Genomic DNA, 45,294 nt, shown 5'->3' on the forward strand with positions numbered 1-45,294 from the left:
TGGTAGTGTCTGGTTGAGGTCTGAGATGCATTGAGCGCTGATGTTTTTCCTTACGTGAGACGGACGCCAGTGAACTCACATATAACCCTGTCCGTGGGCGGGGATGAGGGGGTAAAAGAGACGGGTGTGGGGGGTTCCATAAAAGGGTGTGGGGGGGGAGGGAACCCGCCACACTGCCGCTGTCGCGGCAGTCTGACGCTCGCCGCTGGGCGGGGGTTCCCTAAAAGAGAGCAGCCCTTGGGTTCACGCTCCGCGCGTGGGGCCATACGCCGCGGCGCAGGCCCCAGCCGAATGTTGACAAGCCGCCTGTGGACCCCCAATGTGGACCCTCAGAGGTAAGGACAACCCGTTGATTCGGAATGGCTATTCAGAACCAACAGGTTGCTGGAGCGGACTGAAGGGGTCCTAGTCCCCCAACCAACTTCCCAAAACAGCCAGCAGTTTTGAGAGCTTACGGGCTGCACACACCGCGGAGAGCGGGCGTGTGCGGAACTGATTCGACCAGAGCCCTCCGAAGACCCCTTTTCCAGAGAAGCCGGGGTCATCAGGACGACACAGTCATCCCCACAATACACCACTGAAGTCTGCAAAAGCGCTCCGGCGCTCGGTCCCGCAGGCTGAGCAAGACCACGGCAAGCGGCCCGTGGCGGCCCCACTCAACCAGAACATCCTCCGAAAATTCGGGCGCGATTCAGGAACGGCCGTCTCACCGATGGCACCCTCTCATGCGAAGCTCTCGCACGAATCGAAGGTTTGCGCTGACGCGGCCGGCAGCCCCTCGATCCGCAGGAGACAGGGGCAACATCAGCGCGGCCTATATTGTACTCTATATTTTTGTTGTTTTGGTATATTCACACATTCTCTCTCATTTTACGCCTTGACCGATTGCCCATCGACATTGTAGATAAATTTCCGGACGCCCAAGGGGGGCGCCCCGCGGCAATTTGATCGTCAGCTTGCGCCGCGTCACCAAACGCTAAAGCGCCACGATACCGGTCGTGGAACTCTGAAAGGAGTGACCGGAATGACCATGATGACCCTCCCCTCCCCCGCCGATCGGACCGGCACCATGACGGGCCTGTGTTGCCGAATGCGCAGCGCCTCGTGTCGCCGCTGAAGCCAGCGCGCCGACCCGTCCATTCAAGCCGAACGATCCGATCCGCAGGGTTTCCGCGCGCCGCAGCGCCGCGGGACCAGGGAGAACACCGTCATGAGCACCTCCAACGCCTACGCCATCGAAGTCCAGGGCCGGTCCGCCGGCATCGTCGTCGCCGGACAGGGCGGCTTCACCTTCTTCGTGTCCGACTGGTCCTTCAGGGATCTCGACCGCAAGACCTTCCGCAACGTCGGACAGGCCGAGCGCGCCGCCCATCAACTGGCGGCCCGGCGCACCGGCGTGCGGCGGCGCTGACGCGCCCGCATTTCACACTCATCCATCGCCCGACACGCATATTCCACACCGCGCATAAAGGACCCGTTCCGTGAAAGCCCTTCTGACCTCCATCCTCACCGCCGCTCTTCTCACCGTCTCCAGCGGAGCCGGCGCCGCGTCGCTGAAGCTCGGCGTGTCCGCCGGACCCTATGGCGAAATCCTGGAATACACGGCGAAGATCGCCGCCAAGGAGGGCCTGAAGGCCGAGGTGATCGAGTTCACCGACTGGAACATGCCCAACGCCGCCCTCCAGTCCGGCGACATCGATGCCAACAACTTCCAGCACCAGCCCTTCCTCGACAACCAGATCAAGCAGCGCGGCTACGACATCGTGCCGGTCGCCAAGAGCATCGTGGTGCCCATGGGCATCTACGCGAAGAAGGTCCAGTCGCTGGCCGACCTGAAGGAGGGGGCCAGCGTCTCCATCCCCAACGATCCGACCAACGGCGCCCGCGCGCTGTTCCTGCTGGCGAAGGCCGGGGTGATCGGGCTGAAGGACGGGGCGGGCCTGAACACCTCCATCGCCGACATCGCCACCAACCCGAAGAAGATCAAGCTGGTGGAGCTGGACGCGGCCCAGCTTCCCCGCTCGCTGGACGACGTGGACGCCTCGGTCATCACGCTGAACTACGCGGTTCTTGCGGGGCTGACCCCCAAGACAGCGCTGGTTCTGGAGGACGACCAGTCGAAGTGGCACCTCGTCTGGGCCGTCCGCAAGGACCGCGCCGAAGACCCGGCGATCAAGCGCTTCATCGAGCTGTACCGCTCCGCCGAGGTGCGGGACTTCATCAACACGCGCTTCAACGGGACCATCATCCCGACCTGGTGAGCGCCATCCATCTCTTCCCTCTCCCGCCCCGGGAGAGGGTGGCCCGAAGGGCCGGGTGAGGGTACTGCCGAGAATAGGACACCGTCCGGTGGCGGCACCCTCACCCTTCCCGCGCGTTGCGCGGGCCCCTTCCCTCTCCCGGGGCGGGAGAGGGGGATTAGCGGGCAAGAACCTCGAATTTCCAGGAAACTCCGTCATGACCGGCCCGTTCAGCCGCACCGCCTCGATCTACGACCGCGGCCTCGCCCCCGATTCTGCCAACCATGTGCCGCTCAGCCCCCTCAGCTTCCTGAAGCGCGCGGCGAAGGTCTATCCGGACAAGCCCGCCATCCTCCATGGCCGCCGGACCATCACCTACGCCCAGTTCCACGACCGGGTGCGGCGCTTCGCCGGGGCGCTGCTCCGGGCCGGGGTGGGACGGGGCGACACGGTGTCGGTGCTGGCGCCCAACGTCCCGGCCCTGCTGGAGGCCCATTACGCGGTGCCCCTGGCCGGCGCGGTCCTCAACGCGCTGAACACCCGGCTGGACGCCGCCGCCGTCGCCTTCATCCTGGACCACAGCGAGACGAAACTGCTAATCGTCGACCGCGAGTTGTCCCCGGTCGCCAAGGCCGCGCTCGCCCTGACGGAACGCCCGATCACGGTGGTGGAGATCGCCGACGCGCTGGTGCCCGACGCCCCCTCGCTGGGCGCGGTGGAGTATGAGGACTTCCTCGCCGCCGCCGAACCCGCCCCCTGGCGCGGGCCGGACGACGAATGGCAGGCCATTGCGCTGAACTACACCAGCGGCACGACCGGCAACCCGAAGGGAGTCGTCTACCACCACCGTGGCGCCTACCTGAACGCGCTGGGCAACGCCTTCACCCTGAACGTCCGGCCCGAGAGCGTCTTTTTGTGGACGCTGCCGATGTTCCATTGCAACGGCTGGACCTACAGTTGGGCGGTCACCGCCGCGGGCGGCACCCATGTCTGCCTGCGCCGGGTGGAGCCGGCGGCGATCTTCGACGCCATCGCGGAGCTGGGGGTCACCCACCTGTGCGGCGCGCCGATCGTGCTGAACATGCTGATCCACGCCCCGGAGACGGTGCGGCGGCGCGCGCCCCGCCCGGTGATCGTGGGAACCGGCGGCGCGGCACCGCCGTCGGCCGTTCTGGCCGGCATGGCGGCGCTGGGTTTCGAGGTGGTGCACATGTACGGGCTGACGGAATGCTACGGCCCGGCCACCGTCTGCGCGCCGCAGCCGGAGTGGAACGGGCTGGATTCCGACGGGCTGGCGCTGCAATTCGCCCGGCAGGGGGTGAACCACATCGCGGTGGAGGACGCGACCGTCCTCGACCGTGAGAGCGGCCAGCCGGTTCCCGCCGACGCCCTGACCATCGGCGAGATCGCGCTGCGCGGCAACACGGTGATGAAGGGCTATCTGAAGAACCCCACGGCGACGAAGGAAGCGCTGAAGGACGGCTGGTTCCGCACCGGGGATCTGGGCGTGCTGCACCCCGACGGCTATATCGAGGTGAAGGACCGCAGCAAGGACATCATCATATCCGGCGGCGAGAACATCTCGTCCCTGGAGGTGGAGGAGGCGTTGTACCGGCACCCCGCCGTTCTGGAGGCCGCCGTGGTCGCCCGTCCCGACGACCGTTGGGGCGAGAGCCCCTGCGCCTTCGTGACGGTGAAGCCCGGCGCGGAGCGCCCCTCTGAGTCCGACATAATTCAATGGTGCCGGGACCGCATTGCGCACTACAAGGTGCCGCGCACCGTCGTGTTCAGCGATCTGCCGAAGACATCGACCGGTAAAATCCAAAAGACCGTCCTGCGCGACGCGGCCCGCGACCTGGGCGCGCGTCGGGAGGCCCAGAGCGTATGATAACCTTCGAACAGCTTCAGAAAACCTACCCGTCCCGCGGCACCGGCCAGCCGGTCCAGGCGCTCGCCGACATCGACCTGACCATCGGGCGCGGTGAGATCTACGGCATCATCGGGCGTTCGGGCGCCGGCAAATCCACGCTGCTGCGCACCGTGAACCTGCTGGAGAAGCCGACCTCGGGCCGCGTGCTGGTGGACGGGGTGGACGTCACCGCCCTGTCCCCGCGTGAGCTGCGCGCGGCGCGGCACAGCATCGGCATGATCTTCCAGCACTTCAACCTGCTGTCCTCGCGCACGGTGTTCGACAACGTCGCCCTGCCGCTGGAACTGGCCGGGGTGGGAAAGGCGCAGATCCGCGAAACGGTGGAGCCGCTGCTCGACCTCGTCGGCCTCACCGACAAGCGCGACCGCTACCCGGCGGAGCTGTCGGGCGGGCAGAAGCAGCGCGTCGGCATCGCCCGCGCGCTGGCCAGCAAGCCCAAGGTGCTGCTGTCGGACGAGGCGACCTCCGCGCTCGATCCGGAGACGACGACCCAGATCCTCCACCTGCTGGCCGACATCAACAAGCGGCTGGGGCTGACCATCGTCCTGATCACCCACGAGATCGCCGTCATCAAGGAGATCTGCCACAAGGTGGCGGTAATGGAAAACGGGCGGATCATCGAGCAGGGGCCGGTCTTCGACATCTTCGCGCACCCCAGGCACGAGACGACGAAGACCTTCGTCGATCCGGTCATCAACCGCGGCATCCCGGACAGTCTGCGCGCCCGCCTGTCGGCGACGCCGGTTCCGGGGTCGAACATGGTGCTGCGCATCACCTTCACCGGCGAGCGCGCGACCTCCCCGGTCATCAGCGCGATCAGCCGCAAGATGAACCTGGACCTGAACATCTGGCACGGCCAGATCGACGAGATCCAGGGTGCGCCCTTCGGAACGCTGGTGGTGGAGGCCATCGGCAACCCGCAGTCCATCGAGGCGGCCATCAGCCTCCTCAACGTCAACAAGCTCGGTGTCGAGGTGCTCGGTCATGCTGTCCCCGGAAATCTACGCGCTGCTGTTTAAGGCGCTTCTCGACACGCTCTACATGGTGGCGGTGTCGGGCCTTCTGGGCACGGCGCTGGGCCTTCCGCTGGGCGTGCTCCTGGCCGTCACGGGCCGGGGGGAGCTGCTTCAGAATCTCGCCTTCAACCGGATCGCCGGCGTGCTGGTGAACATGACGCGCTCCACCCCCTTCATCATCCTGGTGGTGGCGATCATCCCCTTCACGCGCCTGATCGCCGGCACCTCCATCGGCACCGCCGCGGCCATCGTGCCGCTGACGGTCGCCGCCGTGCCCTTCATCGCCCGCATCGTCGAGGGCGCCGTGCGCGAGGTGGACCGCGGCCTGATCGAGGCGGCGCAGTCCATGGGCGCCACGCCCTTCCAGATCATCCGCAAGGTCCTGCTGCCGGAGGCGATGCCCGCCATCGCGCTGGGCCTGACCCTGTCGGTGGTCAGCCTGATCGGCTATTCGGCCATGGTCGGCGCGGTCGGCGGCGGCGGCCTGGGCGACCTCGGCATCCGCTACGGCTACCAGCGCTTCCTGCCGGAGGTCATGCTGGCCGTGGTCATCGTGCTGATCGTTCTGGTGCAGATCGTTCAATCGACGGGCGACTGGATCGCCCGCCGCGTCAACAAACGAAACCTGAAGTCCTGAGGAGTTGGAGATGTTCCGTACCCGTGTGCTCGGCGCGGCCTTCGGTCTGGTGGCCGGCATCGCGACCCTGGCGACCGCCGTCGGCGCGTCCGCCGAAGCCCTGAAGATCGGCGTCACCCCCGGCCCGCACGCCCAGATCATGGAGAAGGTCAAGCCGCTGGCCGCCAAGGAAGGTCTGGACCTGACGGTGCTGGAGTTCTCCGATTACGTCATCCCGAACCAGGCGCTGTCGCAGGGTGACCTGGACATCAACTCGTTCCAGCACCAGCCCTATCTGGACAACCAGGTGAAGGACCGCGGCTACGATCTGGTCAGCGTCGCCAAGACGGTGGTCTTCCCGATGGGCGTCTATTCCAAGAAGGTGAAGAGCCTCGACGAGCTTCCGAACGGCGCCAAGATCTCCATCCCCAACGACCCGACCAACGGCGGCCGCGCGCTGCTGCTGCTCCAGTCCAAGGGGTTGATCAAGGTGAAGGAGGGCGCGGGCCTGAAGGCGTCGCCGCTCGACATTTCCGAGAACCCGAAGAAGCTCGAGATCCTGGAACTCGACGCCGCCCAGCTTCCGCGTTCGCTGGACGACGTGACCGTGGCGGTCATCAACACCAACTACGCCCTGGAAGCCGGTCTGGACCCGAACAAGGACGCCATCGCCCGCGAGGCCAGCGAGAGCCCCTACGCCAACGTCATCGCCGTCCGCAAGGCCGACCAGGACAAGCCCTGGGTCGCCAAGCTGGTGACGATCTACCAGAGCGACGAGGTGAAGCAGTTCATCGTCGACCGCTTCAAGGGCGCCATCGTTCCCGCCTGGTGATCCGGGTCGGGATCGGGAAGGCCCTTCCTCCAGACGGGGGAGGGGCCTTTTTCCTTTACAGCTTCAGCCCGGCCACGCCGTCGAGGATCGCCCCGTCGGACAGGGCGCGGCGGTCCAGCTTCGCCCCGAACATGCGGGCGTTGGTCAGGTCCGTCTTCGTCAGGTCGCAGCCGGACAGATTGGCGAAGGACAGATCGGCGCCCGCGAAGGTCACTTCGCGCAGGCAGGCGCCGCGCAGGTCGGCGTAGCGCAGCCGCGCGCCCGACAGGTCCGAATGCATCGACCGCCGCTCGTCGAAATAGAGCGGGCGCAGGTTGGCCTTGCGAAGGTCGGCGTTGTTCAGCTTGGCGAGGCGCAGATTCACGCCGCGCAGGTCGCCGTTCACCAGCTTGGCGAGGCGCAGGTCGCCCTTCTCCAACACGGCGGCCTGAAGCTGCACGCTGGTCAGGTCCAGCCCGTACAAGGTCGCACCCGCCGCCCGCAGCATGGTCAGGCATTTGTGGGCCAGCGACGGGGCGTGCCGCAGGTCGAAGCCCGACAGGTCGAGCGCCGTCCCCTCCGCCCCGCTGGACCCGACCCAGCGGATGTGGTCGTGCAGCAGTTCGTCCAGAGGGCGCCCGAGTTCGGCCACGACGCGGCCCACCGGGTCGTCGGTCAGGGCGTCCTCCATGTCGGCGTCGGACAACTCCGTCATCACCATGGTGGCGCCGGTCAGCACCGCGCCGCGCAGGCAGGCGCCGCGCAGATCCGCCCCCGACAGATCGGCGCCTTCCAGGTTCGATCCGGTGAAATTGGCCCCGCGCATGGTGGCCCGCACCAGCTTGCAGCCCTTCATCAGCGCGTCGGTGAAGTCGGTGTGGATCGCCATGGCGCCGGACAGGCGGGCGTTGGTCAGGTTGGCCCCGGACAGGTCGGCGCCCGACGCCTCGGTCGTCTGGGCCTCCACCTTGATGATCCGCAGGCTGCCGTCGCGGTCCTTCTCCGCCAGCGAACCGTCGCGCAGATCGGCCTCGAACAGGTTGGCGCCGACCAGGATCGCCCCGCGCAGGCAGGCGCCGCGTAGGTCGGTCTTGATGAGGCTGGCGTTCTCCAGGTTGGCCTGCCGCAGGTCGGTGGCGAACATCGAGGCGCAGTCCAGCCGCGCACCGGCCAGATTGGCCCCGCGCAGGCTGGCCCCGACGAAGTCGGCGTGGGCAAGGTCGCGCCCGGCAAGATCCAGCCCGCTCAGGTCGAAGAAGGACAGCGTCGCCCGCGCCCCGCCGATGCGGGCGTTCCGGAACATCTCGTGCCGGCGCACCACCGCGTCGAGTTGAACCTGATCCAGGCGGGTGAGAGGACGCTGCTGCATGGCCGTGTTCGCCTCCGATCACGGGTTCAGGATACGGCTTGCGGCCTTCACGAATGATTAATGAAACCCTCGATGGGCGTGGGTTCCCGCCGCCGGCACCGGCGGCAGCCGGAGTTCGGCCAGCGACCGCCGGACGATCTGCAAAGCGCCGGAGACCGACAGGGCGGCCATGATGGCGGCAACCCCGATGTCCGGCCAGCCGGTCCCGGTGCCGAACACGCCCGCCGCAGCCGCCAGCACGGCGAGGTTGGCGATGGCGTCGTTGCGCGAGCAGATCCACACCGACTGGCGGTTCGCGTCGCCGTCGCGGTGGGCGTACAGAAGGGCGGCGGTCCCCAGATTGGCGACCAGGGCCATCACCCCCACGACGCCCATCACCTCGGCCTGCGGCACGGTCTGGAAGACGGCGTTCCAGGCGGTCTGGCCGGCGACCCACAGGCCGACGACCCCCAGCGACAGCCCCTTGAGCAGCGCCGCCCGCGCCCGCCACGCCAGCGCCATGCCGAGAACCAGCAGAGAAATGGCGTAGTTGGCGGAATCGGCCAGAAAGTCCATGGCGTCGGCCTGAAGCGACACCGAATCCGCGGCGGCCCCGGCGATCAGCTCGACCAGGAACATCCCCGCGTTGACCGCCAGCGCGAACCAGAGAACGCGGCGGTAAGTCCTGTCGACGGGCGGCGGAGACGACGGGCATCCTCCGCCGCAGCAACCAGCGGCCATGATCGGAATCCTTGCGAAAGACGAGGTTGCCGGCAAGGATGGACCCTGAAGCAACTACAGGGTCAAGGGCCATGGCGAAGGGATTGAGCATCGGGGCGCTGGGCAAGCAGACCGGCACCACGCCCGAGACGATCCGCTTCTACGAGAAGATCGGAATCCTGCCGGTGCCCGCGCGCACCGCCGGAAACTACCGGAGCTATGGGCCGGAGCATGTGCGGCGGCTCAGCTTCGTCCGGCGCACGCGGCAACTGGGCTTTCCGCTCGAAACGGTGCGGGCGCTGCTCGACCTCGCCGACCAGCCGGACCGCCCCTGCGGGGACGTCGACGCGCTGGTGCTGGAGCAGTTGCACGAGGTGGAGCGCAAGATCGCGGACCTGGAACGCCTGCGCGTCGAACTCGACCGTCTGGCCCACCAGTGCCGGGGCGCCCACCGGATGGCGGACTGCCGCATCATCGAGGCGCTGACGCCCTGACGGCTTAACCAAGGATCAAGTGCCGGGGATCAGGCCGCCGAGGGCTGGGTCTGGCGGACGGGCATGCGTTCCGCCCCGAGGGCGTTCAGAGCGTCGCGGAGCACGTCGGGGGTCACGGGCTTGTGCAGCAGGCGGCACCCCGCGGCCACCGCCTCGCGGATGCGCTCGGGGGCGGTGTCGCCGGTCAGGATGATGCCGGGGATGGGCCGCCCCTCCTGCTCTCCGGCGCGGATGATCGTCTGGGCTCCGGTCAGCGGCCCGGGCAGACGGAAGTCCGACAGGATCACGTCCGGGCAGCGCGGCGCCGCGCGCAGGGCCGCGAGCGCCGCCGGCCCATCGTCCGCCGTCAGCACGTCGTGCCCCCAGCTTTCGAGGAGGAGCCGCATCCCGGCGCTCTGCACCGGGTCGTCCTCCACGATCAGGATCAGGCGGGCCGGACGATCCTCCGCCCTTCCCGCGGCGGCCGGGGCGCGCGCCGGGTCCGCCCGCGATTCGCTGGCCGCCAGCGGGACCATGACGGAGAAGACCGATCCCTGGCCGAGGCGCGAGCGGACCTCGACCGCGTGGCCCAGCAGGGCCGCCTTGCGGCGGACCTTGGACAGCCCCAGCCCCAGGCCGCGTCGGCGGTCGCGCTCCGGATTGCCCAACTGCACGAAGTCTTCGAAGATGGCGTCCAGATGCTCCGCCGCGATTCCGGAGCCGGTGTCCCACACCTCAATCCGCAACCACTGGCCGCGCCGCCGGCAGCCGACCACGACGCCCCCCGCCGGTGTGTAGGCGATGGCGTTGCGCAGAAGGTCGCCCAGCATCCGCGTCAGCAGCGTGGCGTCGGTGCGCACCATCGCGTCGCAGCCGCGCACCCGCAGATCCAGCCGCTTGTCCGCCGCCAGCCCCCGGAATTCCGACGCCACGCCGTTCAGGACGGTGGCAATGGACACGTCGGCGATGTTTGGGCGGACCACCCCGGCGTCCAGAGTGGCGACCTCCAGCAGCGCGTGCAGCAGCTTCTCCCCGCTGTCCAGCGCCTCCCCCATCTTCTCCGCGATGGAGCGCTCGCGCGAATCCTTCAGCCGCTCCATCAGCAGGTGGTGGAACAGGCGCAGGGCCTGGAAGGGCTGGCGCAGGTCATGGTTGGCCGCCGACAGGAAACGGGACTTGGCCTGATTGGCGCGCTCCTTCTCGGCCAGGGCGCGGACCAGCTTCTGGTTCAGGGAGCGGAGGTCGGCGGTGCGCTCCTCCACCCGCTGCTCCAGCCGGGCGTTGGCGTCGCGCAGGGCGTCGCGGGCCGCCGCCTCGCGCCGCAGGCTGGCCCAGCCGAGCGAGGCCAGCCCGATCAGGGCGACGACGCTGACGCCCACCATCATGAAGCCGTGCTGCAAACGGCTGCTCCAGGGCGCCAGGACGACGGAGCGCGGCAGGGCCACCGCCGTCACCGCCGGGAAATCGCGCATCCGCTTCAGGCCGATGACCATCCCCTGCCCGGCGCCATGCCCCCCCACGGTCCAATCGGTGTCGCCGCTCTCTCCTCCCGGCTCCAGGGCGGGAAGCGGGCCGAGGCTGGCGGCACCGATGCCGGCCAGCCGCTCGCCGTCCAGCCGGTACAGCCCGGCGACGCCGTGCCGTCCGTCGTTGAACACGTCCAGCACGGTGTGCAGGCTGGAGGCGGGAAGCGCCAGCAGAACCGCCCCTTCCACGGAGCCGCCGAGCCCGGTCACGCGGCGGATCATCAGGATCGAGTCCACCCCGTCCACACGCCCGTGCAAAAGCCCCAGACCGCCGGTCTGTTCGCCCTCCGGATCGTCGAACACCTTGGTCATGCCACCGTCCGGATGAACCGTCGGGCCGAACACCACACGTCCGCGCGTGTCCACGATGGTCAGCGGCCCGAATCGCGACGCCCACAGCGCCTCACCCAGGGCGCTGTCGGCAAGGGAGGCCAGCCCGCCGTCCTTCAGCCGGTCGGCCACCCGTTCCAGCGCCATGGCGCCGCCGTCCAGCACCGCGTCGCCGTGCCCTTCCAGAAAGGCCGCGGCCTGCCGGGTGCCCTGCTCCGCCCGGTCGAGCGTGTTGACGTAATCGGCCAGGGAAAGCGCACCCCAGGCCACCCCGCCCAGCAGGGTCATCGCCAGGACGATGGCCGCCAGGATGGCCTTCGGATGAAAGTTCAGCAAGGCGTTGACCGAAAGCCGGATCATGGGCGGACGCAGTGTGGTGAGGCGGACCGGGACAGCGCTGCCGGACCACCGGATGCACGATGCCGCCGGGCGGCAGCGGTGTGCGTGCCCGGGGCGACGGTCGATGTGAGTCGTTCAGAGTCCACGGATCGCGGGGAACCGGAAGGCAGGCCGCCCTTGGTCCGAAAAGGCCGAAGAAGAATGACCGTCGGGTCTGTCCTTCACTGATCTCTCTGGCTCTTCAGCGCCCAAGAAGCGGTGACGGCACGGAAAGGCGGAAGTTCTCATTCAGGTTACACCCGCTTCTGTAGTGCTTATCAGACAGCCCTCAGAAGTCTACCAGAAGTTTATTTGTCTTTATTTCTCGGAACCGATGATAGCACGCCGATAATATCGGCGCGACTCGCCATGACGACTATGACCATGCTCATAACGGACCCACTCTTAGGGTGAGGGGGTACGAAATGGTTCGGCCAAGAGTTGAAACCTCGGCAAAGATCGGAAATTGCGCCGATGGCTGGATCACCGGAGCGGCTTGCGCGTTCCTGTGCTGCTTCATGCCGCAACGCGCCCACACGAGGTTCAACCGTGAAGAAGCCGCCGTTCGCTCCGAAGGTTTTCCGCCAGTCCCGCATACGGGAGGGCCTGCCCTACCCGCTCGGCGCCACATGGGACGGGCTGGGCGTCAACTTCGCGCTGTTTTCCGCCAACGCCACCAAGGTGGAGCTTTGCCTGTTCGACCAGGACGGGCGCCGCGAGCTGGAGCGGATCGAGCTGCCGGAATACACCGACGAGGTCTGGCACGGCTATCTGCCGGACGCCCGGCCCGGAACCGTCTACGGCTACCGCGTGCACGGGCCGTACGAGCCGAAGGCGGGTCACCGCTTCAACCCGAACAAGCTGCTGCTCGACCCCTACGCCAAGCATCTGGTCGGCCCGCTGCGCTGGTCGGACGCGCATTTCGGCTACCGAGTCGGCTCGCCGCGCGGAGACCTGTCCTTCGACCGGCGCGACAGCGCGCCGGGCATGCCGAAATGCGCGGTGATCGATCCGGCCTTCACCTGGGGCCACGACCGGCACCCGGCGATCCCGTGGGAGCGGTCGATCTTCTACGAGACCCATGTGCGCGGCTACACCATGCGCCACCCGGCGGTGCCCCCGCAGTACCGCGGCACCTTCGCCGGCCTCGCCCAGCAGGAGGTGGTGGAGTACATCCGCTCGCTGGGCGTGACGGCGGTGGAGCTTCTGCCGGTCCACGCCTTCGTGGACGACCGCTATCTGCTGGAAAAGGGCCTTCGCAACTATTGGGGATACAACTCGATCTCCTTCTTCGCGCCCGACCCGCGCTACATGGCGTCCGGCGCGATCTACGAGTTCAAGGAGATGGTCGCCCGGTTGCACGACGCCGGGATCGAGGTGATCCTCGACGTCGTCTACAATCACACCGCCGAAGGCAACGAGATGGGGCCGACGCTGTCCTTCAAGGGCATCGACAACGCCTCCTACTACCGGCTGGCGCCGGACCCGCGCTACTACATCAACGACACCGGCACGGGGAACACGCTGAACCTCGTGCATTCGCGCGTGCTCCAGATGGTCACCGATTCGCTCCGTTACTGGGTGACGGAGATGCATGTGGACGGCTTCCGCTTCGACCTCGCCACCATCCTGGCGCGGGAGACCTACGGTTTCGACCACAGCGGCGGCTTCCTCGACGCCTGCCGGCAGGACCCGGTGCTGTCGCGCGTCAAGCTGATCGCGGAGCCGTGGGACTGCGGCCCCGGCGGCTATCAGGTGGGCGGCTTCCCGCCGGGCTGGGCGGAGTGGAACGACAAGTTCCGCGACACCGTGCGCTCCTATTGGAAGGGCGACGAGGGCAAGCTGCCCGAACTGGCGACCCGCATGGCCGCCTCGGCGGACGTGTTCAACCGGCGTGGGCGCAAGCCCTGGGCCAGCGTCAACTTCGTCACCGCCCATGACGGCTTCACGCTGCACGACCTCGTGTCCTACAACGACAAGCACAACGACGCGAACGGCGAGGACAACCGCGACGGTCATTCCCACAACATCTCCTGGAACCATGGGGCGGAGGGGCCGACCGACGATCCGGAGATCAACGCCCTGCGCTTCCGCCAGATGCGCAACCTGCTGGCCACGCTGCTGCTGTCCCAGGGAACGCCGATGATCCTGGCCGGCGACGAGTTCGCCCGCAGCCAGAACGGCAACAACAACGCCTATTGCCAGGACAACGAGATAAGCTGGATCGACTGGGAGAACATCAGCGACGAGGGCTGGGCGCTGACCGACTTCGTCCGCCACCTGATCGGGCTGCGGCAGAGCCACCCGCTGCTGCGCCGCGGGCGCTTCTTCACCGGCGCCTACAACCCCGACCTGGAGGTGAAGGACCTCACCTGGATCACCCCCGCCGGCGAGGAGAAGATGACCGAGCAGTGGCAGGACCCCATGGCCCGTTGTCTGGGCATGCTGCTGGACGGGCGGGCGCAGGCCACCGGCATCAAGAAGGCGGCGTCCGACGCCACGCTGCTCCTCATCATCAACGCCTACCACGACGTCGTGCCCTTCAAGCTGCCGGAGGTCGCGGGCGGCAGCCGCTGGCTGACCCTGGTGGACACCACCGAGCCGGACCGGCTGGAGGTCGCAACCGCCCGGACCGGCGACGAGATCCCCGTCAACGGGCGGTCCCTGCTGCTGTTCGAGCTGATGCCCGACCGCCGCTCCGACGTCGGGCTGAGGGCCGCCGCGCGGGCCTTGCGCGCCGCCGCCGGGCCGGGTGAGCCCGTGACGGTCATGACGCCGGACGCCGGGGCCGGGGCCGGGGCCGCCGGCACCGTCCCCGCCGAGACGGTGCAGCAGCCGGGCGAGTGAGGCGCGGGTCGCGACCGATGCGCCGAGGACACGAAGGGACGGTGCGGCAGGACGCCGCATCGTCCTTCCCTTAATTTCTCTACAATTTTAGGAAAGTTGGAGATATCAAGATTTCGGACAATCCGCTTCGGGCCGATGGATTGCCGCCCTTTCCCGCGGCGGGAGAGGGAATCGAACTCTGAACGCGCGGGGAGGTCTGGGCATGCGTCGTGGCGACTACATCCAATTCCTGGTCGCGACCGAGGCCGATCCGGCCCTCCGCGCGGCGCTGCGGCGGGCATCGCGCCGGATGTTCACCTTGGGCGATCTGGTGGATTTCGCCGCCGGCCACGGCTACCGCTTCACCGAAGCGGACATTCCCCTGACGGTGGCCCAGCCCGCCCATCGCCTGTCCGCCTGACGAAGCGGGGCGAAGATCACGGCGGGGGCGCCGAGGTGACCGAACTGCCGCGAATCGTCAGCATGAGTCCGTCGTCGGATGGAAGAATGTCCTTCTCCGCATCGCGCGGGATGGGGATTTTCTGTCGGCGGCAGAAGAGCAGGAGCACGCCGAGCGTCTTGCTGGGCATGAAGGCGACGTCCCGCATCTTCGCGGCGCCCTGCTGCACCACGACCACCACGCCCCCGTCCGACTTCGGGACGACGGACGCGATCATGCCCAGCGGAAGATCGGTCTGATTCGGCACCTTCTGATACCAGCCGAAGGCTTTCTTGAGGGCCGAGTTCGTGAAGACGAGGTGACGGGTTTCGAAGATCATTCCGGACCAGGGTTAGGCCCGGCCGCCCTCCAGTTCCGGGTTCAACCGGAACGTGATCGCCCGCCCCAGCTTGGAGTCCCGCAGAAGAATCTGCTTGGTCTCCAGCAGCTTGATGGCCCGGTTGACGTTGGGCCGCTGCATGCCCAGCGCGTCAGCCAATTCGGACTGCAGCACCGGCACGGGACGGTCGAAATGGAGCCGCCGGCTCAGATAGGTGAACACACGAAGCGCCTCCAGGGTGATGTCCCGATCGGTCGAAACGGTCCTGGAGAGGAGGTCATGATGCTGCATGGCGGCCTCGGTACGCAAGTTGGCTCGGCGTCGCAGTGCGGCTGGGCACACGCCGGGCGTTAAATTTCGCCTGCCCCGAAGGCTACCTCGCATTTGTTGTCCGAATGTGTCGCGCGCGTTTCCGAATTGACATAAAGACCGCCAATCCGACACCCGCCCGGAACCCTCGGCCCCGCCTCTCCGTTCCCCAAGCGGGACACCGTCACGTCAGGGAGAAGGGGCCATGCACCGACTCGTGCTGCTGCGGCATGGTCAGAGCGTCTGGAACCGCTCGGATCTGTTCACCGGCTGGACCGACGTCGATCTGACCGAACAGGGGGTGGCCGAGACCCGCCACGCCGCCGGGTTGCTGAAACAGGCCGGTTTCGATTTCGACGTGGCCTTCACCTCGGTCCTGAAGCGGGCGATCAAGACGCTCGACATCGTTCTGGAGGAGATGGACCGCATGTGGCTGCCGGTGCACAAGCACTGGCGCCTGAACGAGCGCCACTACGGCGCGCTCCAGGGGCTGAACAAGACGGAGACGGCGGCGCGCCACGGTGCCGAGCAGGTCTTCCTGTGGCGGCGGAGCTGGAACGTCCCTCCCCCGCCCATCGAGCCCGACGACCCGCGCTCCGCGGTGTCGGACCGGCGCTACGCCGGGCTGGGCAAGGCCAACCTGCCGCGCGGCGAGAGCCTGAAGGACACCACGGACCGGGTGATCCCCTTCTGGGAGGAGGGGATCTGCCCGGCCCTGCGGCTGGGAGCGCGGGTGCTCGTGTCGGCCCACGGCAACAGCTTGCGCGGCCTCGTCAAGCATCTGGACAAGGTGCCCGATCCGGACATCCCGCTGTTCGAGATCCCCACCAGCCGCCCGCTGGTCTACGAGCTTGGCGCCGATCTGGTCCCGCTGCGCCGCTATTTCCTGACCGACGGCGGCGCGGTGGAGGAGATCACCTGGGGTGGGCGCGACGATGTGGGGCGCAGCGGCATCGCCGCGGCGTGAACGCAATCCCGCCTATCGGGGACGCATTACCAAGCCATGTCGACATTCCAGGTGGCCGCGTCGAAAGCGGAAGAGGTGAAGTAAGGCCTGTCGCCGTGGGTGTGCTTACCGTCCCATGCCACGTATACCATGACATCTTTTCCGGTTTTGTTTACGTAGTAATCTTTCGCTTTCATATTGTTCGACAAAGTTCCACCGTCTCCGTATTTTTTCAGGAAGTAGCGAATCAGCAATCTTTCCAGATCGACTTCTCCAACCTTGGAAGGGGATGATTCTACAGAATTAAATATATTTGCCAATGGATTATTGGATAACTGAATATTGCCTAAAAATGTATTGTTATGGTTATTGCCAATCTGGTTGTTAATCACAGGGCTTTCAACAGCCATATTACCGTTGCTAGCAGATGAATCCACCAGCCTGACCTTCATTGACCTATCAGAGACGAGCACAATATTTTTATCATCCAACTCAGGTATGCACCAAAAATCTTTTTCCCGAATATTGTATGGAATGAAATTCATAGATGGCTGACTGAACATCGTTGACTGGCTGAACATCGATTGCTGTCTGTTTTGACATTTAGTATTACTGCATTTACTGCACGGCTTTTCTCCATATTTCACCATATTTCTGCGACCGTTGAACAACTGCTGATACCATCTTAATATTTCTGAATTATCATTCCACACATATACACTCCCCCAAAAAATACATATATTATTCAAATCTCTTGAATCAAATCCCATCTCCGTAATGACTTCAAGTCGACCTTTAAAGCGGTCCTTGATGTTGTTGGAGATTCCGACGTAGCGGTTTTTGCTTATCGCGTTCCAAATCACATAGATGCCGGACATGGCCATCCCTTCAGGAAGAGTGGCTTGGCCAAATTCTCCATCACCCACGTACTCCGGCGCCATCCCTCCGCAAGTGGCCGAGTTAAACAGATCGTAGTATATGCTCCACATTTCCTGCTCCCCACCTTCCGACTGCGCCTCCGGGTTTGGGGCCGTCACCCTTCAGAAGACGGGAATGCCGGACAGAGCGTGAAACCTGTCCGGGAAAGCAGGGGAGAGATTGCGGGCCGGCGTCTACGTCCCTTCCGTCCGGCGACCGCGGTGTCCGGCGCCGCCTTTTCCGCGCTTCCGTCCCGGCGCGGGATGGTGGAATTGCGGATGCCCACCGGGTTGCGCAGTCCCGTCGCGGCGCCCGCGGCGCTCGCCCTGCCGCTCCTCCACGCGCCCGGCGTAGCAACTGTCGCAGACCCGGAACCGGTGGTTGGCCTTCAGCCGGGTGCCGCAGACCGGGCAGGCGCGGGCCAGCGAGCGTTCGGCCAGCGTGCGCTCGATGAAGGCGTTCAGCATGGCCCGGCGCTCCTGGCACAGGTCCATGTCCGGATAGGCGTCGGGGAAGCGGTAGGCCAGCCACGCATAGGCGGTCAGCTCCTTCACCGCGCGCTCCGCCTTCTCCAGTTCCACGTCGGTGCCGACGCGGTGGTGGAAGCGCTCCGCGGCGTCGGGGGCCGAATTCGGCACCCCCTTGCCCTGGTTCGTCGCCCACAGCGCCAGAAGGCGCAGGTTGTTCTGGTCGCGCACGTCGATCGGGCAGCGCGCCAGCATGTCGCGCTCCGCCAGCGGCAGCTTCGCCCGGTCCACCGCGGCGGCGGCCTGGATGCGCTGCTCCAGGTCGGTCATGCGGAAGGTCTGGTTGGCGCGCAGAAGCTCCTGCCCCGCGGTGCGCAGCACCTTGGCCAGACTGTCGGTGTCCAGTTCCCGCGCGATGGCCTCGACATGGGTCAGGTTCGGGCTGATCCAGGCGCGCGGGTCTTCCGGCGGAACCGGCGGGGTGGTCAGCGCCCGGCGCACCGGGTTGATGTTCTCCCCCTCCAGAACCGCGACGCGGCCTTCCTCGTGCATGCCGAAGCGCCCGGCGCGCCCGCCGATCTGGCGGATCTCGGAGGAATTCAGGTCGCGCTCCTCCCGCCCGTCGTACTTGCGGGTGGTGGACAGCACGACGCGGGCGACCGGCAGGTTCAGCCCCATGCCGATGGCGTCGGTCGCCACCAGCACGTCCGCCGTGCCTTCGCGGAAGCGCCGCGCCTCGGCCCGCCGCACCTCCGGCGACAGGGCGCCGTAGATCACCGCCACCGTGTGGTCGCGGGCCAGCAGCTCGCGCCGCAGCCCCATCACGTCCTTGCGCGAAAAGGCGATCACCGCGTCGCCCCGGCGGACGCTGTCCAGGGACACCCGCTCCTCCTGCACGCGCAGCGGCGACTTGCGGGTGAACTCCACGATCTCCAGCTCCTCCCCCAGGGCGGTGGCGAGGCGCTGGAGATAGGGGATGGCGTCGGCGGAGCCGGTCATCAGGATTTCCGGGGCGGCCACGCCGGCCACCGCCTGCGTCCAGGCCCAGCCGCGGTCGTGATCGCCGATCATCTGGATCTCGTCGATGACGCAGGCGCCCCAGACCTTCGAGGTGTTGACCATCTCGATGGTGGAGGAGGTGAAGGAGGCGCCGGGCCGCACGTCGCGCTCCTCGCCGGTGACGAGGCTGCACGCCCGCCCGCGCGTCTCCAGCGCCTCCTGCCCCTCCAGCGCCAGCAGGCGCAGCGGGGCGAGGTAGCAGCCGCTCTGCGCCTCGGCCAGACGGTCCATGGCGGCGTGGGTCTTGCCGGAGTTGGTCGGGCCGACGAACAGCCGCAGCTTGCGCACCATGGCGCGGGCCGTGGCGAAGCTGTCCAGATAGACGCCCATGCCGGAGGCGTTCTCCAGCCGCTCCCGCCGGACCTTCAGGCCGGCGCGCGCGGCGGCGGTGGAGAAGGCCTCCTCCAGCGCGTCCAGCAGGGTCTGGAGGCGGGGGATGCGCCCGCCGAAGCCGATCACCCGGCCCAGCTCGTCGGCGAAGCCCTTGGGGCGCCACGCCTCGCCGAAATTCGCGGCGCGCTGGGCCATGGAGGCGAACCAGCCGTCCACCCGCCCGCGCGCCTTCTCGATGGCGGCGGAGGACAGGCAGGCCGCCTTGACCCGCTTGCCAAGCGCCTTCGCCTGCGGACGGCCGAAGCCCTCCTCCGCGGTCATCAGGCCCCAGAGATCCGCCTCGATGTCGGGCAGGGGGCCGAGCGCCACGCGGAATCGCAGCTTCAGCTTCCGGTCGGTGCCGGGAACCACCACCTCGTGGACGACGGCGACCGACCAGCGGGCCGGAGTGCTGTCGGCGTCCACCTCGATCCCATCGCCGCGCACCACCGCGGCGATGGCGCGCAGCGCGTCGCGGCGGTCGAACTCGTCTGCGGTACCGGACTGGCGGGGGGTGGTTTCGTCGTTGCTCATGAAATGGTCTTCTTCCGTCGCCGGCCCGCTGAATCCGGAGGCTGGCGGTCTGATGGGGGCTCCGCCGGGATCTGGAACAGTGCCGCGCGGCGAAGCGGGCGCCCACCCCTATTCTGCACATGAGCGCCCCACGGGCGTACCTATATGGTCGGAGCCGTATGATAGGGCAAGCCGATTCAGGGGTTCCCCCGGCGTGCACGGGCTAATTCGCCTGAACTTCCCCCTCTCCCATCCCACCGCTGCGAAAAAGGGGCGGTGCCGGCCACATCATTCCCTGTTGTCCGGGCGGTCCGGTCGAAAGGGGTAACCGGTAACGATCTTACCGACTGCCACCAATCGAAAGTGTTAGCAAGCAATATCGTCTTACTGCACCGCAAACCGTAGGGCATCATCGTTGCACAGACAACGTAACCGTCGCCGCTTCGCTGATTTTGGTTAGGAGATGTGCATGCCGACCCCTCGTGACGTCCTGGCACTGATCGAGAGAATACGGTGTATTTCTTGCGAGGACGAGCGCCATGCATTGATAAAGACATTGTCTGCCGTCGAGCGCCCGACCATCCTGTCGTTCCTGAACGCTCACGGCGTGAATCTCTGCGCGGGGTCCTCCGCCGCGTGGTCGGCCTTCCGCGCCTCCGACGTCCTGTTGCGGGACGGGGTGGCGCTGGAGGTGGCTCTGCCGTGGCTGGACCAGCCGGTCGGGTTGAACATGAACGGCACCGACTTCATCCCGCTTCTCCTCCGCCACCTGTCGCCGCGGCGGGTCGCCGTCTACGGCACCGCGGCGCCCTGGCTGGACGAGGGGATCGAACGGCTGAAGGAGCGGACCCCGCACGACTATATCGATGCCCAGCACGGCTTCCATTCCGTGGAGCATTACATCGCCCGTGCGCGGGAGCTTCAACCCGACGTCATCATCCTGGCCATGGGCATGCCCCGCCAGGAGGAGGTCGCGGTGCAGCTCAAGCGCGCGCTGGACCATAAGGTGCTGATCGTCAACGGCGGCGCCATCATCGATTTCCTTGCCGGGCGCTTCACCCGGGCCCCCGCCGCCGTCCAGCGCATCGGGCTGGAATGGGCGTTCCGGCTGGTCCAGGAGCCCCGCCGCCTGTTCCGCCGCTATTGCGTCGGCGCCTTCGGCTTCGCCCACACCGTTCTGCTTATGCGCCGTGCCGCCATGCGTTCGTCCAGCGCCCCAGCACCAGCGCCCATGCATAAGGAGCTTTGAGACGTGGAAAATCTGCCCCAAGTCAATCATGGCGGCCACCACGGCGGTCCGCCGGCTCCGGTTCCGGCATGGCCCGCCGCTCCCGGCCCGTCCCGGCGCAGCGAGTTCGAAGCCCAGACCCCGTCCATGGGGCCCGATTTCCGCTTCATCCTGCGCGTGCTGGGCAGCCACAAGTGGCTGATCGCGGCCATCGTGGTGGTGCTGACCGGGTTGTCGGCTCTGGGCGTCTCGACGTTGAAGGACCAGTACACCTCCGAGGCGCTTCTGCTGGTGGACAACCGGCAGGTCCGCATCGTGCGCGAGGTGGAGCAGGTGGTGGGCGCCATTCCCACGGAGGACGCGGCGATCCTGAGCGAGATCGAGATCCTGAAGTCGCCGCAGGTGCTGAACCAGGTGGTGAACGATCTTCAGCTCGCCCAGCACCCGGAATTCAACCCGCCGGCGCAGGAGGACGAGACGCTTCCGCTGGTCGAGCGCGCGGTGGCCTACGGCCGTGGCCTCGCCGACCAGTTCTGGAGCGGCAACCCGCCGGCCCCGGTCGCCTGGCTGCTGAGCCACGGCGACGAGGTGGCGCAGGGCATCCGGGCGCGCGAGGCGCACGCGGCGCTGGGCAACGACCAGATCATCGCGCGCATCCACCGCAAGCTGGACGTCGCCATCGTGGGCCGGTCGCGCGTGATCCAGGTGCGCTTCACCTCCAAGGAGCCGCAGCTCAGCCGCGACGTGGTGGACGGCATTGTCCGCCGCTACATGGAAACCCGCCAGCAGATGGACCGCGACCTGTCGACCAGCGCGATCTCCTGGCTGCAGGACCGCATCGTCCTGCTGCGCCGCGAGGTGGCCGAGGCCGACGCAAAGGTCGAGGAGGCCCGCGTCAAGGGCGGCCTGCTGAAGGGCGGCACCGGCCTGATGGCCCAGAACGAGCTTGAGCAGACCCGCCTGCGCCTGAGCGAGGCGTCGGCCATCCGCGCCCGCTCGGTCGCCCAGGCGGACACGCTGGAGCGCAACCTGAAGGCCGGCAACTGGAACGCCATCGGCGGCAGCATCGCCTCCCCGGTCGTCGCCCAGCTCCGCGCCACGGTCGCCGCCATCTCCACGGAAATGGCCCAGCTTTCCCGCCAGTACGGGCCGCGGCATCCGCGCATCGTCGAGCTTCAGGGCCGGCTGAACGAGGCCAACTCCACGCTCCAGCAGGAAATCCGCCGTGAGATCAACGGCGTGCGCGAGGCCGCCCAGGTCGCGGTGGAGCAGGAAACCGCGCTGCGCGCCATGATCACCCGCATGGAGGGCAGCTACGCCACCATGCAGGAGCAGGCCATCCCGCTGCGCACCCTGGAATCCGAGGCGACCGCCAAGCGCCAGCTTCTCGACAGCCTGCTGGGCCGTCTGGAAGAGGTCGAGGCCCAGAAGGACAGCCGCGCCTTCCCCGCCGCCGTCAAGCTGGTCTCGGCGCCGCAGGTCCCGCACGAGCCGTCGGGTCCCTTCCGCGTCCTGCTGCTGTTGGCCGGCTTCGTCGCGGCTCTCGCCCTGGCCATCTTCAGCGTCTTCGGTCTGGAGCTTCTCCAGCGCCGCATCCACACCCCGGACGCCGTGCGCCGCATCCTGGGCGTCGGCACCGTCCACATCGTGCCGCACCACAGCGACCGCGGGGCCAAGGGCCGGCTCTACAAGATCTTCCAGCGCCATCCCTTCTCGCTGTTCAGCGAATCCCTGCGCGCCCTGTTCCGCAACCACCTGTCGGATCTCGGCCCGGTCGGCTCGCTGGCGGTGACCTCGGCCCGCCCGCAGGACGGCAAGACCTCCCTGACGCTCGCCGTGGCCCAGGTGGCCAGCCAGGCCGGCCGCCGGGTGGTGGTGGTGGACACCGACTTCCGCCGTTCCCGGATGGAAGGGCTGTTCGACCTGTCCGCCAAGAAGGGCCTGTCGGACTGGATCTCCGGTGACGCCACGCTGGACGAGATCGTCCACACCGCCGACGACGTGCCCTTCGCCATGGTTCCGGCGGGCAAGCTGAACCCGATGACGCTGGACCGCTTCAACGTGGACTCCCTCGTGCAGCTCATGGCCGGCCTGTCGCCCAGCTTCGACCTGGTGGTCTTCGACACCGCCCCGGCGCTGGCCGTGTCCGACGCCCGCATCGTCTGCGGCGCCGCCAACAAGGTGCTGTTCGTCACCCGCTGGGGCCACACCACGGCCAGCGACCTGGACGCGGTGGCCGACCTGGGTCCGATCGACCACGACAAGTTCGTCTGCGTGATGACCGACGTGAACCTGAAGAAGGCCGCCAGCAAAGGCTATCAGGGTCCGTACAACAGCTACGTCGCCACGCGGAAGTACTACGGCGACCAGACCCTGCGGGCCGCGCCGTAAGCGAGGCCAAAGCCCTTCTCCCCTCCGGGGAGAAGGGTATGGGATGAGGGGGCGGCCGCAGGCCGACCACGCTGGCTCATTGCAGTGCGTGGACGCCCTGACGGGCGCCCCCTCACCCTAACCCTCTCCCCAGGGGGGAGAGGGAATTTCCATTTCCCATCGAACCACACGAGGCCCGACGCCCATGGCCCAGACCTCGCCGAAAGCCACCTCGCCGAAAGCCACCTCCCTCTCCCGCCGGGACGCGCTGCGCGCCGCCGCCGCCGTTGCGGTGCTGGCAAGCTGCAAAACCGCCGCCGGTCCCTCCATCGCCGAGGCCGCCCCTTCCGCCGCCGCGCCGAACCCGACGCTGCGCGACGCCTGCCGGGCCGCCGGCATTCTCCATGGTGCCGCCCGCGACCATCTGATCGAGCCGGAAGACCCCATGCTCGACACGCTGATGGCCCGGGAATGCGACGTGGTGACGCCGGAGAACGGCGGCAAATGGGCCGTCTTCCAGCCGCAGGAGGGCAACTTCGACTGGGGCCGCTTCGACGCGGGGGTGGAACTGGCCCGCCGCATCGGCGCCAAGCCCAACTGGCACTGCGCCCTGTGGCAGCACATGGGCATGCCCGACTACATGACGCTGCCGGCCAGCCGCCAGCGCGCGCTGGGCATCGGCGAGAACGCCTATTTCTCGGCGGACGGCACGCTGTCGGAGGACAATTACTGGCCGCGCTTCACCGCCATGGTCGCGGCGGTCAAGCAGCGCTACGGCGACGGCTTCTACCGCATCGACGTGATGAACGAGGCCTTCTTCTGGGAGACCGAGCGCAGCCACCCTCACGAACAGGACCGCCACGGCTTCCGCAAGGGCATGTGGTGGGTGGTGGCGGGCGGCGCCAAGGGGCCGGAGTGGCTGGACCCCTTCTTCCACCATATCCGCAAGGAATTCCCCTCCGCCAAGCTGGTCATCAACGAGTTCGGCATCGAGATCGACGAGGGCTGGCAGCAGCGCAAGCGGGCCTACTTCCAGACCTGGCTGACCGACGCGGTCAAGCGCGGCGTGCCGATCGACGGGGTGGGGCTGCAAAGTCATTTGATGGCCGGCAAGCCCTACGACCGCGAAGGCATGAAGAGCTTTCTGCGGGCCATGGACCGGCTGGGCCTGCCGATCCACGTCACCGAGTTCGATGTGAACGAGAAGCATCTGCCACGCCGCTGGTCGCGGGCGGAGAAGGACCGCGCCATGGCCTTCCTGGCCGGGCAGTATCTGGGCGACATCGCCGGCAACGCGCGGCTGGCCGAACTCTGCTGGTGGCACTTGCGGTCCGACCTGAACTACATCGCCCGGGAAATGGCGGAGCTGAAGCCCCATCCCTCCCCCTACGACGCCGCCTCGCGCCCGCTGCCGCTCTACGAAGCGTCGGTGCAGGCGTTGCGCGGGCGCGGCCGGGCGGGGTGAGGCGGGCCGGGTGAGGCTGCGGTACCCCCATCGGCGCGACTACCCCGCCCGATCGCGCGGCCCGCTCCGCCGTCCGCGCCTGTAAGGATTTCCGACAGCATCCTTAGATTAGCGGAACAGCGCCGTTTCTTCCAAAGAGGTGATCCGTGGATACGTTGACGTCGGATGAGCTGGTCGCCCGCTACAAGCGGAAGTTCGGTCTGGCCCCGAACTACCCCCTCAGCGAAACCATGGTCCGCCAGCACTGGGACTTGGAACGCCAGCTCGCGCGTGAACTGCTGGACTCCCGCCGCGAGGAACGCTGGACCGTGTTCGAGCGCAACTACACCACCCTCTACAGCGAGTGTCCCTGGTTGAACGACGGGGTGGACACCGCGGCGCAGAACGACGAGTTGGACTTCCGCCATTTCCTGACGCTTCTGAAGGGCGCGCGGGACGTCTACGAGGTCGGGTCGGGCAAGGGGCGGCTGCTGAGCTATCTGGCCCGCCACGGCCACCGCTGCGTCGCCACGGAGATCACCCGCGAGCGCGGCGAGCGCTGGACGGACGAGCGGTCCAACGTGACGTGGCGCTGCTGCGACGGCGTGAACCTCGCCGAGTTCGAACCGCGCGGCCATTACGACGCCGTCGTCTCCACCCACGTCATCGAGCATCTCCACCCCGAGGACGTGCCCCTGCACCTGTCCAACGTGCACGCCATCCTGAAGCCGGGCGGGCGCTACGTGCTCAGCATGCCGCACAAGCACGCCGGGCCGATGGACCTGTCGGAGGTGTTCGGTCTGGACGAGCCGATCTGCATGCACCTGCGCGAATACACCTGGAGCGAGACCGAACGGGCGCTGCGCGACGCCGGCTTCGCCCGGATGGAAGCGGTCTACGTCGCCCCGATGGCGGTCCGGAAGCGGATGCACCTCCATGGCTCCGGCCGGGGCTATCTGGCCTATGTGAAGGCCGTGGAGTCCTTCATCGGGGCCATGCCATTAACCCTGCGGCGCAAACTCGGGAAGCTCGGCCAGCTCTACCTCTTCCGGCCGGAGGTCTTCATGGTGGCTCACAAAAGTCACGAGGCGTGAGCGGGCGCCGTCCGGGAACCTTTCTGTAACAAGACTTTACAGTTACGATCCCCCGTGGCCGCAAGGCCCCACTGTGGCGCGGAAACCGCAGCAAAGGCGGTTTTCCGCGCCTCATTCTTTTCACAGGGTGGCGTGGCTTTTAAGACGCATTTCGTTAAAATCCGAAATACCTCGTTAACCAATTGGGGCGAACCTCGGCTTCACCGAAAATGGAGAGAGGTTATTTCCAATGGCAACGACCACCACGGGTCTCGTCGACACGACCTTCGTCGTCAACGCCTCGGGGCAGGCTGCCGGCGGGATCTGGCCGCAGTTCCGGCTGCTCCTGGATGGTGTCAATCTCGGCGAGGCGACGGTCGGCTCGACCAGCGCCGGCCGTTACACCTTCAAGGCCCAGGTCGCTCCGGATCAGGCCCACAAGGTTCAGATCGTCTACTTCAACGACGGCTATGTGAACGGCCAGGACCGCAACCTGCTCGTCAAGTCGCTGGAAGTGAACGGAAAATCCGTCGCCGCCACCAGCTCGCTGGTCAGCTACGACAAGGGCGCGCTCGACGGCAGGGATGTGATCCCCGGCCAGGAAGGCATGTGGTGGGACGGCGCGCTCGATTTCGCGCTGACCAAGGACTATTTCCCGGTCGCGACGCCGCAGGCGCCCGCGGGCAACACTCAGATCGTCCTGAACCTGTCGGGCAACGCCGCGGGCGGCACCAACGCGCATTTCAACCTGCTGATCGACGGCAAGAAGGTCGGCGAGGGCGTGGCCGGCACGACCGCCAAGGACTATGCCTTCTCGATCAACGCCACGGCGGATCAGGCACACAAGGTTCAGATCCAGTACGACAACGACGCCACCATCAACGGCCAGGACCGCAACCTGCTGGTCAACAAGGTCACGATCAACGGCAAGTCGGTCCTGCCCACGGACGGCATCGTCACCTACGACAAGGGTGCGCTCGACGGCAAGGACGTGGTCAAGGGCCAGTCCGGGATGTGGTGGAACGGCACGCTGGTGGTCGACGCCGACAAGAGCTTCTTCCCCGGCTCCACGACGCCGACCAACCCGACCAACCCGCCGCCGCCGCCCCCCGCCCCGGCGAAGCCGTCCCTGACGGTCAGCGACGTGTCGGTGACGGAGCCGACCGGCAAGACCGCCGGCGGCATCGCGCCGGGCTTCCTGCACACCGAGGGCGGCCAGATCATGGACAGCAGCGGCAAGGCCGTGAAGCTGACCGGCGTGAACTGGTTCGGGGCCGAGGGCTACGCCTTCGCGCCGCAGGGGCTGTGGATGGACAGCTACCAGAACCACATGAAGCAGATGCAGGATCTGGGCTTCAACACCATCCGCCTGCCCTATTCCGACGCGATGCTGGACAATGGCCGCATGCCGACCGGCATCGACTACTCGAAGAACCCCGATCTGCGCGGCAAAACCTCGCTTGAGGTGTTCGACAAGATCATCGAGCACGCCGACAAGATCGGCATGAAGATCATCCTCGACCATCACCGCTCCGGCGACGGCGCGTCGGCCAACGAGAACGGGCTCTGGTACACCAGCCAGTACCCGGAATCGAAGATGATCGAGAACTGGAAGATGCTGGCGACCCGTTACAAGGGCAACGACGCCGTGATCGGCGCCGACCTGCACAACGAGCCGCACAACCCGGCCACCTGGGGCGACGGCGGCCCGAACGACTGGGCCCGCGCGGCGGAGCGCATCGGCAACGCCATCCAGTCGGTCAACAAGGACTGGCTCCTGATCGTCGAAGGCATCGAGACCTACCAGAACCAGTGGTACTGGTGGGGCGGCAACCTGCTGGGCGAGAAGAACTACGAGGTCAAGTTCAACACGCCCGACAAGCTGGTCTATTCGGTCCACGATTACGGCCCGTCGCTCTACATGATGGACTGGTTCAAGGCCAACAACTTCCCGAACAACATGCCGGCGAAGTGGGGCCAGATGTGGGGCCACTTCATCCAGAACGACGAGACGCCCGTCCTGGTCGGCGAGTTCGGCAGCCGCATGGAAACCGCCATCGACAAGCTGTGGATGCCCAAGCTGATCCAGTACATGAACGGCGACTGGAACGGCGACGGCAAGATCGATCTGGCCGCGGGCAAGCAGGGTGCGAGCTGGACCTACTGGGCCTGGAGCCCGGGTTCGGGCGACACCGGCGGCATCATGAACGATAGCTGGAAGGTGGACTACAACAAGTACAACGCCATCAAGCCGGGCCTGTACAGCGGCTCCACCAGCCCGGCGACCACCGACGCGGTGTTCACGGTGAAGCTGTCCCAGGCCTACAGCCAGGCGGTGACGGTGGACTACGCCACGGCGGACGGCACGGCGAAGGCCGGTTCGGACTATCTGGCGGCCAGCGGCAAGCTGACCTTCGCCGCCGGCGAGACCACCAAGACGGTCGCCGTCAAGGTGCTGAGCGACGACGTCACGGAAGGGATCGAGAACTTCTCGCTGAAGCTCTCCAACCCGACGCAGGCGACCATCGCCGACGGCACCGGTATGGCCACCATCAACCCGCCGGGCACCGCCCAGGCGCTGTCGGCGGACCTGCTGGCGCACAGCCTGGCCCAGGGCACGGCTTCGGCGCAGGCGGCGGGCGTGCAGTCCGGCATCGACCTGTCGTCGATCGACTTCTCGCATATGATGACGGTGGACGCCGCGAACCTGATGCTCGACCATCAGGCCGCGTAACGACCGCCGAGGCGGACACGGGGAAGGGGCCGGCGGAGCGATCCGACGGCCCCTTCTTTTTCAGCGTATGCGCCTTCAGGAGGCCGATTGCAGGCGGCGGACGCGGCCCAGCAGCAGCTTGCCCAGCATCGTCCGGCCCGCCGGCCCCATGCCCGGGCCGAACACCGCGGTGGCCAGGAACATCAGCACCAGCAGCACCTTCTCGGCGGTGAAGGCGGGGTCGATCTCGGTGCCGAACAGGTACCAGCCCAGCCCGTAGGCGAAGACCGCCGGCACCAGTATCCAGCCGATCCGCACGGCGTTCAGCGGCATCTCGTCGCGGCAGATGCGGCGGCGCACCGTCTCGGTCAGGGCGATCTGGAAGACCTCCCGGCCCAGATTGGCGAGCGCGGCGCCCAGCAGGCCCCACTGCCAGACCATGCCCAGGGCCAGCGCCGACCCCACAGCGAGGCTGGCCGCGGAGATCCAGGGAAGCACGCCGACGCGCTTGGCCTTCAGGATCGCCACCTCGGGATTCATCCGCACCCCATGCAGCACATAGGCCAGCACCAGGAAGGGCATGCTGGTCAGAACCGGGGTGTAGTCGCTGGAGGCGATCAGCCACAGGATCTCCGGCGCGGTCAGCGCCAGCCCCAGCCCGGCCCCGGTCAGCAGGACGACGAACAGGTGGAAGACGAAATCCGCCTGCCCATGGTCCGCGTCGCCATGCTGCGCCTCCAGCCGGCTGACCGACCAGATCTGCAGGAAGGAGGCGGTCAGGAACATGAAGAGGATCTGCGACAGCCGCATCCCGAAGGCGAACAGCCCCACCGCCGCCGTCGACAGCAGGATGTTCAGCAGCCAGCGCGAGACGAAGTTGTTGGCGATGTCCAGCAGCGACTGCGGCGCGTAGGGCAGCCCCAGCGCCGCCACCCGCTTCAGGATCGGGAAGGAGAAGGAGAACCCCGTGTCCTTCAGAATCGCCACCACCAGCAAAAGGCCAAGCGCCAGGAAGGACGCGCCGTTCGCCAGGAAGATGCCCTCCACCCCGAGGCCGAGCCCCCACAGGAACAGCAGGTTGAAGGCAAGCAGGGCCACCACCTTCGCCAGCGACACCAGCAGGCACAGCGCCGACCGCTTGCGCGCCCGGTAATAGGCCAGCGCCAGCTCGAACAGGGTGGTCAGCGCGACGCCGGCCAGCGCGATCGCCATCACCGCGGCGTGGCCGGTGTCACCGAACATCGCCCAGCTTCCGGCCATGCCCAGCGGCCAGGCCAGCCCGACCATCGCCACCGACGTGCCGACCACCGCCAGCAGGCAGGTGCTGGCGACGCGACGCCGGTCGCCCTCCTCGGCGTGTTCGAAATAGACGGCGGTGAAGGCGTTGTTCATGCCGATCATCAGCATGACCGCCAGCAGGTCCGCGACCACCACCACCAGCGCGTAGACGCCGAATTCGGAAGGGTTGAGAAGCCGGGTGTAGAGCGGCAGGAGCAGGAGCCCGGCAGCCCGGTTCACCACGTTGGCCAGCATGAACAGCCAACCGTGTTTCAAGATCGTCGCTGCTTCGGACGCCATCGGGAACTCCGCCATTAACTCCGGTGGGGCGGCACTGCCGCACCTGCGAACGCAATTCCGATGATTGGAACCGGGAGGGGACGTTTCAATTTCACGTTGGGGCCTTCGCCTTCCTCTTCGGACTTATTCCGATGAGCAACCGCGGCCCCCTCCCTAGCCCTCCCCCTCTTCGAGGTGGAGGGGACTGCCGCCGCGTCGCGGAAGGCACCCTCTCCCGCGAAAGCGGGGGAGGGTTGGGGAGGGGGAAAGGGATGAACGGCCCCGCGCGCAATCCCGACAGGGTGCGACCCCACCCCACCACGATCAACGGAGCTTTGGAGCAGCCCGCTCACCCGGAATCGCCCGACGGCTTCTTAAGGGATACGTCGCCGACCACGCCGCGGCGGGACGGTCGCACCAACCTGGGGCGGAACGCCGCCATTCGATCACGCATCCGGCCATAGGGGTCGGGGAACATCCCTCCCATACCACCAAATTGCGGGGAGGAAGGAGGTAGCCGATGGACAGCCGGGGCAGCGCCGCCACCGATCCGGATGATCCGGACGAAGTCATCCACTTACCTTAATCTCTTTAAAATCGCTCAATGGAAACCACGCGCGATGTAAGGGGTATTGCCGCTGGCTGGGGAAGCCTCTTGTGATTTGTTGATTAGCGGCAGCCTTTATCCTAATTCGTGGAAAACAGCGCATCCCTTGTTCTGTCCACCTGGGGGAGAAGCGTGCGCTGATATTTGTGTGTCTTTCGGAACACAGGAAGACTCAAAGAAAAAGCTGATGAGAGACCGTCTCACGCTGCGGCGCGTTAGGTCAGGCGCGAGGCGGATGACATTCCGTTTCACACATAAATGGGACCTGCGATGAGCAAACTCGACCCAGAAGCGGTCATCAATCTGGCCCCGGTCAAGAAGACGGCCATGCCGGCGGTGGGACCCGGACTGCTGCTTGCGCTGTCCGACGGCTTCATGCTCGCCCTGCTCGGCTGGACGCTCGTCCACCTGTTCGGAAGCGACACCCTGTCCGCGGAAGCGGACCTGTCGCAGCGCGCCCTGGTCACCGGCCTGATGCTGGTGCCGCTGGTGAAATCGGTTTTCGGAATCTACTCGCTGGGCCGCTTCGACTATCTGGAGCGGACCCGCCGCACCTTCCAGGCGGCCCTGCTGTCGGTCGCCGTCCTGGCCGTGCCCTTCATCGTGATGGACGGTTTCCGATCCTTCTTCGTGGAGGCGCTGTCGGTCGCCCTGCTCGGCTTCGCGATCACCTACGCCGCCGACCTTCTGCTGGTGCACGGCCTGATGGCCAGCGCCCTGAACTGGCGCACCCCGGTGGTGATCGTCGGCGCCGGACCGCAGGGTGCCGCCATCGCCGAGAAGCTGCAGCGGCTGCCCTGGCTGGGCATGCGCCCGGTCTGCTTCTTCGACGACGACGACACGCTGTGGCAGACCCGCGTCGCCAACCTGCCGGTGGTCGGCTCGACGGAGCTGCTGGCCAAGTCCCCGGCCTACGCCCAGCAGGCCCAGGCCGCCATCGTCGCCGACATCGGACGCCATGGGGCGGACCTGACGACGCTGGTCGGGCGGCTGCCCTTCAAGCAGGTCTATTGCCTGTTGGGCGAGGGCAACGTCAGCGCCGTGGACGCCACCTACCACAACCTGCACGGCTCGCTGGCGCTGCGCGTCTCGGTCCGTCCGCCGACCAGCTACCTGCGCATCCGCCGCGCGCTGGACATCCTGCTGTCGGCCATCCTGCTGGTGGCGGTGGCGCCGCTGATGCTGGGCATCGCCGCGGCGATCCGGCTGGACAGCCCCGGTCCGGTCATGTTCCGCCAGAAACGCTGGGCCGGCGGCGACAAGACCTTCGACGTGCTGAAGTTCCGCTCGATGCACATCAACGCGGAGGAGCATCTCCAGCGCCTTCTGGAGAACGATCCGAAGATGCGCGAAGAGTACATGACCTACCACAAGCTGGCCTACGACCCGCGCATCACCCCGGTCGGCCGCTTCCTGCGCAAGACCTCGCTCGACGAGCTGCCGCAGTTGGTGAACATCCTGATGGGCGACATGAGCCTGATCGGCCCGCGCGCCTACATGCCGAAGGAACTGCCGGAGGTCGGCGCCTCGGCGGAGGTCATCGGTTCCGTCCGGCCCGGCCTGACCGGCTACTGGCAGGTGTCGGGTCGCCACCGCACCACCTTCCAGGAGCGCGTCGCCATGGACGTCTTCTACGTCCGCAACTGCGGCCTGCTGTTCGACTTCTACATCCTGTGCAAGACCGCGGTGATCGTCCTGAAGGGCGACGGGTCATGAGCCTGCGCCACCCCATCCAGGCCCCTCTCCCCAAGCGGGAGAGGGGCTTTCCCTTTTCTGGCCCCCGCACGCACAAGCCCCGTCCGCCCCGCAAGATGGTGGTGCAGGGTCCAACCGGAGGTAGCCCCGACGGGGACGGCCTCCTTCGGCCTAATGCCTCCGCCCGGCTACAGGTCCGGGCATCGGGTTGGCATCTTCAGAAAACGATGCGGTGCGCCCGTCATGGGCGTTCACTGCCCATCACAGCCCTTTTCACCGGAACAGCGGCCCCATGAAAGTCCTCGAAGTTCTGGAAAAGAGCGTCACCGTCTTCTGCATCGTCTCGTTCGGCGGTTCGGTGCTGCCGGCGCTGCTGACCGGCGGCGGCGCGACCGATCCGGACGCGCCCGGCGCCGTGCTCTATTTCATGGCCGTCTACGTCATGATCCTGGCGCTGATCGGGCTGCGGCCGAGCCTGGCCTTCCGCCTGCCGACGGGCAGCCCGGCGGTGTCGCTGATCGTGGCGCTGGCCTTCCTGTCCGCCCTGTGGTCGATCTATCCGGACGTGACGCTGCGGCGCGCGGTGGCCTTCCTGTTCACCACGGCCTTCGCCGTCTATCTCGCCTTGCGCTACAGCTTCCCGGAGATCGTCCGGATGCTGGCGACGGGCCTGTCGATCCTGATGGTGCTGTCCTACGTCTCGGTCTTCGCCATGCCGGCGGTCGGGTTGGACAGCGAGCAGCATGTCGGCGCCTGGAAGGGCATCTTCTGGCAGAAGAACGTCACGGGCCGCATGATGGTCTGGCTGGTGCTCTGCCTGCTCTGGCTCGACTGGATGCGCGAGGGCAAGCGCTGGGTGGTCCGCCCGCTGCTGCTGATGGCCCTGCTGCTGATCGTGATGAGCCGGTCGGGCACGGGTCTGGTCACCTCGATCCTGGTCGCCGGGCTGCTGCTCGTCAGCGGTTTCGTGCGCGGCGGCATCCGCAGCTTCGCGCCGGCCATGGCCTTCATCCTGCTGGTCGCGGTGGTCGGCATCACCAGCGGCACGACCTTCTGGCACGACATCCTCTACATGCTGGGCCGCGACCCGACGCTGACCGGCCGCACGGTGCTGTGGGAACACACGCTGATGTCGATCCAGGACCGCTTCCTGCTCGGCTGGGGCTACGGCGCCTACTGGTACGGGGCCTACGGTCCGGGCAGCACCTTCACCCAGGGCTGGGGCATCAACTCCGCCCACAACGGCTGGATGGAGGCGTGGCTGGATTTGGGCCTGGCCGGCGTGATCCTGACGGCGGTGCTGATGGGGCGCCTGCTGATCCAGGGCTTCATGGCCGTCCGCTACAGCGAGAACCGCGGCGAGCCGGCCTGGATCTTCACCGTGGGCTGCGCGCTGATGCTCATCTCGATCTCCGAAAGCGTGTTCCTGGAGCGGCATTCGCTGAACTGGATCGTGATGGTGATCGCGGTGACCCGCCTCGTGCAGCGCCGCCGCTGGGCGAAGATGCAGGCCCGGATGCAGGACCACCACCCCGCCCCGCAAGCGGCCTTTGCCAGTTCATCCCCCTACGGAACCTCCTACGGCGCGCCTCCGTCCGCCGGTTGGAGCGGTCCGGCCCGGCCCGGCTGACGGAAGGAGGCCCCCATGTTCCGCCCCATATCTCCGCCCTCCGATCTTCCGTCGCGACAGAAGGTATTGTCATGACGCCCCCGCAAGAGATGGTCACCGTCGTCATCCCCACCCGCAACCGGCCCGACATGGTCGCGCGGGCGGTGGAAAGCGCCCTGGCCCAGACCTACGCGCCGCTGGAGGTCGTCGTCGTCATCGACGGCCCCGATCCGGCCACGGAGGAGCGCCTGCGGGCGTTCGGCGATCCGCGGCTGACCGTGATCCCGCTGGAACAGAACCGCGGCGCCGCCGGCGCCCGCAATCTGGGCGTGGAGCGCGCGCAAGGCGGCTGGATCGCCTTCCTCGACGACGACGACGAATGGATGCCGGGCAAGGTCGCCCTTCAGATGGCCGCCCGCCCGCCCGGCGTGCGCTACCCGATCATGAGCTGCCGCTGCAAGGTGGTGACGGCCCGCGGCGACTTCGAATGGCCGCGGCGGCTGTGCACTCCGCGGGACCGGATCGGCGACTACCTGTTCGTCCGGCACGGGCTGTTCAAGGGCGAGACCTTCGCCCCCACCACCACCCTGCTGGCGCCAAAGGCCCTGCTTCAGCGCCAGCCGATCCCGAAATCGGCCTTCGACGATTGGGAATGGCTGATCGCCTGCGGGCGGATCGACGGCTGCGCCCTGGTCACGGTGCCGGAGGTGCTGGCCATCCATTACACGGAATCAGACCGCATCACCCTGTCCACCTGCCACAACATCGACATGGCCCTGAACTGGGCGGAGTCGGTGCGGCCCATGCTGTCGCCGCGCGCCTACGCCAGCCTGCTTCTTCAGGCCACCGGCGGGGAGCAGGCGGCGCGAACCCCCGCGGTGCGCAAGCGCATCCTGAAATCGGCGCTGCGGGACGGCGCGCCGACCCCGATGGCGCTGACCACCTTCCTGATGCATTCGCTGATGCCGGTCGGGCTCCGGCGCCGGCTGCGTCAGGCCATCTTCTCGGCTCCCGGCACGGCGTGAGGAAGAGCATGGGCTTCAGGCGAAAAATGGCGCACCGCGCCTGCGTTGTCTTCGCCACCCCCGGCGCGCTGGACGGCGGCGGCGGGATCGGGCGGATGACCGGCTACATCGTCGATGCCTTCCGCAACAATCCCTCCGCTCCGGAAACGGTGGTGCTGGACACCCGCGGCACCGGCAGCGCCGTCCTGTCGCCGGTCTATCTGGCGGGCACGCTGGCACGGTTGGGCGCGATGATGCTGCGGCACCGCCCGTCGGTCGTGCACATCAACGTGTCGGAGAACGCCAGCGTCTGGCGCAAGGCGGTGGTCCAGCTCTTCGCCGGGCTGTTCTCCTGCCCCACGGTGGTGCATCTGCACGGCGCGTCCTTCATGGAGTATTTCGACAAGGGGCCGGTGTCCCGCGCGATCAGCCGCTGGCTGTTCGACCGCTGCGGCGTCGCCCTGGTGCTGGGGGAGAGCTGGCGAGACTTCCTGGTGCAATCGGTCGGGACGGACCCGCACAAGGTGCGCGTGCTCTACAACGCCGTGCCGGACATCGGCGCCGACCTGCCCGTCCGCGCGGCCCCGCCGCCGGGCGCCAGCGTGTCGCTTCTGGTGCTCGCCAACCTGTCGGAGCGCAAGGGCATCGGCACCCTGCTGCGCGCCTGCCGCCTGATGAAGGAGCAGGGCTTCCGCTTCCGCGTGACCATCGGCGGCGGCGGCGACGTGGAGGGCTACCGCCGCCTGGCCGCGGAGCTGGGCGTGGACGGCGAATGCCGCTTCGAAGGCTGGATCTCGCGCGAACAGGCGCACGGCCATCTGCGCGACCACGACATGCTGCTGCTTCCCTCGACCCACGAGGGGTTGCCGATGGTGATCCTGGAGGCGCTGGCCACCGGCATGCCGGTCGTCACCACCCCGGTGGGCTCGATCCCGGAGGTCCTGACCGACGGGGAGACGGCGCGCATCGTCCCGGTCAACGACCCCGACGCGCTGGCCCAGGCCGTCCGCGACCTTGCCGCCCATCCGGCGCTCTACACGCGCCTGTCGGCGGAGGGGCGGCGGCTGTTCCTGGAGAAGTTCGTGATCGAGGCCTATGGCCGCAACCTTCAGGACATCTATGCGGAGCTGGACCGCCCCGACGCCGTGCGGCGCCCCTCGCTGGGGGCATTGCCGGATGCCGCGGCGGCGAAGCCGTCATTGACCCGCGCGGGCCGTCAATAGGAACCCATTTTTCCGCGGGGTCCCCATTCATTCCTCCCTGAAGCTTCGCGAGGGGAGCGCGACAGTCAGGAGCGGATATGATCTACATCGTTTCACCCGGTGGCACGCTCGAAAAGGGCGGCATGGGGCGGATCGTCGACAATTTCACGGCGGACCTGAAGCAGCACCGCCCCGACGTCAGGTTCGAGGTGATCGACAGCTACGGGCCGGACGCGAAATTTCACCTGATGCCCTTCTACTTCGCCGCCGCGATGCTGCGCCTGTTCGCCTGCTTCGTCACCGGCAAGGCCCAGCTCGTTCACATCCACATGGCGGAGTACGGCAGCGTGCTGCGCAAGGGGCTGATCGTCGCGATGGCCTCGCTGTTCCGGGTGCCGGTCGTCCTGCATCTGCACGGGGGCCGTTTCCCCAAGCATTACGAGGACGCGAGGCCGCTGTCCCGTTGGGCCATCCGCCACATGATGGAGATGACCAGCGAGGTGGTGGTGCTGGGCGAATACTGGCGGAACTGGGTGGTCACCACCTTCCCCGCCGTGCGCCGCGCGACCCTGCTGCACAACGCCGTGCCGGGGCCGGAGACGATCCCGGTGCGCGCGGAGGACGGGCCGGTGCGCCTGCTGTTCCTGGGCCGTCTGATCAAGCTGAAGGGCATCGACGTCCTGCTCGACGCGCTGGCGTCGGAGGTCTGCCGCAGCCGGTCCTGGCACCTGACCATCGCCGGCGACGGCGATCTGGAGACCTACCGCGCGCAGGCCAAGGCGCTGGGGCTGGAGGAGCGCGTGCGCTTCACCGGCTGGCTCGACCAGACCGGCTGCCGGAAGGAGCTGGTTCAGGCCCATGTCCTGGTCCAGCCCTCGATGTTCGAGGGGCTTCCGATGTCGGTGCTGGAGGCCATGGCCAACGGCCTGACCATCGTCGCCACCCCCGTGGGCAGCGTGGGCGACGCCATCGCCGACGAGGAGACCGGCCTGCTGGTGCCGCCGGGCGACCGGGCGGCGCTGGCCGACGCATTGGCCCGCGTGATCGACGACGCGGATCTGCGCCGCCGGCTGGGCCAGGGGGCGCGCCGCCGCTTCGAGCGCCATTTCGACATCGCCGTCTACCGGGAGCGCATCATCGAAATCTACCGCCGCAACGCCCGCGGCTGGATGGCCGAACCGTCGCCCGCCGCGTCGATCGGCCCGCGCCGGGCGCGCTCCGGCTGAGGGACGGAAGCGAAGCGTCAAAAAATAAGGTGCGTCGGAAACAAGGCGCCGGAACCACAGCAAAGGTCCAATCCCCATGAAGCAAGCCATCGCGGCCGGAATCGTGCGCTGGACGGGAGTCGGTGCCCTGTTCCGCAATCTCTTCGCGCGCCGGAACGTGACCATCGTCGTCTATCACGACCCCGACCCGGAGGTCATGCGCGCCCATCTCTCCTGGTACGCCGAACGCTACAGCTTCACCACGCTGGACGCGGTGGCCGACGCGCTGGAGAGCGGGCGGTGGGGCGACCTGCCGCCCTACCCGCTGGTCGTCACCTTCGACGACGGCCACCGCGACAACGCCCGCCTGGAATCGCTGTTCCGCGAGTTCGGGGTGCGCCCGACCGTCTATCTGTGCAGCCGGGTGGTCGGCACCGCCCGCCCCTATTGGTGGAAGACCGCCGCCGCCGGGCGGATCGGCGTGGAGACGCTGAAGCGTCTTCCCGACCCCGAGCGCCGCCGCCGTCTGGCGGAGGCCGGCGACGACCCCGACCTGGACGGCGCCGACCGCCAGTCCCTGACCTGGGACGAGGTCCGGCATCTGGCGTCCGTCACCGACTATGGCGCCCACACCCGCACCCACCCGATCCTTCTGCAATGCGACGACCAGCGCTGCGCGGAGGAGATCGCGCTCTGCAAGACGGAGCTGGAGGAGGCCACCGGCCTGCCCTGCCGCCACTTCGCCTTCCCCAACGGCGATTTCAGCGACCGCGAGGTGGCGATCATCCGGCAGGCGGGCTACCGCACCGCGCGCACCATCGATCCGGGCTGGAACGGCCCGAAGACCGACCCTCTGCGGCTGCGGGCCGTGCCCATCTCCGACGACGCGTCGGTGGACTGGCTGTCCGTCCAGGTGACCGGTATCCCGGCCTGGCTGCGCAAGCGCAAGAGCGGCGGCGCGATGCCCGCCCCGGCCCCCACGCACGGCGATCCGCTGCCGGCGGCGTGATCCCTGGCGGCGCGCATTCACGTTCCCCCCTCCCTGACCCTCCCCCGCCGGGCGGGGGAGGAGACCAAATCTCCCTCTCCCGCGGGAGCGGGGGAGGGCCGGGGAGGGGGTTCGTACGCCACCCCTCTTCCACCATCCCGAGAGCGATAGGCCCTCCTACGCCGCAAGTCAGAGAGAGCCTCCCAAGAGTACGAGAAGGTATTCCCTCCCCACTTGCAATGCCCCTGAGTGGTTAGCCACTGTCTTCACCGCTCGATCGTCCTTTGCACTCTCGAAAACACCGCATTCGGATGCAATAAAGAATGACGTAATCGGCGGCGTCGCCAAAACCTCTCTGCAAGGAACGGGAAATGACTTCTCCGATCCCACGCAACGAGGTGGTAACGCCGAAAGGAACGGATCGGCCCCTTTGGATTAACACCCCGCCGGGGCCGGCCTCTCCGTCCCGATCTGCCGGCCAAGGATCGACGATCAAACCCACAGGAGTTGCCAGCGACATGCGGACCGCCATCACCACCGAAACGACGACCCTGAGCGCACCCGCCACCCAGGAGATCCGCGCCTTCATCGTGGAGAACTTCCTGCTGGGCAGCGACTCCGGCTTCGACAACACCGAATCCCTGCTGGAAACCGGCATCATCGACTCCACCGGCATCATGCACGTCGTGGCCTTCCTGGAGGAGCACTTCGGCATCATCGTGGAGGACGAGGACATGGTGGCCGATAATCTGGAGTCGGTCACCCGCATCGCCGCCTACGTCGAGCGCAAGCGGGCCTTGAAGGACGCGGCCTGATCCAGCTCCGCCTGATCCAAGTCCGCAGGCCATCCGCCGGACGGAACGACCATCGGGACAGACACCGAAGCCAGGCAAGGGAACAGCGTCATGGCGCACCTGCTTCATCAGTTCCTCAGCGAAACCGCGGCTAGGCGGCCACATCACACCGCCTTGATCGCGGGCGACACCGCCGTCACCTTCGCCGAGCTGGACCGCCAGAGCGACGCCGTCGCCTGCGCGCTCCAGTCCGCCGGGGTGGTGCGCGGCGACCGCGTGGCGGTGATGCTGGAGAACTCGATCGAGTATGTCGCCGGGCTGTTCGGCGCGCTGAAGGCCGGGGCCGTCTATGTCCCCGTCAATCCGTCCACCAAGGCGGACAAGCTGGCCTACATCCTGACCGACGCCGGCGTGCGGGCGCTGATCGCGCCCTCCGCGCTCGCCCGGCAGGTCGTGCCGGCGGCTGGCGAGGCGACTCACCTCGCCACCACGCTGTGGGTGGGACCCGCCGTGCCGGCCGGGGCCGGCGGGATCTCCTTCAGCGACATCGTGGCCACTCACCCGGACCCCCAGTCCGGAAGCACCAAGCCGCAGAACCGCGGCCTGATCGACCAGGATCTGGCCGCCATCCTCTACACCTCCGGAACGACCGGGCGGCCCAAGGGGGTGATGCTCAGCCATGCCGCCCTGGTGAACACCACCTGGTCGATCTCCACCTATCTGGAGAACACGCCCGACGACGTCGTGATGTGCGTCCTGCCGTTGACCTTCGGGTACGGCCTGTCGCAGGTCCTGACCGGGGCGCGGGTCGGCTTCACGGTGGTTCTGGAACGCTCCTTCGCCTTCCCGGCGGAAACGCTGGCGCGCATGGTGAAGCACCGCATCACCGGCCTGCCCGGCGTGCCGACCTTCTTCTCGACCCTGCTGGGGATGGAGGCGCTGAAGACCGCCGACCTGTCCTCCCTGCGCTATCTGACCAACGCGGCGGCTCCCTTGCCGACCGCCCACATCGACCGCCTGCGCGAGCGCTTCCCCGATGCCGCCTTCTACTCGATGTACGGCATGACGGAATGCTGCACCCGCATCTGCTACCTCGACCCGCGGGATCTCGGCGCCAAGACCGCCTCGGTGGGCCGGGCCATCCCCAACTGCGAAGCCTATGTGGTGGACGAGCTGGGCAACCGCGCCGCCCCCGGCGAGGTGGGCGAACTGGTGGTCCGCGGCGCCAACCTGATGCGCGGCTACTGGAACCGTCCGGAGGAAACCGCCAAGCGCCTGCGCAGCGGGCCGCAGGGCGAGACGCTGCTCTACACCGGCGACCTCTTCACCATGGACGCCGACGGCTGCCTCTACTTCGTCAGCCGCAAGGACGACGTGTTCAAGTGCCGCGGCGAGAAGGTCAGCCCCAAGGAGGTCGAGAACGCCCTCTACGAGCTGGAAGCCGTGGTCGAGGCCGCCGTTCTCGGTGTGCCCGACGCCGCCGACGGCATGGCGGTGAAGGCCTATCTGGTCGTCCGCCCCGGCGCCACCCTGACCGAGGCGGCGATCCGCCAGCACTGCCGGGGCCGCCTGGAAAGCCATCTGGTGCCCAAATTCATCGAGATCCGCGACGAGTTGCCGAAGACGGAGTCCGGCAAGATCAAGCGCGCGATGCTCGCCGAAACCGCCTGACCCCTTTCCCGCCTGATCCTTTTCCGCCTGATCCTTTTCCGCTGGGCCTTCAACACAGGAGAACGCGCGATGTGTGGTGTCGCCGGAGTTCTCGCCGGGCCGCGCGCCGAGCCCGCCGGACTCGACGAACTGAAGCGCATGATCGCCATGATCGGGCACCGCGGCCCGGACGGCTACGGCTTCTACCGCGACGGGCGGATCGGGCTCGCCCACGCGCGCCTCAGCATCGTCGGTCTGGCCGGCGGCTTCCAGCCGATCCACAACGAGGAGCGGACTCTCTGGATCACCTTCAACGGCGAGATCTTCAACCACGTCGAGCTGCGGCGTGACCTGGAGGCGCGCGGGCACCGCTTCTACACCCGCACCGACACCGAGGTGATCGTCCACGCCTTCGAGGAGTACGGCCCCGCCGCCTGGGCCAAGCTGAACGGCCAGTTCGCCATCGGCCTGTGGGACGCGGTGAAGCGGGAGCTGTGGCTGGTCCGCGACCGGCTGGGCATCCTGCCGCTGTTCTACGCCCGCAGCGGCGACCACCTCGCCTTCGCGTCGGAGGCCAAGGCCCTGTTCGGCGGCGGGCGCGTCGAACCGCGCTTCGACGCCGCCCGCCTCGCCCAGGTCTTCACCCACTGGAGCGTCGCCCCCCAGGGCAGCGTCTTCGCCGGGGTGCAGAGCGTGCCGCCGGCCACCGCCATCCGTATCGACTCCGACCTGCGCCTGCACGAGGCCCGCTATTGGGAGCCGGACATGGCCGGCGAACCCGCCCTGTCCCGCATCACGCTGGACGAGGCCGCGGACCGGCTGGAGGAAAAGCTTCTCGACGCCATCCGCCTGCGGCTGCGCGCCGACGTGCCGGTGGGCGTCTACATCAGCGGCGGCCTGGACAGCTCGGTCATCGCGGCGCTGGCCCGCAAGCTCGACACCACGCAGATGCACAGCTTCGGCGTGCGCTTCGCCGACAACGCCTTCGACGAGACGCCGCAGCAGCGGCTGGTCGCCGGCCATGTCGGGACGGAGCATCACGACATCCTCTGCACGGCGGAGGACATCCAGGCCGCCCTGCCCGACGTGATCTGGCACGGCGAATCGCCGCTGGTCCGCACCGCCCCGGCGCCGCTGTTCCTGCTCTCCCGACTCGTCCGCGACAGCGGCATCCGCGTCGTTCTGTCCGGCGAGGGCGCCGACGAGTGGCTGGCCGGCTACGACATCTTCAAGGAGGACAAGGTCCGCCGCTTCTGGGCGCGGCAGCCGCAGTCCGCGGCGCGCCCGAAACTGCTCAGCCGCATCCATCCCTACGCCGCCACCAGCGGCCAGAAGGACAGCCCGCTCTGGCAGGCTTTCTGGAAGCGCGGCATGACGGAGACGGACGATCCCTTCTACGCCCACCGCATCCGCTGGCAGAACACCGCCTGGACCCAGCGCCTGCTGGCGCCGGACGTGCGCTCCGCCGCCAACGCGCAGGCCTTCGACGAGGCTGTCTCCGCCCATCTGCCCGCCGGCTGGTCGCGCTGGAGCCCGCTCGCCCGCACCCAGTGGACGGAGATCGCGGCCTTCATGTCGCCCTATCTGCTGACCAGCCAAGGCGACCGGGTGGCGATGGCCAACAGCATCGAGGTCCGCTATCCCTTCCTCGACCCGGAGGTGGACGACCTCTGCGCCGCCCTTCCCGACCGTGTGAAAATGCTTGGATTGCGCGACAAGCTGGCGCTGCGCCGCGTCGCCTCGCGCCTGCTGCCGGCGGAGATCTTCCACCGCCCGAAGCGCCCCTACCGCGCCCCGATGACCACCGCCCTCTTCGGCGCGCAGGCCCCGGCCTATGTCCGGGATCTGCTGTCGGAGAAGTCGCTGAACCGCTACGGGCTGGTCGACGCCGCCGGTGTCGCCGCCCTTGCCGCCAAGGCCCACCGCACGGATGGCCGCATGGCCGGCGAGCGCGAGGAGATGGCCCTGGTCGGCGTGCTCACCCTCCAGATGCTCGCCCGGAACATGCTGGACGAGTTGCCGGGCCGGGCCGCCACGCTCCGCGCCCGCTTCGACGCCGCTCCCATCCACATTCTCGAAGAGCATTTGGACAGCGCCGCCGCCGCCTGATCCGGCGGACCGGCGAGGTCCCCAAGGCACAGTCCTTCCAACAGTCCCCTTCTCACAGTCGATGCAACAACGCCAACCGGGAAAACCGACACCATGCTGAACGCCCTGCATCCCTTCGACGCCAACGCCCTCTCGCTCGACTGCGCGGCGGCTGCGCGGGAGATCGAACAGTTCATCCAGCGCACCGTCGCCCACGACCTGAAGCGCCAGGGCATCGTGCTCGGCGTGTCCGGCGGCATCGACAGCTCGGTCTGCGCGGCATTGGCCGTCCGCGCGCTGGGGCCGGAGCGCGTCCTGGCCATCCTGATGCCGGAGAAGGAATCCTCGCCCGACAGCACCCGCCGGGGCCGGTTGCTCTGCGAGAGCCTGGGCATCGAGCCGATCATGGAGAACCTTACCGCTCCGCTGACCGCGCTCGGCTGCTACGACCGCCGCGACAGCGCCATCCGCCGCCTCTTCCCGGAATATGGGCCGGGATGGAAGCAGAAGATCGGTCTGGCCGCCGGCCTGCTCGACGCCGACCGCGTCAACTACTTCACCATGACCGTGGAGTCGCCGGAGGGCGAGCGCCAGACCAGCCGCATGCCGGTGGACGTCTATCTGTCGGTGGTTGCCGCCACCAACCTGAAGCAGCGCGTCCGCAAGACCATGGAATACACCCACGCCGACCGGCTGAACTACGCCGTGCTCGGCACGCCGAACCGGCTGGAGTATGAGCTGGGCTTCTTCGTGCGCGGCGGCGACGGTCTGGCCGACCTGAAGCCGATCGCCCACCTGTTCAAGACGCAGGTCTATCAGATGGCCGCCTGGCTCGGCCTGCCGGACGACATCCAAAGCCAGTCGCCGAGCACCGATACCTACACCCTGCCGCAGTCGCAGGAGGAGTTCTACTACGCCATCCCCTACGACAAGCTGGACCTAGCGCTCTGCGCCTACGGCCGCGGCGTGCCGGAGGACGAGGCGGCCCGCGCCCTGAACCTGTCCGTCGATCAGGTCCGCCGGGTCTACAAGGACATCGTCCTGAAGCGCCGCACGTCGGGCCGCATCCTGCGCAACGCCGCGCTGGTGCAGCCGGTCGAGGTGGATGGGAGCGACGCATGACCGCAATGCCCTGGCTTCAGCGGGGTGTGGAACGGTTCATGTCCGAAGATCGCGTCGCGCTGGAGTCCTTCCAGCGCGACCATTTCGGCGCGGACTCCCCGCTGCTGGACGACACCCATTTCCACTGGCTGTTCGAGGAACCGCCCACTCCCGATCCGGAGGGGGTGCAGCTCTGGGTTTGCAAGCGGAACGGGGGGATCGTCGGCCAGCAGGCGGGCATTCCCTTCGCGCTGAAGGTCGGGGAGCGGGTGCGCCGCGCCTCCTGGGCGATCGACCTGATGGTCGCCCCGGAATGGCGGCTGCGCGGCGTCGGGCCTGGCCTGTCGGAGACCCACGCCGCCGCCGGCGAGGTGAGCGTCTCGCTGTCGATGACCGACGCCGCCTACAAGTCCTACAAGCGCGCGGGCTGGCTGGATCTGGGAAACGTCCCGACCTACCTGCGCGTGATCGATCCGCCGCGCTGCCTGCGCGTCAGCCCCTACGACGGCGGGCTCGCACGGCTGGTGGCGCGGTTGGGCAAGCCGGCGATGGGAGCCGCCTCGGTTCTCGGCCACGCGGCGGCCCGGACCTTCGGCGCCCGGTTGGTCGAGGTCGATAGCTTCGACGAGCGGATGGACGGGCTGTGGGAGGCCGCAGCCCCGCAGCATCTCTGCGCCGCCCGGCGCGACCACGCCTTTCTCCAGTGGCGCTTCGACAAGATCCCGAACGCGGCGCGGCACCGCCGCTTCCTTGTCACGCGCCGCGACACGGTGATGGCCTATGTGGTGCTGCGGGTGGACCGCTGGCGCGGCGAGAGCGTCGGGGTGGTGTGCGATTATCTGGCCCGTCCGGGCTGGCTGATGCCCGCCTTCTCCCTGCTGGTCGAGCGCGCCCGGCGGGAACGGATGGCCGCCCTGGTCTGCCGCACGCTGAACGCCCAGGCCGCGCGGCCTTTGTCGATGATGGGCTTTCTGTGCCTGAAGAACGGGCTGCGCCAGCCGACCCGGATGATGGCCCGTCCCGCGGCGGACCGCCAGGACCTGACGCCGTTGGTCGGCGACCCGAGGAACTGGTTCGTCACCGCCGCCGACAGCGACATGGGCTTCAAGGATCTCGGTGAATAGGCATTTTCGCCCAAACGAAAAGGGCGCCTGCGATGATGCGGGCGCCCTTTTCGTTTGGGTCGTGCGTAAAGTCGAGATTGTGAGGATGCATGTTCCGAGCGCATGAGCGGTTTGCCGCTGCACGCGACGTTCATGAAGGATCAAGCCTATCGAGCGATTAGTAAGGCTCAGCTTCAGGCGTTGCCGCCGGTCCACATGCCTCCTATCGACGTGATGGTCTGTCACGGCTCTCAAGGGAGTTCTGGTTTTGAGGTGGGTTTCCCGC

Annotated in this window: 34 protein-coding genes and 1 rRNA gene; 26 read left to right on the top strand and 9 right to left on the bottom strand. The window is 67.5% G+C overall.

Annotated elements, in window-relative coordinates; translation table 11 throughout:
- Positions 1-1,210: 1,210 nt before the first annotated feature.
- From DS843_RS27700 to DS843_RS27730, 6 genes are all read left to right on the top strand, one after another.
- On the top strand, positions 1,211-1,411 hold the full coding sequence (locus tag DS843_RS27700; RefSeq protein ID WP_149472055.1) for a hypothetical protein: 201 nt from the start codon (positions 1,211-1,213) through the stop codon (positions 1,409-1,411).
- A 70-nt stretch (positions 1,412-1,481) separates the two neighbouring features.
- On the top strand, positions 1,482-2,261 hold the full coding sequence (locus DS843_RS27705) for a MetQ/NlpA family ABC transporter substrate-binding protein (RefSeq protein ID WP_149472056.1): 780 nt from the start codon (positions 1,482-1,484) through the stop codon (positions 2,259-2,261).
- 196 nt (positions 2,262-2,457) lie between these two features.
- Positions 2,458-4,128: an acyl-CoA synthetase gene (locus tag DS843_RS27715; RefSeq protein ID WP_149472057.1), complete on the top strand. Its 1,671-nt coding sequence runs from the start codon at positions 2,458-2,460 to the stop codon at positions 4,126-4,128.
- The gene (locus DS843_RS27720) at positions 4,125-5,189 is read left to right on the top strand and encodes a methionine ABC transporter ATP-binding protein (protein WP_149472058.1); all 1,065 of its coding nucleotides are present in this window, start codon (positions 4,125-4,127) and stop codon (positions 5,187-5,189) included. The genes DS843_RS27715 and DS843_RS27720 overlap by 4 nt, the downstream gene beginning before the upstream one ends.
- Complete coding sequence (locus DS843_RS27725; protein WP_475849428.1) at positions 5,158-5,823, top strand: methionine ABC transporter permease MetI; 666 nt, start codon at positions 5,158-5,160, stop codon at positions 5,821-5,823. The genes DS843_RS27720 and DS843_RS27725 overlap by 32 nt, the downstream gene beginning before the upstream one ends.
- A gap of 10 nt (positions 5,824-5,833) precedes the next feature.
- On the top strand, positions 5,834-6,634 hold the full coding sequence (locus DS843_RS27730; protein WP_149472060.1) for a MetQ/NlpA family ABC transporter substrate-binding protein: 801 nt from the start codon (positions 5,834-5,836) through the stop codon (positions 6,632-6,634).
- A gap of 55 nt (positions 6,635-6,689) precedes the next feature.
- On the opposite strand, the gene DS843_RS27735 is transcribed toward DS843_RS27730, so the two are convergent.
- A complete protein-coding gene (locus DS843_RS27735; protein WP_149472061.1) occupies positions 6,690-7,982 on the bottom strand; it encodes a pentapeptide repeat-containing protein in 1,293 nt (430 codons plus the stop codon).
- Positions 7,983-8,039: 57 nt separating this feature from the next.
- Positions 8,040-8,702 (bottom strand): cation efflux transmembrane domain-containing protein, encoded by a 663-nt coding sequence (locus tag DS843_RS27740; protein ID WP_149472062.1) that lies wholly within the window; start codon positions 8,700-8,702, stop codon positions 8,040-8,042.
- 71 nt (positions 8,703-8,773) lie between these two features.
- Here DS843_RS27740 and DS843_RS27745 point away from each other — a divergent pair, with 71 nt between their 5' ends.
- Positions 8,774-9,175, top strand: a complete 402-nt coding sequence (locus DS843_RS27745; protein ID WP_149472063.1) for a MerR family transcriptional regulator — start codon at positions 8,774-8,776, stop codon at positions 9,173-9,175.
- Positions 9,176-9,204: 29 nt separating this feature from the next.
- Here DS843_RS27745 and DS843_RS27750 read toward each other — a convergent pair whose 3' ends face one another.
- On the bottom strand, positions 9,205-11,370 hold the full coding sequence (locus DS843_RS27750) for an ATP-binding response regulator (protein WP_149472064.1): 2,166 nt from the start codon (positions 11,368-11,370) through the stop codon (positions 9,205-9,207).
- A gap of 567 nt (positions 11,371-11,937) precedes the next feature.
- Between DS843_RS27750 and glgX the strand changes: the two genes are divergently transcribed.
- Together glgX and DS843_RS27760 are read left to right on the top strand one after the other, a co-directional pair.
- Positions 11,938-14,235, top strand: a complete 2,298-nt coding sequence (gene glgX / locus DS843_RS27755) for a glycogen debranching protein GlgX (RefSeq protein ID WP_149472065.1) — start codon at positions 11,938-11,940, stop codon at positions 14,233-14,235.
- Between the two features lie 202 nt (positions 14,236-14,437).
- Positions 14,438-14,635 (top strand): Nif11 family protein, encoded by a 198-nt coding sequence (locus DS843_RS27760; RefSeq protein ID WP_149472066.1) that lies wholly within the window; start codon positions 14,438-14,440, stop codon positions 14,633-14,635.
- A gap of 16 nt (positions 14,636-14,651) precedes the next feature.
- Here the strand turns inward: DS843_RS27760 and DS843_RS27765 are convergent, their stop codons facing one another.
- The gene (locus DS843_RS27765; protein WP_149472067.1) at positions 14,652-14,993 is read right to left on the bottom strand and encodes a hypothetical protein; all 342 of its coding nucleotides are present in this window, start codon (positions 14,991-14,993) and stop codon (positions 14,652-14,654) included.
- A gap of 12 nt (positions 14,994-15,005) precedes the next feature.
- Positions 15,006-15,284: a MarR family transcriptional regulator gene (locus DS843_RS27770; protein WP_236778250.1), complete on the bottom strand. Its 279-nt coding sequence runs from the start codon at positions 15,282-15,284 to the stop codon at positions 15,006-15,008.
- Between the two features lie 223 nt (positions 15,285-15,507).
- On the opposite strand from DS843_RS27770, the gene gpmA reads away from it, so the two are divergent.
- A complete protein-coding gene (gene gpmA / locus DS843_RS27775; RefSeq protein ID WP_149472069.1) occupies positions 15,508-16,269 on the top strand; it encodes a 2,3-diphosphoglycerate-dependent phosphoglycerate mutase in 762 nt (253 codons plus the stop codon).
- Between the two features lie 26 nt (positions 16,270-16,295).
- Here the strand turns inward: gpmA and DS843_RS27780 are convergent, their stop codons facing one another.
- Complete coding sequence (locus DS843_RS27780) at positions 16,296-17,285, bottom strand: GIY-YIG nuclease family protein (protein WP_149472070.1); 990 nt, start codon at positions 17,283-17,285, stop codon at positions 16,296-16,298.
- A 75-nt stretch (positions 17,286-17,360) separates the two neighbouring features.
- A complete protein-coding gene (locus DS843_RS27785) occupies positions 17,361-19,598 on the bottom strand; it encodes a helicase-related protein (RefSeq protein WP_149472071.1) in 2,238 nt (745 codons plus the stop codon).
- Between the two features lie 535 nt (positions 19,599-20,133).
- Between DS843_RS27785 and DS843_RS27790 the strand changes: the two genes are divergently transcribed.
- The 5 genes from DS843_RS27790 to DS843_RS27810 all read left to right on the top strand — a co-directional run bounded on the left by DS843_RS27790 (position 20,134) and on the right by DS843_RS27810 (position 28,426).
- Positions 20,134-20,826, top strand: coding sequence for a WecB/TagA/CpsF family glycosyltransferase (locus DS843_RS27790; protein WP_149472072.1), 693 nt, complete (start codon positions 20,134-20,136; stop codon positions 20,824-20,826).
- Between the two features lie 3 nt (positions 20,827-20,829).
- Complete coding sequence (locus DS843_RS27795; RefSeq protein WP_167525496.1) at positions 20,830-23,196, top strand: GumC family protein; 2,367 nt, start codon at positions 20,830-20,832, stop codon at positions 23,194-23,196.
- Between the two features lie 184 nt (positions 23,197-23,380).
- Positions 23,381-24,640: an endo-1,4-beta-xylanase gene (locus DS843_RS27800; RefSeq protein WP_149472073.1), complete on the top strand. Its 1,260-nt coding sequence runs from the start codon at positions 23,381-23,383 to the stop codon at positions 24,638-24,640.
- A gap of 146 nt (positions 24,641-24,786) precedes the next feature.
- Positions 24,787-25,713, top strand: a complete 927-nt coding sequence (locus DS843_RS27805) for a class I SAM-dependent methyltransferase (protein ID WP_149472074.1) — start codon at positions 24,787-24,789, stop codon at positions 25,711-25,713.
- A gap of 229 nt (positions 25,714-25,942) precedes the next feature.
- Positions 25,943-28,426: a cellulase family glycosylhydrolase gene (locus tag DS843_RS27810; protein WP_149472075.1), complete on the top strand. Its 2,484-nt coding sequence runs from the start codon at positions 25,943-25,945 to the stop codon at positions 28,424-28,426.
- Between the two features lie 75 nt (positions 28,427-28,501).
- Here DS843_RS27810 and DS843_RS27815 read toward each other — a convergent pair whose 3' ends face one another.
- On the bottom strand, positions 28,502-29,983 hold the full coding sequence (locus tag DS843_RS27815) for a lipopolysaccharide biosynthesis protein (RefSeq protein ID WP_149472076.1): 1,482 nt from the start codon (positions 29,981-29,983) through the stop codon (positions 28,502-28,504).
- 856 nt (positions 29,984-30,839) lie between these two features.
- On the opposite strand from DS843_RS27815, the gene DS843_RS27820 reads away from it, so the two are divergent.
- The 11 genes from DS843_RS27820 to DS843_RS27875 all read left to right on the top strand — a co-directional run bounded on the left by DS843_RS27820 (position 30,840) and on the right by DS843_RS27875 (position 45,029).
- On the top strand, positions 30,840-32,285 hold the full coding sequence (locus DS843_RS27820; RefSeq protein WP_149472077.1) for an exopolysaccharide biosynthesis polyprenyl glycosylphosphotransferase: 1,446 nt from the start codon (positions 30,840-30,842) through the stop codon (positions 32,283-32,285).
- 271 nt (positions 32,286-32,556) lie between these two features.
- The gene (locus DS843_RS27825) at positions 32,557-33,894 is read left to right on the top strand and encodes an O-antigen ligase family protein (RefSeq protein WP_149472078.1); all 1,338 of its coding nucleotides are present in this window, start codon (positions 32,557-32,559) and stop codon (positions 33,892-33,894) included.
- A 71-nt stretch (positions 33,895-33,965) separates the two neighbouring features.
- Positions 33,966-34,898 carry a glycosyltransferase family 2 protein gene (locus DS843_RS27830; RefSeq protein ID WP_149472079.1) on the top strand — a complete coding sequence of 311 codons (933 nt, stop codon included), beginning with the start codon at positions 33,966-33,968 and terminating at the stop codon, positions 34,896-34,898.
- 8 nt (positions 34,899-34,906) lie between these two features.
- Positions 34,907-36,100, top strand: a complete 1,194-nt coding sequence (locus DS843_RS27835; RefSeq protein ID WP_149472080.1) for a glycosyltransferase family 4 protein — start codon at positions 34,907-34,909, stop codon at positions 36,098-36,100.
- Between the two features lie 77 nt (positions 36,101-36,177).
- Positions 36,178-37,305: a glycosyltransferase family 4 protein gene (locus DS843_RS32115; protein ID WP_149472081.1), complete on the top strand. Its 1,128-nt coding sequence runs from the start codon at positions 36,178-36,180 to the stop codon at positions 37,303-37,305.
- A gap of 76 nt (positions 37,306-37,381) precedes the next feature.
- Positions 37,382-38,293, top strand: coding sequence for a polysaccharide deacetylase family protein (locus DS843_RS27845; RefSeq protein WP_149472082.1), 912 nt, complete (start codon positions 37,382-37,384; stop codon positions 38,291-38,293).
- Positions 38,294-38,790: 497 nt separating this feature from the next.
- Complete coding sequence (locus tag DS843_RS27855; RefSeq protein WP_149472083.1) at positions 38,791-39,087, top strand: acyl carrier protein; 297 nt, start codon at positions 38,791-38,793, stop codon at positions 39,085-39,087.
- 90 nt (positions 39,088-39,177) lie between these two features.
- On the top strand, positions 39,178-40,737 hold the full coding sequence (locus DS843_RS27860; protein WP_149472084.1) for a class I adenylate-forming enzyme family protein: 1,560 nt from the start codon (positions 39,178-39,180) through the stop codon (positions 40,735-40,737).
- Positions 40,738-40,806: 69 nt separating this feature from the next.
- Complete coding sequence (gene asnB / locus DS843_RS27865; RefSeq protein WP_149472085.1) at positions 40,807-42,825, top strand: asparagine synthase (glutamine-hydrolyzing); 2,019 nt, start codon at positions 40,807-40,809, stop codon at positions 42,823-42,825.
- Between the two features lie 93 nt (positions 42,826-42,918).
- Entirely contained in the window at positions 42,919-43,926 is a 1,008-nt protein-coding gene (gene nadE / locus DS843_RS27870) for an NAD(+) synthase (protein WP_149472086.1), read from the top strand.
- A 38-nt stretch (positions 43,927-43,964) separates the two neighbouring features.
- On the top strand, positions 43,965-45,029 hold the full coding sequence (locus DS843_RS27875) for a GNAT family N-acetyltransferase (protein WP_286192362.1): 1,065 nt from the start codon (positions 43,965-43,967) through the stop codon (positions 45,027-45,029).
- 136 nt (positions 45,030-45,165) lie between these two features.
- Here DS843_RS27875 and DS843_RS27880 read toward each other — a convergent pair.
- A 23S ribosomal RNA gene (locus DS843_RS27880) occupies positions 45,166-45,294 on the bottom strand; the annotation flags it as partial.

It is taken from the genome of Roseomonas genomospecies 6 (assembly GCF_008365375.1).
GTDB lineage: Bacteria > Pseudomonadota > Alphaproteobacteria > Azospirillales > Azospirillaceae > Azospirillum.

Excerpts from the sequence above, each read along its gene's own strand:
- DS843_RS27875 (WP_286192362.1), top strand. The coding sequence starts at position 43,965 with ATGTCCGAAGATCGCGTCGCGCTGGAGTCCTTCCAGCGCGACCATTTC.
- DS843_RS27765 (WP_149472067.1), bottom strand. The coding sequence starts at position 14,993 with ATGATCTTCGAAACCCGTCACCTCGTCTTCACGAACTCGGCCCTCAAG.
- DS843_RS27825 (WP_149472078.1), top strand. The coding sequence starts at position 32,557 with ATGAAAGTCCTCGAAGTTCTGGAAAAGAGCGTCACCGTCTTCTGCATC.
- DS843_RS27845 (WP_149472082.1), top strand. The coding sequence starts at position 37,382 with ATGAAGCAAGCCATCGCGGCCGGAATCGTGCGCTGGACGGGAGTCGGT.
- DS843_RS32115 (WP_149472081.1), top strand. The coding sequence starts at position 36,178 with ATGATCTACATCGTTTCACCCGGTGGCACGCTCGAAAAGGGCGGCATG.
- DS843_RS27740 (WP_149472062.1), bottom strand. The coding sequence starts at position 8,702 with ATGGCCGCTGGTTGCTGCGGCGGAGGATGCCCGTCGTCTCCGCCGCCC.
- DS843_RS27730 (WP_149472060.1), top strand. The coding sequence starts at position 5,834 with ATGTTCCGTACCCGTGTGCTCGGCGCGGCCTTCGGTCTGGTGGCCGGC.
- DS843_RS27745 (WP_149472063.1), top strand. The coding sequence starts at position 8,774 with ATGGCGAAGGGATTGAGCATCGGGGCGCTGGGCAAGCAGACCGGCACC.
- DS843_RS27830 (WP_149472079.1), top strand. The coding sequence starts at position 33,966 with ATGACGCCCCCGCAAGAGATGGTCACCGTCGTCATCCCCACCCGCAAC.
- DS843_RS27820 (WP_149472077.1), top strand. The coding sequence starts at position 30,840 with ATGAGCAAACTCGACCCAGAAGCGGTCATCAATCTGGCCCCGGTCAAG.
- DS843_RS27855 (WP_149472083.1), top strand. The coding sequence starts at position 38,791 with ATGCGGACCGCCATCACCACCGAAACGACGACCCTGAGCGCACCCGCC.
- DS843_RS27785 (WP_149472071.1), bottom strand. The coding sequence starts at position 19,598 with ATGAGCAACGACGAAACCACCCCCCGCCAGTCCGGTACCGCAGACGAG.
- DS843_RS27735 (WP_149472061.1), bottom strand. The coding sequence starts at position 7,982 with ATGCAGCAGCGTCCTCTCACCCGCCTGGATCAGGTTCAACTCGACGCG.
- DS843_RS27700 (WP_149472055.1), top strand. The coding sequence starts at position 1,211 with ATGAGCACCTCCAACGCCTACGCCATCGAAGTCCAGGGCCGGTCCGCC.
- nadE (WP_149472086.1), top strand. The coding sequence starts at position 42,919 with ATGCTGAACGCCCTGCATCCCTTCGACGCCAACGCCCTCTCGCTCGAC.
- DS843_RS27715 (WP_149472057.1), top strand. The coding sequence starts at position 2,458 with ATGACCGGCCCGTTCAGCCGCACCGCCTCGATCTACGACCGCGGCCTC.
- DS843_RS27750 (WP_149472064.1), bottom strand. The coding sequence starts at position 11,370 with ATGATCCGGCTTTCGGTCAACGCCTTGCTGAACTTTCATCCGAAGGCC.
- DS843_RS27810 (WP_149472075.1), top strand. The coding sequence starts at position 25,943 with ATGGCAACGACCACCACGGGTCTCGTCGACACGACCTTCGTCGTCAAC.
- DS843_RS27835 (WP_149472080.1), top strand. The coding sequence starts at position 34,907 with ATGGGCTTCAGGCGAAAAATGGCGCACCGCGCCTGCGTTGTCTTCGCC.
- DS843_RS27860 (WP_149472084.1), top strand. The coding sequence starts at position 39,178 with ATGGCGCACCTGCTTCATCAGTTCCTCAGCGAAACCGCGGCTAGGCGG.
- DS843_RS27815 (WP_149472076.1), bottom strand. The coding sequence starts at position 29,983 with ATGGCGTCCGAAGCAGCGACGATCTTGAAACACGGTTGGCTGTTCATG.
- DS843_RS27760 (WP_149472066.1), top strand. The coding sequence starts at position 14,438 with ATGCGTCGTGGCGACTACATCCAATTCCTGGTCGCGACCGAGGCCGAT.
- DS843_RS27800 (WP_149472073.1), top strand. The coding sequence starts at position 23,381 with ATGGCCCAGACCTCGCCGAAAGCCACCTCGCCGAAAGCCACCTCCCTC.
- asnB (WP_149472085.1), top strand. The coding sequence starts at position 40,807 with ATGTGTGGTGTCGCCGGAGTTCTCGCCGGGCCGCGCGCCGAGCCCGCC.
- DS843_RS27720 (WP_149472058.1), top strand. The coding sequence starts at position 4,125 with ATGATAACCTTCGAACAGCTTCAGAAAACCTACCCGTCCCGCGGCACC.
- DS843_RS27770 (WP_236778250.1), bottom strand. The coding sequence starts at position 15,284 with ATGCAGCATCATGACCTCCTCTCCAGGACCGTTTCGACCGATCGGGAC.
- gpmA (WP_149472069.1), top strand. The coding sequence starts at position 15,508 with ATGCACCGACTCGTGCTGCTGCGGCATGGTCAGAGCGTCTGGAACCGC.